Below are 57,671 nucleotides of genomic sequence, written 5' to 3'. Positions count from 1 at the left end.
GCGCTTGCTGTCGAAGACGGAGATTTGCTTTTGTTTGTCGCCGACGAAAAAGCGATCGTCGCAGCGGCGCTCGGCGCGTTGCGGCTGAAGCTTGGCAAGGAGCTCGGCTTGATCGACGAAGCGAAGCTCGCGTTTTTGTGGGTGACGGATTGGCCGCTTTTGGAGTATGACGAAGAAGAAGGGCGCTATTACGCCGCCCACCATCCGTTTACGATGCCGGTGCGCGACGACATTCCGCTGTTGGAGACAAACCCAAGCGCCGTCCGCGCGCAGGCGTACGATCTCGTCTTAAATGGCTATGAGCTTGGCGGCGGCTCGCTTCGCATTTTCGAGCGGGACGTGCAAGAAAAAATGTTCCGCGCCTTAGGGTTCAGCGAAGAAGAAGCGCGCCGCCAGTTCGGATTCTTGCTTGAGGCGTTTGAATACGGCACTCCGCCGCACGGCGGCATTGCGCTTGGCCTTGACCGGCTGGTGATGTTGCTCGCTGGGCGCACGAACTTGCGCGATACGATCGCGTTTCCGAAAACGGCGAGCGCGAGTTGCTTGCTTACCGAAGCGCCGGGGCCGGTCAGCGACAAGCAGCTCGAGGAGCTGCACTTGGCGGTTGTGCTTCCGGAAAACGAGTAACAGCGGCATCTGAAAAAGAAACGTTGGCAATAGATGTTCACAAAGGCTGAAAAATGTGTTACAATAAAACTAACAACCGTCCTAATGTGTTCGTCGGATCACTGATCGTTTTGACCGAACAGTTTATGATCCGGGAGCTCGGGGTTTCCAAGCGGCGTGCACGCCTCTTCGTCACAGGGGAAGCGCAAACCTTGGAACAGGGCACCCACCTATGGGAGAGCGGGTTCAAAACGAAGGCATCGACGGCACGATTGGGACTGGCAACATTAAGGAATCAACAACATTTCCCCTATGCGGATGGCCGCGTAGGGGTTTTGTTTTGCCAGCAAAATGCCGTTGCCTCTTTTGCTGTCTTGATGGTAGGATAAAAAGCGGCATAAACATCAATTTTGAAGCAAACGGAGAGGAGAACGATGCTGCACCAATTTTCCCGCAATGAACTCGCGATTGGCCCTGAAGGGTTGGAACGCTTAAAAAACGCCACCGTCGCCGTCCTTGGCGTCGGCGGCGTGGGGTCGTTCGCCGTCGAGGCGCTCGCCCGTTCCGGCATTGGCCGATTGGTGCTTGTTGATCGCGATAACGTCGATATCACCAACATCAACCGGCAAATCCATGCGTTGCTCTCGACCATCGGGCGTCCAAAAGTGGAGCTCATGAAAGAGCGCATCGCCGACATCAACCCGGCGTGCGAGGTGATCGCTTTGCAAATGTTTTATACGGAAGAGACGTATGAGCAATTTTTCGCCTATGATCTGGATTTTGTCATCGATGCGTCCGACACGATTGTGTACAAAGTGCATTTGATGAAACAATGCCTCAAGCGCGGCATTCCGATCATCTCCAGCATGGGTGCGGCGAACAAAATGGATCCGACCCGGTTCCGCATTGCCGATATTTCGAAAACACACACCGATCCGATCGCGAAAGTCATCCGCGCCAAGCTGCGCAAAGAAGGGATCCGCCGCGGCATTCCGGTCGTCTTTTCCGACGAGAAGCCGGTGAAAATCCGCGAAGATGTCCGCCAGGTCGTCGGCAATGACGCTTCGCCGATCCGCAAGGCGAAAATGCCGCCGTCTTCGAATGCTTTCGTTCCATCAGTTGCCGGGCTCATTATGGCTTCCTACGTGATTCATCGTCTATTAGAGGGAATTCCCATAAGGCGCGTTGGCGACGATTGAACGACTCCACCTTCATTTCGAACAAAATGGGAAGGTGGAGATTCCTGTGAACATCGGTGCATTCACCGGTTTGTTAGCGGGCGCTGTCCGTCGTTCCAGCGGTGAAAACGTGTCCCGATGCTTGTTGGGGCACCTTCTTTTTTTTATGAATGGGCGAGCGATTCGTTCGATCCGTTCGCCTCGGCGGCAAACAGCTGGGCAAGAGAGAAGCGGTCGCCTTCTTCGGAAGCGAGCTGGCGGGCGCGGGCCATGATTTTCACGAGCGCTTCATAATCTTCTTGCACGGTGGTCTGCCTCGTTTCAAGGCGTTCGAGTTTTTGAGCAAGCTGTTCGTTCCGCGTCTGCCATTCCGCCCGCTCGCGTTTCAGGCGCTCGTTGTCCTGGCGGATCGCTTCCATCTCCTCGATGCCGCGCCGCAATGTTTGCAAAAATGAAATGCACTGCTCCAGTGTCAATGGGGCCGCCGGGAGAAAAGGCGATGACCCTTCGGCGCCATCCCGTTCTCCAGAAGGACTCCAAGCAGCAACCGTACTGTCTTTTTGCCACTTTTTCATCATTTCGAGCGCCCGTTTCCGTTCTTTCCGCTGCTTTTTTGCCTGTTCGATCGCCTCAAGGTACCGTTTGCGCACCTCGGCGTTCCAACGGAATCCGCATGCTGCCGCTGTGCGGTGCAGTTGTCTCCCAACGACTTCAAAAGCGGCAAGTTGCGTTTTTCCTTCGCGTATATATTGCAGCACCGTTTCAGCCAACAGTACATCTTCTTCATGTGACCAAGCATCCTGTCTTGTTTTCATGTTGTCCACCCCATCAAATGGTAATGTTGATATGGTCATAGTTTTTCCGTTTGATTTCCACTTTAAACTTCGCCCTTTTCATTTTTCCCATTTTCATGTATCATAGAAATAGTTTTGTATGACCGGTCAGTTCAAAACAATTAGACTGATTGGTCAAAATCGTGGGATGAGAGGTGGCATGATGACGTTTTTGACCAGGTTCAGTTTGAAAAATGCGGCAGCTGTGTTTGTATGTTCGTTTTTGCTCATGTTTCTAGGACTGTATTCCTTCTCCTCCTTGAAGGTCGATTTGCTGCCGAACATTGAATTTCCCCAGTTGTCGATTGAAGTGGTCTATCCTGGGGCTTCTCCGCAAGACGTGAATGAGGAGGTCACGGCCAAGCTCGAGGAAAAACTGAAGTCCCTTGACGGGCTTAAGCAAATGCAGAGTTCTTCCTATGAAGGAATGGCCGTTATGAATCTTGAATTTCCGTTTCGGACGGATATGGAGAAAATGGAGCGGCAGGTCGAATCGCTCATTGATAAGGCAGGATTGCCCGATAATGTGCAAACGGAAGTCAATCGGTTTTCATTCGGTTCCATCCCGGTTTTCAACATTTCCTTGTTTGCCAAAAACGGAACCGATCTGCAAACGTTGCTGGAAACCGAAGTGATTCCAGAATTGAATAAAATCGACGGGGTGAATTCCGTTTCGATCGGTGGAGACAGCGAGCGCCTCATCCGGATCACAGTCGATCGGAAAAAGGCTGCTCAGGCGGGATTGAACTTGTCAGAGATTAAAAACCAAATCAATGAAAAGGTGTTGGCGTTCCCGGCTGGAACGTTGCAAACCGATACATGGCAAATTCCTGTTCGCGTCGAGGAAAAATTGAACACCATCCATGAGTTGAAAAATCTGAAACTCGTGCCGACAGCTGTTCCTATGGCGGCGAATGGATTGCAGCGCGTTGCGTCCGTGAAGCTTGGGGATATTGCGACGATTGAGGAAGTCAACGAGCAAAGCGAATTCACCCGCTATAATTTGAAGCCATCGCTGTCGATGGCGGTGACGAAAAAACAAGATGCCAATACGATTGAAGTGGCAGACCAAGTGATCAAAGTGCTGAATTCCTACAAACATCAGTTTGATTATTCCATCGGGTTTGATTCGTCAGCTGGCATCAAACAATCCGTTGAATCGCTTGTCCGTGAAGGGCTGCTCGGGGCGCTGTTCGCTTCGCTGGCCGTCTTGCTCTTTTTGCGCAACGTTCGGGCGACTGTGATTGCCATCGTCTCGATTCCGCTCTCGCTGCTTGTATCGGCCATTTTTCTCAATCGTATGGATATTACCCTCAATGTCATGACGCTTGGCGGCATGGCCGTCGCCGTCGGCCGAGTCGTGGATGACAGCATTGTCGTGATCGAAAATATTTTCCGCCGCGTCCGCCGGGAGAAAACAGGCATGAGCGATGATTTAGTCGAGCAATCAACGAAAGAAATTGTCAAAGCGATTGTGTCCTCGACCATCACAACGGTTGTCGTCTTTTTGCCTCTCGGGCTTGTTGGGGGCATTACAGGGGAATTTTTCCTGCCTTTTGCCTTGACGATTACGTTTGCCCTGTTGGCCTCTTTGTTGGTGGCCGTGACAGTTGTGCCGATTTTAGCGAAATTTTCGTTCCGCCGTGTGCCGCCAGAGGAAAAAGAAGGAGCGCTTCAGCGTCTGTATGGCCGAATCATTGAATGGGCGCTCAACCATAAAGCGATTGTCTTTGTGTTGTCGGTTGTGCTATTGGTTGGTTCATTGACGCTCGTGCCGAAACTTGGATTTACGTTTTTGCCGAACGAAGAGCAGAAAACGCTGGTGGCGAGCATTGAACTGCCGGCTTCCACATCGGTGGCCAAAACGAATGATGTGTCGTTGGAGATGGAAAAGATGTTTTTAAAACGAAGCGATGTCGAGAGCGTCACCGCCGCGGTGGGAAGCCGCGATTTCCGCACAGGATTGAAGCGGCCCAATCAAGCCAGCTATTATATTCTATTAAAGGACAGCGCTGACACCGCGAAAACCGTGGCCGTTTTCGAAAAAGAAATGCGCCGCATCGCGAATCAGCTCGCGCCCGGGGCAAAAGTGGGCGTGCAAGAGATGTCGAGCGGAGGGCCGCCAACGAATAATAACGTGAATATTGACTTATACTCCAATGATTTGGAGGCGCTCCAAACAGCAGCCAAACAGGTCGAGACGTATTTAAAACAACGCGATGATGTCAAAGATGTGACGAATAACTTGACGGAAAAGCAAAAACAAGTGATTGTCGCCATTGATCCGGAAAAGGCGGCCGCTTATGGCGTTTCGGGCATGCAATTGCTGGGGGCGGTGGCCGATGCGACCAAACCGGTCGATGTGGGGACGCTGAAACTCGGCGGCAAGGATGAGCAAGTCGAACTTTCGTATGATGAAACGTTGGGATCGATCGATGAGTTGAAAGAGCTTCCGATCGTGACGAGAAACGGAGTGATTCCACTTTCAGCTGTCGCCGAAGTGAAAGAGGCGGACGTGTATACGTCCATTCAAAAGCTGGACGGAAAAGTGTTTGCCCGCGTATCCGCCCAGATTGTCGGCGACAACATTCAGAAAGTAACGAATGATATTTCGAAACATGTAAATGATTTGAAGATCCCATCCGATGTCACAGTGAAAACGGGCGGCGGAAGCGATGAGACGGTGCAGACGTTCCGCGAGCTCGGTGTGGCCATGGCGGCGGCCATCGGGCTTGTGTATTTGACGATGCTGATTACATTTGGCAAAGTGCGGGTGCCGCTGATCATTTTATCTTCCCTTTTGTTTGTTCCCATCGGTTCGCTGTTTGCTTTGTATGTGGCCGATGAGCCGCTTTCCATCAGCGTCATGATCGGCTTGTTGATGCTCATTGGCATCGTGACGACCAATGCGATCGTGCTGGTGGATCGAATCGGACAAAACCGCGAACAAAAACGGATGACGGTGCGAAGCGCCATCATTGAAGCCGGCAAAACACGGCTGCGGCCGATTTTAATGACAGCCTTTGCGACTGTGACAGCGCTCATTCCGCTTGCGCTGACGAATGAGGCCGGCACGTTGATTTCGAAAGGGCTGGCCATCACGGTCATCGGCGGCCTGACGTCGTCGACGTTATTGACGCTTGTGTTCATTCCTGCGATGTATGAGGCGTTTTTCTTCCGGACGGCAAAACGCGAACCGATGGCAAAATGACAGGGCTGGATGGCCGGATAACGGGCCGTCCGGCATTTTTTTTCATGGCAAGATCGACTATAATGGACATGAAGAAGGAGTAAGGAAGGAGAAAACATTGGGACGGAAAGAGGACATCATTGAAACGGCGATGAAATTATTCGCCGAAAAAGGCTATCACGCTACCTCCATGCAGGAAATAGCCGAGCGGAGCGGAGTAGCCAAAGGTTCGATTTACAATTATTTCAAATCAAAAGAAGAGTTGGCTGTATCGATTTTCCGCTACCATTATGAAGTCTTGTTTCGCCAGCTTAAACAAATCGAGGCTGATCCCGCCTTAACCGCGCGCGAGCGGTTTTGCCGTCAGTTGACTGTACAAATCCAGCTGTTTGACGAACATAAAGAGCTGGTGCAAATGCAGTTGGGCGAACAAGCTGTGAAGGTGAGCCATGAGGTGCAGCATCTGGTGTTTCGCATCCGCGCCCATACGCTCCACTGGTATCGCCGGGCGATTGAAGACATATACGGCGAACAAGTGCGTCCAGTTTCGTTTGATTGCGCGACGATGCTCAACGGAATGCTGAAAGAATATCTGATTTACTTGGCGGTAGACCGAAAGCCGCTGCTTCCTGAGAAGCTTGCCCCCTTCTTGCTCGATCGGCTTGATGCCATCGTTGCCAGCCTGCTTGACGGCAAGACGGGATTGCTCGATGAAACGGTGATGGCGGATTACATTGCTGCGGCGACCCAAGAGCGGAGTCAATGGAAAGAACTGGCCATCAGCTGTTTAGAGCGCATGGCGGCGCTGCGTCCGGTTGAAGACGATATTCTTCGCTCGCTGCGCTTATTGAAGGAAGAACTCGAGAAAGGGGAGACAGCTAGGCGGTTTATGGTGGAGGCGCTTCTGCTCTATTTGGCGAAATACTCGCTTCCGCTGTACAATGAGTTGAAGGAGGCCATTGAACGCTATTTTTATTAAAACCACCGATCTTCCCACGGGGAGACGCCCCATTCGCCGAAAATGAATAGGCGGCATCGGAGGATGTCTGTGAACATAGCGTCATCAATCTCAAGGAGGGGGTCGGCATGCCCAAAACGACGGAGCCGCTTGCTTGGCGGATGCGGCCGCGGACGATCGATGAGATCGTTGGGCAACAGCACATCATTGGCCCTAGTACGCCGCTTTATAAAATGGTCAAAAAAGGTCATGTTCCATCGCTTTTGCTTTACGGAGAGCCGGGGACAGGGAAGACGTCGCTCGCTTACGCCATTGCCCGCACCGCCGGGCGCGAATGGGTCGCTATCAATGCGACGGCCGCCGGCAAAAAGGAAATCGAAGAGGCAGTCGAAGCGGCGCGCTGGTCAGGGAACGTCGTGTTGTTTATCGACGAAATCCATCGGCTGAATAAAGCGCAGCAAGACGTTTTGTTGCCGCATCTCGAATCCGGGCTCGTGACCTTGATTGGCGCCACAACGGAAAACCCGTTTCACGAGGTCAATCCCGCCATTCGCAGCCGCTGCGGGCAAATCCAACAACTGAAACCGCTCAAGCCGGATGACCTCATGATCATTCTGAAGCGGGCGCTCGCTGATCCGGAACGAGGGGTCGGCGAGCCGCCGGTTGTCATTGACGAGTCGTTGTTATGGCGCATCGCCGAGGCAGCCGGTGGGGATGCGCGCGTCGCGCTTTCGCTTCTGGAGGCGGCGGTTGCGGCTGCCGATGAGCGCCACGGCCGCTTGTATATTGATGAGGATATCGTGGCTTCATGCACCGCAAACCGCGGTTTTACCCATGACAAATATGGCGATCATTATTATTCGTTGTTGTCCGCGTTTCAAAAAAGCGTGCGCGGCAGCGATGCCGATGCCGCGCTTCATTATTTGGCCCGTCTGCTTGAAGGCGGAGACTTGGCGTCCGTTTGCCGGAGATTGCTTGTGATGGCTTATGAGGACATCGGACTTGCCAATCCGATGATGGGAGTGAAAGTACAGGCAGCGGTCGAAGCGGCGGAACGCCTCGGACTGCCGGAAGCGCGCATTCCGCTCGCGGTTGTGACGATTGAACTCTGTTTAAGCCCGAAATCCAACAGTGCTTACAAGGCGCTGGACGCTGCCATTGCCGATGTCCGTTCCGGCAAGCTTGGCGATATTCCGGATCATTTAAAAGACGCTCATTACAAAGGGGCGGCTGCACTCGGGCGTGGACAAGGCTACTTGTATCCGCACGATTATCCGAACGGCTGGGTGGCGCAAGCGTATTTGCCCTCCGCTCTGGAAGGCGTCCGCTATTATGAACCGAAAGAGCATGGCGAGGAAAAACATTACGCCAAGGTGTACCGGCGGCTTGAGCAGTTGAAACAAGAGGTCAAGGTTCAGCCGTGAAGGGAAAGGGATTTTTATGATATAATAACACAGGCGTTTCATGCTCGCTTTGACCGAGCTGACCGGATGGAACGTGGCGTACATTCGCATCGGGATCGAAGCGTTCGTGCTGTTGGCCGGCTGGTTGCTCGGCGGCCCGGTGTCGTTTGGCACGTTCCTTTTTTGTGTGACGATCGGTTCGATGCCGGCTTGGCGCTGCCGCAATGCCAAAAGGTCGCAAGCCGCCTGCTTGGACCGGCCGCCGGCACTCGGACGCAAGGGTTAAGCGGTTAGGAGGGATATGAATGAAGATTTCGACGAAAGGCCGATATGGCTTGACGATTATGATTGAATTGGCCAAAAAATATGGCGATCGTCCGATCTCGCTTCGTTCGATCGCCAAGGCGAACAATTTATCTGAACATTATTTAGAGCAGCTCGTCACGCCGTTGCGCAACGCCGGGCTCGTCAAAAGCATTCGTGGAGCGTATGGCGGCTATGTGCTCGCTGAGCATCCGGCGAAAATCACCGCCGGCGACATTTTGCGCGTGTTGGAGGGGCCGCTGACCCCGGTCGAGGAGCTCGAGGAGGAAGAGCCGGCGAAGCGCGAGCTATGGATTCGCATCCGCGATGCGGTCGAGGAAGTGCTCGACAGCACAACGCTCGAAGATTTGGCGAAGTATAGCGACGGGGATGAAGGGGCATATATGTTTTATATTTAAGCAACAGAAAGGAAAGGAGAATGACCGTTGGAACGGATTTATTTGGACCATGCGGCAACTTCCCCGGTCCATCCAGACGTAGCTGCCGGTATGGTCCAGTGGATGACGGAACAGTTCGGCAACCCGTCAAGCATCCATCATTTTGGACGGCAGAGCCGCCGCGCGGTCGATGAAGCGAGGGCTGTTGTCGCCCGCTCGATTGGGGCGAAAGAGACGGAGATTGTGTTTACAAGCGGCGGCACGGAAGCGGATAACTTTGCGGTCATCGGAACGGCCATAGCGAACCGCGGCCGCGGCAATCATATCATTACAACCGCCATCGAGCATCATGCGGTGCTGCGCGCTTGTGAATATTTAGAGACGCAAGGGTTTGAGGTCACGTATTTGCCCGTTGACGAACAAGGGACGGTATCGGTCGAGGATGTCAAGGCCGCGCTGCGCGATGAGACCGTTTTGGTGTCGGTCATGTTTGCCAACAACGAAGTCGGCACGATCCAGCCGATTCGCGAAATCGGGGCGCTGCTTCGCGATCATCCGGCTTATTTCCATACGGACGCCGTCCAGGCGTACGGGCTTCTTCCGATCGATGTGAATGAATACGGGATCGATTTGCTGTCGATTTCCGCTCATAAAATCAACGGCCCGAAAGGAAGCGGGGCTTTGTATGTCCGGGAAACGGTCCGCATCACTCCGCTCCTTTTCGGCGGCGAACAGGAGCGGAAGCGGCGCGCCGGCACGGAAAACGTCCCCGGCATCATCGGCTTGGCGCAGGCGGCGGAAATCGCTGAGCGAACAAGGGAAGAGAAACGTCGGCAATATGCGGCGTGGCGCGAGGCGATGCTTGCGATTTTCCGCTCCTCAGGGATCGACTATGCGGTCAACGGCCGCCCGGATGGCCTGCCGCATATTTTGAATGTCGCCTTCCCGGGAACGAATGTCGAATCGCTGCTCGTGAACTTGGATTTAGCCGGCATTGCCGCCTCGAGCGGGTCAGCATGCACCGCCGGGTCAATCGACCCGTCGCACGTGCTTGTCGCGATGTGCGGAAAAGAGTCGGAGCGCATCCGTTCGTCTGTGCGCTTCAGCTTCGGGCTCGGCAATACGATGGAACAAATTGAGCGGGCGGCCGAGGAAACAGTGAAGATCATAAAGCGGCTCACAAACCGCTAAAGGGGGAAACAGCATGAACAAAGCGCCGCACGAAACGCGCGTCGTCGTCGGCATGTCCGGCGGGGTCGACTCGTCGGTCGCTGCGCTGCTATTGAAAGAACAAGGATATGATGTGATCGGCATTTTTATGAAAAACTGGGATGACACCGATGAAAACGGCGTTTGCACGGCGACTGAGGACTACGAAGACGTCGTGCGCGTTTGCAATCAAATCGGCATCCCGTATTATGCGGTCAATTTTGAAAAACAGTATTGGGACAAAGTGTTTACGTACTTTTTGAATGAATACAAAGCCGGGCGCACGCCGAACCCGGACGTGATGTGCAATAAGGAAATTAAGTTCAAGGCGTTTTTAGAGCACGCCATGTCGATCGGCGCCGATTACATCGCAACCGGCCATTACGCCCGCGTCGAGTTTCGCGATGGCGAATATAAAATGCTGCGTGGAGCCGACCCGAACAAAGACCAAACGTACTTTTTAAACCAGCTCGGCCAAGCTCAGCTGTCGAAAGTGATGTTTCCGATCGGCCATTTGCAGAAAGCGGACGTGCGCCGGATCGCCAAAGAGGCTGGGCTCGCCACCGCTGGAAAAAAAGACAGCACGGGCATTTGCTTTATCGGCGAACGCGATTTCAAAGAATTTTTGAGCCATTATTTGCCGGCTCAGCCGGGAGTGATGAAAACGCTCGATGGCGAAGTGAAAGGGCGGCATGACGGCGTCATGTATTACACGATCGGCCAGCGCCACGGCCTTGGCATCGGCGGCAGCGGCGAACCGTGGTTTGTCGTCGGCAAAGATGTGCGCGAAAATGTGCTGTATGTCGCCCAAGGGTTTGAAAACGAATATTTGTATTCCACCTCGCTAAAGGCGGTCGATGTCAACTGGGTGTCTGACCGCAAGCCGGAAGCGCCGTTCCGTTGCACGGCGAAATTTCGCTATCGTCAGCCTGATGTCGGCGTGACGGTCCACCCGCTTGCGGACGGCGGGGCGGAAGTCGTGTTTGATGCGCCGGCGCGGGCGGTGACGCCGGGGCAGGCGGTTGTTTTTTACAACGGCGAGGAATGCCTCGGCGGCGGTACGATCGATGAGGTGTTCCGCAACGGCGAAAAGCTTTGGTATGTTGGTTGACGGATGTGCCGGTGCGCACGATCTTCAATCAGGCTATTAGGCTGGAGGCCGTTGCTTGAAAATCACGTTGAATCAGGGAGGGGATGGGCGGTGGCCAATTTCAACGAACAAGGCTTGGGGTATATGCGCGAGGGGAAGTATGAGGAAGCCATCCGCTGTTTTTCCGCTGCGGTCGAACAGCATCCGGACGATCCAGCCGGGTACATTAACATTGGCACGGTTCTCGTTGCTGCCGGTGAAGAAGAGAAGGCGCTTGACTGTTTCCGGCAGGCGTTGAAAATTGACAAGAAGGCGGCGGCCGCGTATTACGGCATGGGTACAGTGCATTATAAGCGTGAGCAGTTCGCGAAAGCGAAAGATATGTTTGAGCGCGCGCTAGGGCTTGGTCTTGACGATGCCGATACGCATTTTATGCTCGGCATGTCCTTATGGCGGCTCGAGATGCCGCGGCTGGCGCTGCCGTATTTGCAGCGCGCGGCTGAGCTGAACGAGACGGATGCCGAAGCGCTGTTTCAGCTTGGCCTTTGCCTCGCCACGCTCGATTATGTCGATGAGGCGAAGCGTTATTTCGAAAAAACGTTGGAACTCGATCCGCGCCACGCTGATGCGTACTACAATTTAGGCGTCATTTATGCGTACAAAGATGAGCTCGATGCCGCCCGCAATATGTTTGCCGCTGCCTTGGAAGCCAAGCCCGATCACGTGCTTGCCGGATACGGAAAGAAACTGATGGAAAAGCGGCTTGCGCCGTAAAAAGGCAGGGGGATGGCTGTTGCAAGAGCAACAAATCCTCGCCCTTGACGGACGCACGTTCATTAAAGGAGTGTGCTTGGCGGTCATTTTTCATAATGAGGAAACATTGTACACGGTCGTCCGCGTGCGCGTTGAGGAAACGAACGAAGCGCCCGTTGAGGAGGAAGTCGTCGTCACCGGCTATTTTCCGCGTTTAAACGAAGGGGACGTCTACATCTTTTACGGACAATTCCGCCAACATCCGCGTTTTGGCCGCCAATATGCGGCTAGTCAGTTCCGCAAACAGCTTCCGAACACGAAAGAAGGAGTCATTCATTATTTATCGAGCGGTTTGTTTAAAGGAATCGGCAAAAAAACGGCTGCGGCGATTGTCGAGACGCTCGGCGAAAACGCGATCGCCGCGATTTTGCGCGACCCCAGGGCGCTAGAGCGTGTGCCGAAGCTGACGAAAAAAAAGGCGAAGCAGCTGTACGATGCGCTTCGCGCCCACGAAGGGCTTGAGCAAACGATGATCGCCCTCGCCCAGCTCGGTTTTGGCCCGCAGCTGGCCATGAAAATTTACCAAGCGTATGGCGAAGAAGCGGTTGACATCATCCACGAGAACCCGTACCAGCTCGTTGAGGATATCGAAGGGATCGGCTTTGGCCGCGCTGATGAAATCGGGCGCCAGCTCGGCATTTCCGGCAGCCATCCGGCCCGGCTGCGCGCCGCCTCGTTGTTTGTTCTTGAACAGGCGTGCTTGCAGGAAGGGCACGTTTATTTGCGCGAGGAAGAGCTGATGGAGCGCATCGGGGAGCTGCTTGACGGAAGGCTGAGCGGTGCGGTGGATGGACGAGCGATCAGCCAAACGCTTCTGATGTTAAGCGAAGAAGGGAAGCTGATCGCCGAGCAAGGGCGTTATTATCTCCCTTCCCTTTACTTCGCCGAGAAAGGGATCGTCTCCAACATTAAGCGGCTGCTCGGGCAGACGCCGCCGTCGGCGTTTGCCGAGTCGGAGTTTTTGCTGGCGCTTGGGGCGCTTGAGGAACGGCTTGGCATGCAATATGCCCCCCAGCAAAGGGAAGCGATCCAACAAGCGCTTTCTTCGCCGCTGTTTATTTTGACCGGCGGTCCGGGAACGGGGAAAACGACGGTCATCAAAGGCATCGTCGAGCTGTTTGCCGCCCTAAACGGCCTGTCTCTTGACCCGGCTGACTACAAACAAGGCGAGCCGTTTCCGGTGCTGCTGGCCGCACCGACCGGCCGAGCGGCGAAGCGGATGAGCGAGGCGACCGGGCTGCCGGCGGCGACGATCCACCGCTTGCTTGGCTGGAATGGGGCGGAAGGGTTCAGCCGCGACGAGAACGAACCGATTTCCGGCAAGCTGCTTGTCATCGATGAGATGTCGATGGTCGACACGTGGCTCGCCAACCAGCTGTTAAAAGCCGTGCCAAACGGCATGCAAGTCATTTTTGTCGGCGATGAGGATCAATTGCCATCCGTCGGGCCAGGGCAAGTGCTGAAAGACTTGCTCTCTTCAGGCGTCATTCCATTCGCTCGGTTGACCGAGGTGTATCGCCAGGCGGAAGGATCATCGATCATCGAGCTTGCTCATGAGATGAAGCGCGGCGTCGTGCCGGACGATTTGACCGCTCCGAAGGCAGACCGTTCATTCATCCGCTGCCGTGCGGGCCAGGTCGTCGATGTCGTGCGGCAAATCGCGGACAACGCGCGCAAAAAAGGGTTTTCCGTCAAAGATATTCAAGTGCTCGCCCCGATGTACCGTGGTCCAGCGGGCATTGACCAATTGAACAAAGCGCTTCAAGAGCTGTTCAACCCGCCGGCTGAGGGGAAGCGGGAGCTGTCGGTCGGTGAGGTCGTCTACCGCGTCGGCGATAAGGTGCTGCAGCTCGTCAATCAACCGGAAGACAATGTGTTTAACGGCGACATCGGCGAAATCGTTGCCATTTTTTACGCCAAAGAAAATATCGAAAAGCAAGACTTGCTCGTTGTCTCGTTTGATGGCATTGAAGTGACGTACACACGGCAAGATTTAGGACAAATCACCCATGCGTACTGCTGTTCGGTTCATAAGGCGCAAGGAAGCGAGTTTCCAATCGTCATTTTGCCCGTCGTCAAAAGCTATTACCGGATGTTGAAACGGAATTTGTTGTATACTGCGGTGACAAGAAGCAAGCAGTTTCTCGTTTTATGCGGGGAAGAGGAAGCGTTTCGATTCGGCGTCGCAAAACAAAGCGACGGAGCGCGCCAGACGGCGCTCGCTGAGAAGCTGGCGGGGGCGGCGGCGCCGTTTGTCGAGGTCGAACTGCCGTTTGAAGAGGCGAACATGGGGATGGAAAACGTTACGCCGTATGACTTTATGGGCGATGAGCCAAGCTAAAGGTGGCTGGAAAGGTGGGAGAACGATGCGGACGTTTTCCGACATCAAGGGCCTTCCCATTTATGAACAAACGACGGGAAAAATGGTCGGAACGATCGCTGACATTTGGTTTACCAGCCACGGCGCGGTCAAAGGGCTTGTCGCGGAACAGGGCGGTTTGTTCGGCCGCCGCCGCTATTTGCCGCTTTCAGCCGTGCAGTCGTTCGAAAACGACCGAGTCATCATCTGTGATGCCGATAGCTTCCAGCCGTTTCCTTCTTCTGACAGCGGCCACTCTCTTTACGGCGAACGCGGCCTCGCCGGCAGCATGGTTGTCGCCGCGGACGGAACAACGATCGGACTGTTGGATGACGTATATTTTGACGGGCAATTGGGCAAAATTGACGGATACGAGATCAGCGAGGGATTTTTTTCCGATTTGACCGAAGGAAAGAAACGAATGGAGCTCGCTCCGTTCACCGCCAGAGAAGGCGTGGTCACCGTGGAAACAACGATGTAAGGAGAGTGGCTGTCCATGCTCATTTGCCCGAATTGCAAACGAAAAAATTTAGGGAAAATCGGCGTCAACCAGTACTACTGCTGGGATTGCTTTATTGAGCTGTCCGTCTCGAAAGGGATGATCCACGCCCATCAAGTGGAAGAAGACGGAACGTTGAGTTCTCTTGACGACTTGTTTGACGACCACGAACGCACGATCCAATTTTAGGGGGGACACGCATGAACCGGATGATGACGTCGCTGTTAGCAGTCGGATTAGGCGTCGCCGCTTATCAGCTCGCCCAACGAAACGATTGGATGAACGGTCGCACGATGCGGAGGATGCGCCGCCGCTTGATGCAAGCGATCCGCTGACGGCGCTCGCCCTCGCCTTTGCGCGGGGGCGTCGCCTTGTGGCTGTCAAATAGTGCTAAAAGCGGTGAAGGCATATTTCCCGCCGCATCTCCTACACTAAACGGTAGGAGGTGTGGCGATGGGCGAGCAACAATGGCTGTCGTTCTTTCGCATCGGAAAATGGCTGCTCATGACGGCAATCATCTATTTGATCGTTCGGATGAAAGACGTTTGGCGGCCGGTCATTGATTTTATCGCAACGGTGTTGACGCCGTTTTTGCTGGCGTCGTTTATTACGTATTTGCTCTACCCGCTTGTAGAATCCATCCATCGCAAAGGAATGCCGCGCGCCCTTGCCATTTTGTTGATTTATTTGTTGTTTTTCGGTTTGGTCGGCTACGGCTTGTACCGCGGCGTGCCGCTATTCATCGCCCAGTTGCGTGAACTGGATGAACAGCTGCCGTCTTTGATGAATACATACCGCCAATGGGTGCGCCACATCCACGACGAGACGTCGAATTGGCCGCTTGAGGTGCACACACGCATCGAGGCGATGTTTGCCGAGATCGAGCAGGCAGCGGCGGCCGCCGTCGCGATGGCGATCAACGCCGCCAAATCGTTCATCGGTTCGGCGGCGACGCTGTTGATCATTCCGTTTATCGTCTTCTATATGTTAAAAGACATCGATGTGTTGAAAAAAGCGATTTGGTACATGACACCGAAGCGGTGGCGTGGGCCGGGGATGACGTTTTTGAAGGATGTCGATGAATCGCTCGGCGGCTACATTCGCGGCCAGCTGTTCGTCTGTGCGGCGATCGGTCTGGCAGCGGCGCTCGGCTTGTGGCTTGCGGGCATGGATTATCCGCTGTTGCTCGGCTTTGTCATTGGCGTGACGAACATCATCCCGTATTTTGGCCCGCTGATCGGCGCCGTTCCAGCGGTCATTTTGGCTGCCACCGTCTCGCTGAAAATGGTCGTGATCGTGCTTGTCATCATTTTTACCTTGCAGTTTTTAGAAGGGAACATCTTGTCGCCGTTGATCGTCGGCAAAAGCGTGCATATGCATCCGCTTGTCATTATGCTCGCCCTCTTTGCCGGCGGCGAGCTCGCCGGCGTGCTCGGCCTCATTCTCGCCGTTCCGACGGCGGCGGTGCTGAAAGTGGCCATCGCCCATTGGAAAGAGCATTATGCTTCGCATTGACAAATGCTCTCTGCTTGTCTATAATCTTTCAATGAAAAAAGCGAATACATAACGCGATGACGGATCGAGTATGTTGCAGTCCATCTTAACGCGCGAGCTCGCGCACAGAGAGGAATTTCCGCGGCTGAAAGAAATTCCAGATGAAGGGCAACAGAAGGCTAATCCGGAGCGCAGGCAAAACCTGACGCAAGGCTGCGTTACGGCCAAAGAGGTGATGGGCGTTTTTTGCCCATAAACAGGGTGGTACCGCGAGCATAACTCTCGTCCCTGCAGGGGATGGGAGTTTTTTTATATAAAAGGCGAAAGGGGAGGATCATCATGAAAAAGCTGACATCCGCCCAAGTGCGGCGCATGTTTTTAGAGTTTTTCCAAGAAAAAGGCCATGCGGTTGAGCCGAGCGCATCGCTCATTCCGGTCGACGACCCGTCGCTGTTGTGGATCAACAGCGGCGTCGCGACGTTGAAAAAATACTTTGACGGGCGCATCGTTCCGGAAAACCCGCGCATTTGCAACGCGCAAAAATCGATCCGCACCAACGACATCGAAAACGTCGGGAAAACGGCGCGCCACCATACGTTTTTTGAAATGCTCGGCAACTTTTCGATCGGCGATTACTTCAAGCGGGAAGCGATCCATTGGGCATGGGAGTTTTTGACGAGCGACAAATGGATCGGTTTTGATCCGGAACGGTTGTCCGTCACCGTCCATCCGGAAGACGAGGAAGCGTACAACATTTGGCGCAACGAAATCGGCTTGCCGGAAGAGCGGATCATTCGCCTTGAAGGCAACTTCTGGGACATCGGCGAAGGCCCGAGCGGTCCGAACACGGAAATCTTTTACGACCGCGGCGAAGCGTTCGGCAACGACCCGAACGATCCGGAGCTGTACCCAGGCGGGGAAAATGACCGCTATTTAGAAGTATGGAACCTTGTCTTTTCGCAGTTTAACCATAACCCGGACGGCACGTACACGCCGCTGCCGAAGAAAAACATCGACACCGGCATGGGCTTGGAGCGGATGTGCTCGATTTTGCAAGACGTGCCGACGAACTTTGAAACCGACTTGTTCCTGCCGATCATCCGCGCGACCGAGCAGATCGCCGGCGAGCGGTATGGCGAAGATCCGGACAAAGACGTCGCCTTTAAGGTGATCGCCGACCATATTCGAGCCGTGACGTTCGCGATCGGCGACGGGGCGCTGCCGTCAAATGAGGGCCGCGGTTATGTGCTGCGCCGCCTGCTCCGCCGCGCGGTGCGCTATGCGAAACATATCGGCATTGACCGTCCGTTTATGTACGAACTCGTCCCGGTCGTCGGCGAGATTATGCACGACTACTATCCGGAGGTGAAAGAAAAAGCCGATTTCATCGCCCGCGTCATCCGGACGGAAGAAGAACGGTTCCATGAAACGCTCCATGAAGGGCTCGCCATATTGGCGGAGGTGATCGAAAAGGCGAAAGAGCAAGGAAGCGACGTCATTCCGGGCGAGGAAGCGTTCCGCCTGTATGATACGTACGGCTTTCCGATCGAGCTGACGGAAGAGTACGCCGCTGAAGCGGGCATGACGGTCGACCATGCCGGATTTGAGCGCGAGATGGAGCGGCAACGCGAACGGGCGCGCGCGGCCCGGCAAGATGTCGATTCGATGCAAGTCCAAGGCGGAGTGCTCGGTGACATTAAAGATGAAAGCCGGTTTGTCGGCTACGATGAGCTTGTTGCCGCATCGACGGTCATCGCCATCGTCAAAGACGGGCGGCTTGTCGAGGAAGTGAAAGCCGGCGAAGAGGCGCAAATCATCGTCGATGTGACGCCATTTTACGCCGAAAGCGGCGGACAAATCGCTGACCAAGGCGTGTTTGAAAGCGAAACAGGAACAGCGGTCGTCAAAGATGTGCAAAAAGCGCCGAACGGCCAACATCTTCATGCGATCATCGTCGAACGCGGAACGGTGAAAAAAGGATCCCGCTATACGGCGCGCGTCGATGAAGCAAAGCGGATGCGCATCGTAAAAAACCATACGGCGACCCATTTGCTCCATCAAGCGCTAAAAGACGTGCTCGGCCGCCATGTCAACCAAGCGGGGTCGCTTGTCGCCCCGGACCGGCTTCGTTTTGACTTCACCCATTTTGGGCAAGTGAAGCCAGAGGAGCTCGAGCGCATCGAAGCCATCGTCAACGAACAAATTTGGAAAAGCCTCCCGGTTGACATTTTTTATAAACCGCTCGAGGAAGCGAAAGCGATGGGCGCGATGGCGCTGTTTGGCGAAAAATACGGCGACATCGTCCGCGTCGTCAAAGTCGGCGACTACAGCCTCGAGCTGTGCGGCGGCTGCCATGTGCCCAACACATCAGCCATCGGGTTGTTTAAAATCGTCTCCGAGTCCGGCATCGGCGCCGGCACGCGCCGGATTGAAGCGGTGACCGGAGAAGCGGCATACCGCTTTATGAGCGAACAGCTTGCTATTTTGCAAGAGGCGGCGCAAAAACTGAAAACAAGCCCGAAAGAATTAAATGCGCGTCTTGACGGACTGTTTGCCGAGCTGAAAGAGCTCGAGCGCGAAAATGAATCGCTTGCTGCCCGCCTCGCCCATATGGAAGCTGAGCACCTCACCCGTCAAGTGAAAGATGTAAACGGCGTGCCGGTGTTGGCGGCAAAAGTGCAGGCCAATGACATGAATCAACTGCGGGCCATGGCTGATGATTTGAAACAAAAGCTCGGCACGGCGGTCATCGTGTTGGCGTCCGTCCAGGGCGGAAAAGTGCAACTGATTGCCGCAGTAACGGACGATTTGGTGAAAAAAGGATTCCATGCCGGCAAGCTGGTGAAAGAAGTAGCGTCGCGTTGCGGTGGGGGCGGCGGCGGGCGCCCGGATTTGGCGCAAGCTGGCGGCAAGGACCCAAGCAAGGTCGGCGAAGCGCTCGGTTATGTCGAAACATGGGTGAAATCCGTTTCCTAATTGGCGCGGATCGTGTACAATGGATGTAAAAGGACGGGGTGCCTGAATAAGGAGCGAGGTGGAAACGGTGAGCTCGTTTGACCAAACGATGCAGTTTCATTTTTCCGAGGAGCCGGCCGAGACGAACGTTCGCGAAGTGTTGTTGACGGTGTATGGCGCCTTGCAGGAAAAAGGCTACAATCCGATCAATCAAATTGTCGGCTACTTGTTGTCCGGCGACCCAGCTTACATTCCGCGCCATAAAGATGCGCGTGCGCTCATCCGCAAAATTGAACGCGACGAATTAATCGAGGAATTGGTGAAATTCTATTTACAGGGGCAACGAAAGGATTAACCTGATGCGGACGCTAGGATTAGATTTGGGAACGAAAACGCTCGGCGTTGCCGTTAGCGACGAACTCGGCCTTACAGCGCAAGGATTGGAGACGATCGCCATTGATACGGAGCGCGGCGACTACGGCTTAAAGCGGCTGCGCGCCATCATCGATGAGTACGGCGTCGATGCGATTGTCGTCGGGTGGCCGAAAAACATGAACGGCACGCTCGGGCCGCGCGCTGAGGCAAGCGAGCGGTTCGCCGCCAAATTGCGAGAGGAGTTTTCTTTGCCCGTTGTGCTTTGGGATGAACGGCTGTCGACGATGGCCGCCGAACGGATGTTGATCGCTGCCGACGTCAGCCGGAAAAAGCGGCGGAAAGTGATCGACAAAATGGCGGCGGCCGTCATTTTGCAGTCATATTTGGACAGTAAACGATAAATTGGAGGAGAAAACATGGAACACGGAGACCGTCATATTACCGTTGTCGACGAACATGGCAACGAGCAGCTGTGCGAAATTTTGTTTACGTTTGAATCAGATGATTTCGGCAAATCGTATGTGTTTTACTATCCGGTCGGCGTCGAGGCGGAAGATGAGAACGGCGAGACGGAAGTGCACGTTTCCGCCTTCATCCCTGGGGATGAGAACAAAGAAGGCGAACTGCTCCCAATCGAGACGGAAGAAGAGTGGGACATGATCGAAGAAGTATGGAATACGTTTTGCGCTGAACAGGAAGAGGAAGACGACGAATAACGGACAGCAGAGGGGGGCCAAAAGGATCGGGGCCCCTTTTCTTATTGCCGTATTATGCGCTGAGAAACGATAAGTTGTGTTCCATGCAATGGTTCAGACATCTTCTTGTTTGTCCGACAAATGTTGCGAAGGGCTTCGATTGACCGGCGCGTTTCCCCTCCCCTGGCTTTGCATTTTTTGACCGTCAAGGGCGAAAAATGCGGAACTTTGTAGTATAATATGGCCGGGTGAAAGGAGGACAAAGATGAAACAGAACGATTTTAGGGCGCCAGAGGCGCGGCTTGTGCGGAAAATCGTCTTGATTGTCTGTGCTGTTCTGCTGGCGGCGTTTGTCATTGCCGGCGCCAGCAGTTTCTTATACATCCGTTCAGCGCTTAAGCCCGTCGACCCGAATGACCGCACCCCGGTCCATGTCTCGATTCCGATCGGTTCATCGGCGGCGGCGATTGCCGAGCAGCTCGAACAAAAGCGGCTCATTAAAAGCGCGGCCGTGTTTCGCTTATATGTCCGCTGGAAAAATGAATCCGGCTTCCAGGCTGGGGAGTATGAGTTGACGCGGGCGATGCCAATGGCGCGCATCATTGAGCTGTTAAAAACGGGGAAATCGCTAAAAATCGGATTGAAGCTGACCGTTCCGGAAGGGTCGCAATTGGTGCAAATCGCTGACCTCATTGCTGCGAAAACAGGGTACAAACAAGAACAAATTATGAAATTGCTTAACGATCGCGCGTATATCGAACGGCTGATGAAAATGCACCCGGATTTGTTGACTGATGATATTTTTCGGAAAGGCATCCGCTATCCGCTGGAAGGCTACTTGTTCCCGGCGACGTATGTGTTTGCTGACGAAAAGCCGCCGCTCTCAGAGATCATTGAGGCGATGGTGGCGAAAACGGCAGCTGTGCTTGACACATATAAGGCAGCGATGAAAGAAAAGAACATGTCGCCGCATCAGCTGTTGACGATGTCGTCGCTCATTGAGGAAGAGGCGACGGAAAAAGCTGACCGCCAAAAAATCGCCAGCGTGTTTTACAATCGGCTGCACCGCGGCATGCCGCTTCAAACCGACCCGACCGTTTTGTACGCCCTTGGCGAACATAAAGAGCGTGTGTTGTATAAAGATTTGCAGGTCAATTCGCCGTACAACACGTACATTCATAAAGGGCTGCCGCCGGGGCCGATCGCCAACGCCGGCGTAATGTCGATCGAAGCGGCGCTTGAACCGGCGGCGACCGACTATTTATACTTTTTGGCGACACCGGGCGGCGAGGTCATTTTTACGAAAACGTTGGCCGAGCATAACCGGGAAAAGGCGAAGCATATTGGAAAACAATAGGTCAAAACGGAAGGTAATGGCCGGTGGGGTGAAACGGCTTCGCTTTTCCGCTGTTTTATGGTAGTATAGTTGAACAGACCAACGATAAGAGTCCTTTGCGGCTCTTATTTTTCATGACGACAAAGCGCAAATGCCGGGTTGTATATAGATGCAATTTGAAGCTTTACCATTTGTAGTTTTTCCCGAGTATTTGATCGACTGTCGGGCGACCGAACAACGCCGCTTCCAGACCCATATATGGGTCTGTGAAGCAGGCCGGTTGTTCGGTCTTCCGTCACGCCAAGGCGTGACGGAGGCAAGCCACAGGCTTGCCTCCGTCAGTCGAAAATGGGCAAACCGCTTTTCCGTCAAGGATATATTAAACTTCTTCGTTGCATCTATATAGTTCAACTTTGGCGAGCGCTTTTCAGTTTGCTGACGGCAGGGAGGAATTCCTCTTGCTTTCCAATGACATTGTTTCGTACTTGCAAAAGCTGCGTCCGGCGCCGGATGAGGACATTGAGGAGATGGAGCAGTACGCCTATCGGCACCGCATACCGATCATGGATCCGGTGAGCGTCGAAGTGCTGTTATTCATCTTGAAGCTGATCAGGCCGCGCCGCATTTTGGAAATCGGCACGGCGATCGGCTATTCGGCGATCCGGATGGCAAAGGCGCTGCCGGACGCGCGCATTGTGACGATCGAAAAAGACCGGGAGCGGTATGAGCGCGCCCGTTTTTACATCGAAAAGACGAACACCAAGCGGCAAATCGAGGCGGTGTTGGGCGATGCGCTCGCGGTCGAGGCCGGTGTGGCGGCCGCCGCGCCGTTTGATGTGCTGTTTATTGATGCCGCCAAAGGGCAATATGAGCGCTTTTTTACGCTCTATGAGCCGTTTGTGGCTGCAGGCGGCCTCATCATCAGCGACAACGTCTTGTTTAAGGGGCTCGTCGCCGCCGAAGCGCCGGCGGACAATCGACGGCTTTGGAACATCGCCCGAAAAATTCGCCGCTACAATGAGTGGCTCATGAGTCGAAGCGGTTATGATACGGTCATCATTCCGGTCGGCGATGGGCTCGCCATATCGAAAAAACGAGGTGAAGAACAGTGAAAAAACCCGAATTGCTCGTGACGCCGACGAGCGTTGCCCATATCGACGAGCTGGCTGAAGCCGGAGCGGACGCGGTCATCATTGGCGAGCAGCGCTACGGTTTGCGGCTTGCCGGCGAATTTTCCCGCCATGATGTCGCTGCCGCCGTCAAAGCCGCCCACCGGCGCGGCATGAACGTGTATGTGGCGATGAACGCCATTTTCCATAACGATAAAGTGGACGAGCTTGGCGACTACGTCGCGTTTTTGGCTGATGTCGGCGCCGATGCCATCGTCTTCGGCGATCCCGCGGTGCTCTTGACTGTCCGAGAAACGGCGCCGCACATGAAGCTCCACTGGAGCACGGAGACGACAGCGACGAACTGGTATGCGTGCAACTATTGGGGCCGGAAAGGGGCGAAGCGCGCCGTCTTGGCCCGCGAGTTGAACATGGACGCCATTTTGGAAATCAAAGCCCATGCCGAAGTGGAAATCGAGGTGCAAGTGCACGGCGCGATGTGCATGTACCAATCGAAGCGCTCGCTGATCGGCAGCTATTTTGAATATCAAGGGAAAGTGATGGAAGTTGAACGGAAGAAGTACGAAAAAGGGATGTTTCTTTACGACAAAGAGCGCGACAACAAATATCCGATTTTTGAAGACGAAAACGGCACGCATATTATGAGCCCGAACGATGTTTGCATGATCGATGAGCTCGGCGACATGGTCGAGGCCGGCATCGACAGCTTTAAAATTGACGGGATTTTGCACGAGCCGCGCTACATTACCGAAGTGACGAAGCTGTACCGCCGCGCCATCGATTTATGCGCGGATGACCGCGAGCGGTACGAACGGGAAAAAGAGGAGCTGCTTGCGGCCGTTGAAGCGCTTCAGCCGCCGCATCGCCGCATCGACACCGGATTTTTCTTCAAAGAGACCATTTATTGAGAAAAGGAGGGAAGCAGCATGCTTTTAAAAAATGATCGCATCTCCGAAATCATTGACGGCAAGCGCGTCATTGTGAAAAAGCCAGAGCTGCTCGCCCCGGCCGGCAACTTGGAAAAACTGAAAATCGCCGTCCATTACGGCGCAGACGCCGTCTTTATCGGAGGCCAAGAGTACAGCTTGCGCGCCAACGCCGACAACTTTACGATCGAGGAAATTCGCGAAGGGGTCGAATTTGCCAATCGATACGGAGCCAAAGTATACGTAACGGCCAATATTTACGCCCATAACGAAAACATCCCTGGCCTTGATGACTATTTGCGGGCGCTTGAAGATGCCGGTGTTTGCGGCATCATCGTCGCCGACCCGCTCATCATCGAAACGGCGCGCCGGGTGGCGCCGAAGCTTGAAGTGCATTTAAGCACGCAGCAATCGCTTACCAACTGGAAAGCGGTCCAATTTTGGAAAGAGGAAGGGCTCGAGCGGGTTGTGCTCGCTCGTGAAGTGGGCGCAGAAGAAATCCGGCAGATCAAAGAGAAAGTCGATATTGAAATCGAGGCGTTCATCCATGGGGCGATGTGTTCCGCCTACTCCGGCCGCTGTGTATTGAGCAACCATATGACGGCGCGCGACTCAAACCGCGGCGGATGCTGCCAGTCGTGCCGCTGGGATTACGATTTGTATCAGCTCTCGGACGGCCGGGAAATTCCGTTGTTTGAAAAAGGGGACGCCCCGTTTGCGATGAGCGCGAAAGATTTGAACCTAATCCGCGCCATTCCGGTGATGATCGAATTGGGTGTGGATAGCTTGAAAATTGAAGGGCGGATGAAATCGATCCATTACGTGGCGACGGTTGTCAGTGTCTACCGGAAAGTCATTGATGCCTACTGCGCTGACCCAGACCATTTCACGATCCGCGAAGAGTGGGTGCGGGAGCTGGAGAAATGCGCCAACCGCGAGACGGCGCCGTCGTTCTTTGACGGCTTCCCGGATTATACGAACCATATGTACGGGACGCACAGCCGGAAAACGACGCATGAATTCGCCGGTTTGGTGCTTGGCTATGACCCGGAGACGGGCATCGCCACCGTCCAGCAGCGCAACCATTTCCGCCCGGGCGATGAAGTCGAATTTTTCGGTCCGGAAATTGAAAACTTCACCCAAGTGATTGAGAAAATTTGGGACGAAGACGGCAACGAGCTTGATGCGGCGCGCCATCCGCTGCAAATCGTGAAGTTTAAGGTCAAGCGCCCTCTCTTCCCGTACAACATGATGAGAAAGGAGAATTAAGATGGGGAAGAAGCCCGTTGTCATCGGCGTCGCCGGCGGCTCCGGCTCGGGGAAGACGAGCGTCGCCCGCGCGATTTACGACCATTTCGGCGACCGCTCGATCCTTGTTTTGGAGCAAGACTTTTACTATAAAGATCAAAGCCATCTTCCGTTTGAAGAGCGGCTGAAGACGAACTATGACCATCCGCTGGCGTTTGACAACGATTTGTTGATTGAGCATATTCATAAGCTGCTTCGCTATGAGCCGATTGACAAGCCGGTGTACGATTATACGCTGCACACTCGCTCAAGCGACGTCATTCGCGTGGAGCCAAAGGATGTCATCATCGTGGAGGGCATTCTTGTCTTGGAGGATGAGCGACTCCGCAATTTAATGGACATTAAAGTATATGTCGACACCGACCCGGACATCCGCATCATCCGCCGTCTCATCCGCGATATTAAAGAGCGCGGCCGCACGTTCGATTCGGTCATCGAGCAATATTTGTCCGTCGTCCGGCCGATGCACAACCAGTTTGTCGAACCGACGAAGCGCTACGCGGATGTGATCATTCCGGAAGGCGGACAGAACGTCGTCGCCATCGATTTAATGGTGGCAAAAATTCGCACAGTTCTTGAACAAAAAGCGGTTTTGTAATAACATAACAGAGACAAAACAATATATTATATAACAAGTAAGCGTACGAACAGCCGTTTTTGCTGTTCGTACGTTTTACATAATGCAGAATATATAGAGGAGTGAGATGAATGGCGAACGAAAAGCAGTATCCGATGACGAAAGAGGGAAAAGAGAAACTGGAACAAGAGCTTGAGTACTTAAAAACGGTCAAGCGGAAAGAAGTGGTGGAGCGCATTAAGATTGCGCGCGGGTTCGGGGATTTGTCGGAAAACTCGGAGTACGATGCTGCCAAAGATGAGCAGGCGTTTGTCGAATCGCGCATCCAAATGCTTGAAAACATGATCCGCAACGCCGTCATCATTGAAGAAGACAAAGAAAACCCGGACGTCGTCTCGCTCGGCAAGTCGGTCACGTTCATTGAACTTCCAGACGGCGAGGAAGAGACGTATACGATCGTCGGCAGCGCTGAAGCCGATCCGTTTGAAGGGAAAATTTCCAACGACTCGCCGATTGCGAAATCGCTTCTCGGCCGCCGCGTCGGCGATGAGGTGACGGTGCAAACGCCGGGCGGGGAAATGCTTGTGAAAATCGTGGCTGTGAAATAAGAAGCAGGAGGCGGCCGACCTGAACAAGCGGCGGTGTGCGAAGCGAAGCGAAGAAAATTGCCGCCGCTTGACGTTTCAAACGGAAACACCTCGTCAACACTGATGATGAGGTGTTTTCTTTATGTGGAAAAAACGAACGCTTGCCATGCTCGCCCTCATTCAACTGGGCTTGTTGTTGCTTGTCGGGCGATTGGCGCAGATCCAGCTGATTGACGCCGAGTCGTTCGCCAATCATAATTTAATTGCCGAAAGCGTCGCCCAGCGGACACAAGAACTGATCATTGACGACGGGCGCGGCTCGTTCGTCGACCGAAATGGCGCGCCGCTCACGAAGCGATACGTGCCGTCGCTTGTCTTATTCCCGTTTTTAACGACGATGAAATGGCCGATGGAACAAGTCGCCCGCATCACCGGCGTCTCTAAAGAAGAGATCCGCCGCCAGCTTGAGCAGGCGGACGGTCCGTTCGTCTTAGAGAAGGATGGAGAGCCGCTCGCCTTGAGCGCCCAGCAAATGAAGCAAATTAACGATTTGCGCATTCCGGGCGTCTTAGCTGTCAATAAACAATACTCTCTTGAGGTGGTGTACGCTCCGCATTTGCTTGGCTTCACCCGCCCAGATCAGGAGCTCATCAAGAAGCGTTATCCAAAACGGCCGCTGCCGCCAAAGACCGAAGTGGGCATTCAAGGACTTGAGAAGGCGTTTGATGAGTTTTTGCTCGCCGACGGCGAAACGAAGCTGCTTTATCACGTTGACGCCGAAGGGCGGCCGCTGTTTGGGCTCGATGTCAAATACAGCGATACGGGCAACCCGTTTTATCCCGTCACCGTGCAAACGACGCTTGACCGTGACTTGCAGCAAGAGATGGAGCAGATCGTTGACCGATACGGGTTGAAAAAAGGCGGTCTCGTTTTGCTGGATATTGACACAAACAGTGTGCTCGCCATGGTCAGCCGCCCAAACATGGACCCGCGTGATCCGTACAAAAACCGCGGGGCGGAAAACCAAATAGTGTTGCCGCAAATCCCTGGCTCGATTTTTAAAACAGTCATTGCGGCCGCGGCGCTTGATGAGGGGCTCGCCTCGCTTGAGACAACGTTTGACTGCAGCCGAAAAATTGACGGCAAAACCCGCGATGAGGAGCATGATTACGGCATGCTTGATTTAGCGGACAGCTTTGCCGTCAGTTGCAACAATGCTTTCGCCACGCTCGGCAAGCAGTTGATCGAGCACGATCCCGATGCGTTTGAAACGTATGCGAGAAAGCTTGGGCTGTATCCGACGGCCGGCTGGGAAGGGGCGGTGTACCATGAAGAGCATTTCCGTCAGTTCCCGGAGGAGCAGAAAGGAACGATTTGGCATGATCCGCGCGACAAGAGGGTGCCGCTTGCGGTGGCGCAAACGGCGATCGGGCAAAAAAATGTACGCGTCTCGCCGCTTGGCGTCGCCAACATGATGGCGACCATCGCCCGCGGCGGCGAAGCGCTTCAGGTGCGGGCCGTTGACAAAGTGCTGTATAAAAACGGTGCGATCCTCTTTTCGTTTCCGCCTCAACCGGCTTCAGACATGGCGCCGATCGCGCCGCAGACGGCCGAAGAGCTGCAGCGGCTTTTGCGCAGCGTTGTCACCAAAGAGGATGGCACCGGCCGCCGCTTCCGTTCGCTGCCGTATCCGGTCGCCGGCAAATCCGGGACGGCGGAGACAGGAAAAATGGACGGCGGTGCTGAATTCATTAATAAATGGTTTGCTGGCTATTTTCCAGCCGACCGCCCGAAATACGCCCTCGCTGTCGTTGAGCTCGACTGCCCGAGCGGGCGGGCCTCGACGAATGATGTGTTCGCCGCCGCAGTCGAGGCGCTTTATGCTTATGACCACGCCAAAAATGAAGTGAAGTGACGAACCAAATGTAAGGGGAATCCATGTTTCCAGCACGAACATCATCCAAAGAAGGGAGAGGAGACGGTGGCGCAAATGGGGACACGCTTTGCCGCCCGCGCCAAGCGGCGGAGAATCAACCGTTGGCTCAATGGAGCCATTGCCGTTGTCGTGCTGCTCATTTTGATTGTCGGCGGGAACTTGCTGTTTGGCGATCAACCGAGCGAGAAGGCGGTTGATCGCGAAGCCAAAACAGAAGCGGCCAATGCGAAGCGGGTGGAAGTGGAAACAGGCGAAGCGGCGGCGCCGGCGGAAGCCGAAACGCCCGCCGAGGAAGAAGATGCTGCTTCCACCGATGAAACGAGCGAAGCGGGCATGACAGAAACGCCGGGCCCGCCGGGGTCCAACGTTGAAAAAGAAATCGTCAACCCGGCATGGCAGCCGATCGGTACGACGCAAACGGAGCCGCATGAAACGGTGTTTAAGAAAGATTCGGTCGACTGGAAGGAAATGCTCGATGCCGTCAGCTATGCGACCGGCATCGCCCCGGAGGAGATGATCGTTTGGTTCATCGGCAACAACGGGCCGAACAAAGCAGTCGCGACGATTTCGACGAAAGATCAAATCGCCCATTACAAAGTGTACATTGAATGGGTGACGAACGAAGGCTGGAAGCCGACGAAAGTGCAAAAGTTGAAGCAAAAGCCATAAGCGGCATGATGAGGGGAAGCGGAGATATTCGAAACTTTGGCGGCATCAGTGAAACGATGGCGGTTCATTAGCGGCGGAAAAATATACAGGCGCCCAAAAACGAAGGGCGCCTGTTATTTTTTCGCTTTGAAATGAACGACTGCGCTGTACCACCGCTTTCCGTTTTCCATGACGTGCATTTGATGGGATACATGATGGACGGAAAGCAAGAGCGCCTTGTTATGTTCAATTTGTTCGTTGATTTTTTTCTCGAGCGTCCGCAAGTCGTCCGCTTCAAAAAATTCGATTTTGTCCTCGATCAAATCAAGAGAAATGTTCGGCATCGTTCTTCCTCCTTTCCATTGTCAGTGTAGCAAATTTTCCCGCCCTCATCCACCGGAGTACAAGGGGGAACAATACGAACGAACATGATCGTTGAACAAGGGAAAAACATATGCTACAGTAAGAGCAGGCAATACGAAAAAACATACTATATTTATAGGAATTATAAACTTTTTTGGGGTGTGACCATATGGGCAGAGAGTTTCTTGACTTGTTTGAGCAATGGGCGGAATCGTATGACCGATCGGTCGAAGGATACGATGAGCAATATCGAGACGTGTTTGCCGGTTATGACCGCATTTTAAGCACGGTCGCCGACAAAGCCGGCCAAGTCGTGCTCGAGTTTGGCGTCGGCACAGGCAACTTGACGAAAAAGCTGCTTGAGCGCGGCAAGCAGGTGTACGGGATCGAGCCATCGGCGCCGATGAGGAAAAAAGCGGCGGAAAAGCTCAGCGGGCGAGCGGTCATTCTGGACGGCGATTTTTTGCAATTTCCGACACCGCCGGAGCCGATCGACACGATCGCCAGCACGTATGCGTTTCATCATTTGACGGATGCGGAAAAAGACGAAGCGCTGGCCAAATATAGTCAATTGCTCCATCCGGGTGGTAAAATAGTGTTTGCCGATACGGCGTTTCGCGACAAAGAGGCGTTCCGCCAGGCGATTGAGGAAGCCCGAGCGCGCGGCTTCCACGATTTGGCCGACGATTTGGAACGCGAATATTATACGACGCTTGACGTATTGGCATCACTGTTTTCCAAGCATGGCTTTTCCGCCTCCTTTGCGCAGCAAAACGCGTTCGTCTGGGTGATGGAGGCGGTGAAACAAACGACATAGAAAGAGGGAGAACGATGAAAGCAGCCATTATTGGAGCCATGGAAGAGGAAGTGGCGATTTTACGTTCGCGCATGGAAGGGCGCGAGGAAACGGTCATCGCCGGGTGCGAATTTTCCAAAGGGCGCCTTGACGGCGTGGAGGCGGTGTTGTTGAAATCCGGGATCGGCAAAGTGAACGCCGCCATGGGAACGACGCTTCTGCTTGATCACTTTCGCCCTGATTTCGTGATCAATACCGGTTCGGCCGGCGGATTTTTGCCTTCGCTTCGTGTCGGAGATCTTGTCATTTCCGAGGAAGTCGTCCATCATGACGTCGATGTGACCGCGTTCGGCTACGCTTACGGGCAAGTGCCTGGCCTGCCGGCGCGCTACCGGGCGGATGAGGCGCTTGTTGAGGCGGCCAAGCAGGCGGCGGCGCGGCTTGATGGCCTGCAGGCAGTGACCGGCTTGATCGCCACCGGCGATTCGTTTATGAACGATCCAAAGCGAGTCGAATTTGTGCGCGGTCAGTTTCCGGAATTGTGCGCCGTCGAAATGGAAGCGGCGGCGATCGCCCAAGTGTGCGTGCAATTTGGAACGCCGTTTGTCATCATCCGGGCGTTGTCTGATATTGCTGGTGAGGAGTCGGACGTGTCGTTTGAACAGTTTTTGGAGACGGCGGCGAAACATTCGGCTGAACTTGTCTTGTCGATGCTTTCCGTTATGAAACAGAAGCGCTATTAAGATGCAACGAAAAAGCAGCTTGTCTATTTTCTCGACTGTCGAAGGCAAGCCTATGGCTTGCCTCCGTCACGCTAAGGCGTGACGAAAGACCGAACAACGACTCGCTTAAAGACCCATGAATGGGTCTTTAAGCGGTGTTGTTCGGTCACTCGACAGTCGGATGAAATGATCGGCAAAAACGAAAAATGTTAAAGCTTTAAATTGCATCTATATATATAGACAACAGAACACCGCCGTTTTGCTGCTAAACTGAGCGTGAAGAAACGGAGTGACTTGTATGCGCGTAGCAAAAAGCATCCATGAGTTGATCGGCCATACGCCGGTTGTCGAAATTACGCGCTTCCCCCTCCCGGAAGGCGTTCGGCTGTTCGCCAAGCTTGAATACTTCAATCCTGGCGGAAGCATTAAAGACCGGCTCGGACAAGAGCTGTTGCGCGAGGCGTTTGCATCAGGAAAACTGAAAGAGGGGGGCACGATCATCGAGCCGACGGCCGGCAACACCGGCATCGGTCTGGCGCTGGCGGCGATCGGCAAAAACGTGAACATCATTTTTTGTGTGCCGGAAAAATTCAGCATCGAAAAACAACAGCTGATGAAGGCGCTCGGGGCGCAAATCGTTCATACACCGACTGAAGAGGGAATGGAAGGAGCAATCCGCAAAGCGGAGGAGCTCGCCCGCACGATTCCAGGCGCCTATTGCCCCCAGCAGTTCCAAAACCCGGCCAATCCAAGGACGTATTACAAGACGCTCGGTCCGGAGCTGTGGGACGATTTGGACGGACAGATCGACATTTTTGTCGCCGGCGCCGGCTCCGGCGGCACGTTTATGGGGACAGCGACGTTTTTAAAAGAAAAAAACCCGGCCATTAAAACGGTCATCGTGGAACCGGAAGGCTCGATTTTAGGCGGCGGCAAGCCGGGTCCGCATCGGACGGAAGGGATCGGCATGGAGTTTTTGCCGCCGTTTATGGATCCGGATTATTTTGATGCCATCTACACGATCGCGGACGATGACGCGTTCCGGCGCGTCAGCGAACTCGCGAGACAGGAGGGGCTTTTGGTCGGCAGTTCGTCCGGCGCCGCGTTTCATGCCGCCTTGATGGAAGCAGAGAAGGCAAAGCCAGGGACGAATATCGTCGTCATTTTTCCGGACGGGAGCGAACGCTATTTAAGCAAACACATTTATGAAGGTGGGAGGTAACGATGAGGCGGAAAACAATGCTCATTCATGGCGGCATTCCGGGGGATCCGCATACTGGAGCGGTGTCGGTCCCGATTTATCAAGTGAGTACGTATAAGCAAGAAGAAGTTGGAAAGCATAAAGGGTTTGAATACTCGCGCACCGGCAACCCGACGCGCGCGGCGCTTGAGAAGCTGATCGCTGATCTCGAGGGCGGCGAAGCCGGCTTTGCGTTCGCTTCCGGTATGGCGGCAATTACGGCCGTCATGATGTTGTTTCAAAGCGGCGACCATCTAGTGCTCACTGACGATGTGTACGGCGGCACGTATCGCGTCATGACGAACGTGCTGAATCGGTTCGGGCTTGAGGCGACGTTCGTCGATACGAGCGATGTCGCCAACATCGAGGCGCACATCCGGCCGGATACGAAAGCCATCTATATTGAAACGCCGACGAACCCGCTGTTGAAAATCACTGACTTGCAAGCCGCCGCCGCCATTGCCCGTGCGCATGGGCTGCTATTGATCGTCGATAACACGTTTTCCACTCCGTACTTTCAGACGCCGCTTGAGCTTGGCGCCGATATCGTCATCCATAGCGCGACGAAATATTTAGGCGGCCATAGCGACGTCGTCGCTGGGTTGGCGGTTGTCCGCACGCCGGAGCTTGCCGAGCGGCTCCATTACGTGCAAAATTCAACCGGCGGCGTGCTCGGGCCGCAAGATTCATGGCTATTGATGCGCGGGATGAAAACGCTCGCCGTGCGGATGGAGGAACATGAAGAAAATGCGCGCCAAATCGCTGTTTTTTTGGCTGAACACAAGGCGGTCAAGCGCGTCCATTATCCAGGTCTTCCGGATCATCCGAACCACGAGTTGGCGAAAAAGCAAATGCGCGGATTTGGCGGCATGATTTCGTTTGATGTCGGCAGCTTGGAGCGCGCCGAGAAAGTGCTGTCGCGCGTGCGCTACTTTACGCTTGCCGAAAGCTTAGGGGCGGTCGAAAGTTTAATTTCGTTGCCAGGGAAAATGACGCACGCCTCGATCCCGAAGGAACGGCGCGAACAGCTCGGCATTACCGATGGCCTGATCCGTTTGTCGGTCGGGCTTGAAGATGTCAACGATCTGCTTGACGATTTGGCGAAGGCGCTTGGCTGAAATTGCCGCTCCCCCCTTCTGTCCATGTATGATACAGTGAAAGGGGAGAGGAGGGATCGGGCTTGAACGAGCAGCAACGAAACGAGCTGCGGGCCAAGGCGGGCGACTTTAAAACATACAGCCTCGTCTTGTTCGCGTTTGGAGCGTTTCTCTATTTCGGAACGATCATCCCAGAAGCGGTTGAGACAGCGAAAAAGCCGTTCGCCCTATTGGCAGTCGCCGTCTGTTTTACCGCGTCGCTTTCCTGTTTGCGCCAAGCCGCCCGCTATGCCCGCCGTCTTGAGGAAGAAGAAAAGCGGTTCGAACCGTAAACCTGCCTTTTGGCCGAAAGGCGGGTTTTTGTTTAGCCACCATGCTGGCGTTCAAGGGAAAGCAAGCTTTTTGCCTATTTTGCAAAAAAACGGTTTACAATGGAAATAATTTTGGATATAATTGCCTACGTAGCATCATTTCCAAAGGGAGGTCGAAGACAATGACAATGATGATGTGGACAACAGTAACGCATCCATTCTATCAAACGGCTATTCGACCTTCCGCCGACCGGGAATGAACGTGCACCGATGACGAAAAACAGCGATCAGGCCGCAGAAGGGGAGTAGTCTCGCTTTCTGCGGCCTTTTTGTACGCTTAGCCGCAGAAACGCCTTCCTTCTGCGGTTTTTTTGCATGGAAAGGAGGTGAGGGGGTATGACGATCCATTTGTTTTTTATCACGATCACGATTGAGCGGAGAAAGCCGCGGCAACGGAACATCGAAGAGGAGCGGTTCGCGCGTGCAGCTGAGGAGGAGTTGCTTGACCGCAAATGTTCCGCTCATCAACGGTTGTTTTAAAACAATGGAGATGAAAGGGGAGAAGATTCATGTCAATTGTACCAGTATGGCTTGTGATGTGGATGAAACAGACGGGAGACTCGACTTGACTCAGGCTAAAGGGGGGATATCGGTGCTCCGCGTGCTGTTGTTGACGGTCGAATTTCACGAATTGTTCAAAATGTGGCGGAAGCGCTCCTTGTCTTCTTTGGTAAAATAAAATCTAGAAGAGAAGGTCAAGGAGGGAACGGGGATGTTCGCCATTGTCATGTCGATCATCATTACCGCGTCGATTGCGCTTGTTGTCGCCGCGGAAGTCAGCGTTGAGGCAAGAGCGTAAGCACGGCGGTTCTTCTGCATCGGGAGGGGGATAAGCAGGCGGACCGCATCAGCAGAACGTTGGCATCAATCGTTTTTGATTGGTCAGGTCATTGCCGGCTCATTTCGGGCCGGTCTATTTTTGTCGTAAAGACACGGACAACATCGCCCCTGCATATACATAACGATAGGCGGTTTCCGCCGATGACAGCAGGCGGGGGTGAGAGCATGTCCGGCATTTTCACGGCGTTTACGTTTCTGTTGAAAGAGCTGACGTTTCTTGTCTCGTATATTAAAAACAATGCGTTTCCCCAGCCGTTAAGCGCTCAAGAAGAGGAAAAGTATTTGGCGCTGATGGCAAAAGGCGACGAGCAAGCCCGCAACCGGCTCATCGAACACAACTTGCGCCTTGTTGCCCACATTGTGAAAAAGTTTGAAAATACGGGAGAAGAGGTCGAGGATTTAATCTCCATTGGCACGATCGGCTTGATCAAGGCGATTGAAAGCTATTCGCCGGGCAAAGGAACGAAGCTGGCAACGTATGCGGCTCGATGTATCGAGAACGAAATCCTGATGCACCTGCGTTCATTAAAAAAAACGCGCAAAGACGTCTCGTTGCATGAGCCAATCGGCCAGGACAAAGAAGGAAACGAAATCAGCCTGCTTGATATTTTAAAAGCCGAAGGCGAAGACATCGTCGATGAAATCCACTTGAACATGGAGCTCGAACAAGTCAAACAATATATCAGCGTGCTTGATGAGCGGGAAAAAGAGGTGATCATCAATCGCTTTGGCCTCGGTCGGCAGCGGGAAAAAACGCAGCGTGAAATCGCCAAAGAGCTCGGCATCTCGAGAAGCTATGTCTCGCGCATTGAAAAACGGGCATTAATGAAAATGTTTCACGAGTTTTATCGGCAGGAAAAAGAAAAACGGCGGTCATAACAAAAGCGGGTTGCTGGTGCAGCGACCCGCTTTTTCAGTAGTGGAAGAATAGAAATTATTTTAAAAAACTGAATTCTTTCATTTATATCCTTTGATGAAGCGATTTCAATCAAAAATATTGACAGATTTTATTTTTAAAAGTAAAATAATTTTGTCGTCTTTTGTCTAAATTTGTCTAAAGGAGGCGAAAAAGCATCATGCGCAAGATCGGCTTGGCATGGCAAATTTTCATCGGCCTTATTCTCGGGATTATGGTTGGGGCCATTTTTTACGGAAGCCCTAAAGTAGCGACGTATTTGCAGCCGATCGGAGATGTTTTTCTCCGTTTAATTAAGATGATCGTCATCCCGATCGTCGTCTCGAGCTTGATTGTCGGCGTCGCCAACGTCGGTGATGTGAAAAAGCTCGGAAAGTTGGGCGGCAAAACGATCCTTTATTTTGAGATCATTACGACGATTGCCATTATCGTCGGCCTCTTGGCAGCGAACATTTTCCAACCAGGCGTCGGCGTCAATATGAAGTCGCTTGAGAAAACGGATATCCAGTCGTATGTCGATACGACGAACGAAGTGCAGCACCATTCGATGGTTGAAACATTTGTCAACATCGTGCCGAAAAACGTGTTTGAAGCGCTGTCGACCGGGAATATGCTGCCGATCATCTTCTTCTCGGTGATGTTCGGGTTGGGCGTAGCCGCGATCGGTGAAAAAGGGAAACCGGTGCTTCGCTTTTTCCAAGGCACAGCGGAAGCGATGTTTTATGTGACGAACCAAGTGATGAAGTTTGCGCCGTTTGGCGTTTTCGCCTTGATCGGCGTGACGGTGTCGAAATTCGGCGTCGCTTCGCTCCTTCCGCTCAGCAAGCTTGTTGTGCTCGTTTATGCGGTCATGGCGTTCTTCGTGTTGGTGGTGCTTGGCGCTGTGGCCAAATTGGTAGGTACAAATATTTTCCATATTATAAAAATCTTAAAGGATGAATTAGTGCTTGCCTATAGCACGTCGAGCTCGGAAACCGTGTTGCCTAAGGTTATGGAAAAAATGGAGAAATTCGGTTGTTCAAAGGCTGTAACATCCTTTGTCGTTCCGACCGGCTATTCGTTCAACTTGGATGGGTCGACGCTCTATCAGGCGCTGGCGGCTGTCTTTATCGCTCAACTGTACGGCATCGACATGCCGATTTCGCAGCAAATCTCGCTTGTGCTCGTTTTAATGGTGACGTCCAAAGGGATTGCCGGTGTCCCAGGCGTATCGTTTGTCGTCTTATTGGCGACGCTTGGCACGGTTGGCATTCCAGTTGAAGGATTGGCGTTTATCGCCGGCATCGACCGCCTTTTGGACATGGCGCGCACAGTGGTCAACGTCATCGGCAACTCGCTGGCGGCGGTTGTGATGTCGAAATGGGAAGGGCAATATAACGAAGAACAAGGAAAACAATACATCGCTGAGCTGCAGCAGCAAAGCGCCTAAGAGAAAAGTGGCTCAGATGTGTTGATTAACCAATAATAACTATGTATATAGATGCAACAAAGAAGTTTAACATATCCTTGACAGAAAAGTGGTTTGCCCATTTTCGACTGTCGAAGGCAAGCGTGTGGCTTGCCTCCGTCACGCCTTAGCGTGACGGAAGACCGAACAACGACTCGCTTCACAGACCCATTCATGGGTCTGGAAGCGGCGTTGTTCGGTCACTCGACAGTCGGATGCAATGACCGGCAAAGACGAAAAATGTTAAAGCTTTAAATTGCATCTATATAGATGATCATCGACACTCGTGAAAGCGGCTGAATGATCAGCCGCTTTTCCCGTTTTGTTGGCAAGGAACGTATAGTATAATGAAAAAATGGACAAGGAAGCGAAAGACAAGGAGGAAAAACGGTGCACGAAGTCATTCAATCGATGTTTTCCTTTTTGACCAGTTTAGGCTATGTCGGCATCGCTCTCGCCTTGATGGTGGAAGTGATCCCCAGCGAGATCGTGTTGGCCTATGCCGGTTACTTGGTAGCGCGGGGGGATGTCTCATTTGCTGGGGCCGTGGCAGCTGGGACAATAGGCGGCACGGTGGCGCAGTTGTTTTTGTATTGGATGGGCTACTATGGCGGACGGCCGTTTCTAGATCAGTATGGGAAATATGTATTGATCCAGAAAAAACATTTGGATGTGGCGGAACGCTGGTTTGCGAAATTTGGCCCCGGCGTCATTTTCAGCGCCCGGTTTATCCCCGTTGTCCGCCATGCGATTTCGATCCCCGCCGGCATTGCGCGGATGAAGTGGTTGCCGTTTACGATTTACACGGTGTTGGCCATCATCCCATGGTCCATCTTGTTTATTTGGTTGGGAGAGCAGCTTGGCCAACGATGGCGGCAAATTGACGAGATGGCGGCGCCATACGTCCGACCGGCTATTGCAGCGGCGGTGGCGGTGGCGGCGATTTACATCGTTTGGCAACGACGACGCCGCGCTGCAGATGAAAACGAGCGCATGAAATAGTTGCCCGTCCGCATGCTGTCGGCTATATTTATACATGAACCATCTTTTGGCTAAATTTTTATGAAAAATGAGGGACGAACGTGAAACGTTGGATTATCATTGCGTTGCTATTCGCTGTGGGGCTATGGCTTGTGCCATACAGCGTGCCTCTTCTTTTCGCACTTGCGACCGCGCTTTTGCTCGAGCCGTCCATCCGCCGATTGCAAGAAAACTATAAGCTGAAGCGCGCGCACGCCGTCACGGTGATTTTTTCATTGTTCATCATCATTCTTGGGCTTTCCCTTTACTTTCTAGTCGTGATTTTTGTGCAACAAGTGATGGCGCTCTCGCAAAAACTGCCTTATGTGCTAAACGAAGCGACGAAAGTGCTCGACCGCCTCATTCAAACGTGGCAGTCGTATTCCAGCTCCATTCCGCAGGAAATCATCGATTCGCTTGAACGCGGCGTCAATACCGTCGAGCAAATGCTTTTGTCGTTTGCGACCAACTTGACGCAGTCGCTCGTCCATTATATTGCCGCCATTCCGGCGTTTTTGATTCATTTTTTAGTGTATTTGATCGCACTGTTTCTCATTTGCCTCGATTTGCCGCAGCTGAAGCAAGGCATGCGCCGCTATTTGTCCGAACGGACCGAACAGCGGCTTGGGATGGTCGTCGCCCAGCTGAGCAAAGCGGGGATCGGCTTTTTAAAAGCGCAGTTTTTGCTTAGTTTAATTACGTTTTTCCTCGCGCTGGCTGGCCTTTTCGTGTTGGGGGTCGACTATGCGGCGTTGATGGCGCTGGTCATCGTCGTCGTTGATATTTTGCCGATTTTAGGAACGGGTTCCGTGCTTGTTCCGTGGGGGCTCATCAGCATGGCGAACGGCAACAATACGCTTGGCATCGGGCTCATCGTGCTGTTTGTCGTCATCACCGTCGTGCGCCGGATCATTGAGCCGAAAGTGTTTTCCACCAATTTGGGCATTTCCCCGCTCGCCGCGCTCGTCAGCGTCTATCTGGGGTTTCAGCTGCTTGGCTTTATCGGGTTGTTCGTCGGGCCGGTCGTTGTCATTTTGGTTGAGGCGCTTGCCAAAGCCGGAGTCATTAAATGGACGATCAAGCTTTGATTTTTTCGAATAAAGGTCTTTGCGGACGAAGGAGGAAAAACCGGCGAACCGCCGGTTTTTCTGTTTGGACATGGAAAAGAGAGTTTTGGCAAAGCGACGGCTAAAGAAAACCGCCCGCTGAAGGCGCGGCGGTCACTGAGTGGATGTGGACGAATCATTGACGTCGGTGCGCGGCAAAATTAAAATTTCGACACGCCGGTTTTTCATCCGCCCGGCAGCGGTGGCGTTGGAGGCGATGGGCTTGTATTCGCCATACCCTTTGGCGCTGAAATAGCGCGGATCGAGTTGCTTGTTTTCAAGCAGCACTTTCATGAAATTGACGGCGCGCATGACGCTCAGCTCCCAGTTGGAAGCAAATTTCTCATTATGGATCGGCACGTTGTCCGTATGGCCGCTGATGATGATATTGCGCGGCGGGTTCATGACGAGCAAAGCGGAGATTTCCGCCGCAAGACGCCGGTCTTTCATGCGCACTTCGGCGCTGCCGGAGTCGAATAAAATATCATCCAAAATGGTAATCGCGAGCCCTTCGTCCGTCAAGGAAGTCTGCAGTTTTCCCGTCAGCTTGTTGTCGTGGATGTAGCTGTCGATTTTCGCTTTGATTTGCCCTAATTCTTCTTTTTCCTTTCCGTTTACGGCTGGGGAAGGCTGCTTTGCTTGATGCCGTCCTTCTTCGTCTTGGGCCGGTGGAGTGATCGGCTCGATCGGGCTTTGAAAGTCAAGAACACCCGTTCCGCCGGCAAAGGCGGTGCTAAAGGCGCGCGCAATTTCTTGAAACTTCTTTTGGTCGATTTGGCTGCTCGCAAACAAGACGATGAATAGGGCGAGCAATAGCGTCAATAAATCCGCGTACGGAATCAGCCATGCCTCGCTCATATGGTCGTCATGCTTGTTCTTTTTTTTCTTAGCCATTGGCCGTTTCCCCTTGCACCAGCGCTTGGCGCCGCTCGTTTTCCGGCAAGTATGAGGCGAGTTTTTGTTCGATCATGCGCGGGGCTTGTCCTTCCAAAATGGACAGCACCCCTTCAATCATGATGTAGCGCACGCGCGCCTCTTCCTTCGATTTCCGCCGCAGTTTGTTGGCAAACGGATGCCAAAGCACATAGCCGGTGAAAATGCCGAGCATCGTGGCGACAAAAGCGGCGCTGATCGCCTTGCCGAGCTCGGCGATGTTTTCCATATTGCCAAGGGCGGCAATCAGGCCGATGACGGCCCCAAGCACCCCGAGCGTCGGCGCGTACGTGCCTGCTTGGGAAAAAATCGCGGCATTCGCTTCGTGGCGCTCTTCCATGGCGACGATTTCCTCTGTCATGACATCCCGGATGAACTCTTGCGTTTGCCCATCGATTGCCATGCTGAGTCCGTTGCGCAAAAACGGGTCGTCAATGTCGTCCAATTTCGCCTCGAGCGCCAGCAGCCCTTCGCGGCGGGCGATATTCGCCCAATCGACGAACAGCGGAATCAGTTGTTCGACCGTCGGCGTCGTTGATTCCGTGAAAATGACTTTGAAAAGCTTTGGCACTTTTTTAATTTCGTGCGTCGGAAAGGCGATGACGACCGCTGCCGCCGTCCCGACGAGAATGATGAGGATGGCGGCCGGATTGATCAATACAGCAGGCGAAACGCCCTTAAAGTACATGCCCAGCCCGACGGCAATGACACCAAGGATGATGCCGATGACCGATGTTTTGTCCAAATGAATCCCCCCGCTTTTTCCATACGAACGATCTACGCCATTGGGCGTTTTTATGAAGAAACCATATTTATCATATACTGAATATAGGAGGTTGAAAAGGGAAAAAGGTGTGACATGAGACGCAAAAAGCCGCCCGCTCCATTAGGATGACGGAAAGGGCAGCTCCGATGATCATCATATTTTTTTCAGTTTAAACGTGCCGACCATTAAAAACGATAAAATGAGCGCCAAAAACATAAACGATTGCGGCGGGAAGTACGGGATGGCTAAATAGCCGAGCGTCATCAGCACCCCGGCGGCGGTGATCGGCAGCCCCGCAAAGTAGCCGTTGTTTTCTGTGATGTTGAAGCGAGCGAGGCGGAAGGCGCCGCAAGCGATGTACAAAACGGTGAATACCGCGCCGGGCGCGCCGAACTCATGGAACAAGCCTTGGTACATCAGCAAGGCGGGAGCGACGCCGAAGGAGACGATGTCGCTCATCGAATCGAGCTGCTTGCCAAGTTCGGATTCAATGTTCATCTTGCGCGCCACAGCGCCGTCAAAGCGATCGACAAACGCTGCTAAAAAAACGAGCAGCACGCTCATATGAAGCTGCCCTTTCAGCGTAGCCAGGACGGAAAAGCCGCCAAGCGACAGGTTTGTCATCGTCAAAATGTTTGCCACGTTTGCTTTCAGCTTTTTTAACGTATAATCTAAATAGTCCGATAAGAACAAGTTTCCCCACTCCTTTTCCAACAGAAAACGCCAAAAGAAAATTCTACTACCATTATACTCATTTTGGCGGTAATATGGAAGGTAGTAACGAATGGCGATGTTGCGCTATTGGAGGGAACGTGCTTGCGAAAATGGCTTTATCGTTTGTTCATCGAGCTGACCAATCACTCGCTTTCTTCAAAGCTGCTCGCTTCGTTTGCCAAATCGCGACTCAGCGGGCTATTGATATCATCGTATGCAAAAATTTATCATATTAACCAAGACGAAATGGAAAAAAGCTTAAAAAATTATAAGACGTTGCAGCAACTGTTCGTCCGCCGGCTGAAGGCTGGGGTGAGGCCGGTCGACGCTGATGAGCATACGGTCGTCAGCCCGGTCGACGCCGTCATTGAAGACATGGGCACGATTCGAGAAAACTGCGAAATGATCGTCAAGGGAAAGCCGTATTCCATTGCAGAAATGCTCGGCAGCGTTGAAGCGGCACAACCGTATGTGAACGGGTTCTTTTTTATTCTGTATTTAAGCCCGAGTCATTATCACCGCATCCACAGCCCAATATCTGGAGTGATCGAAAAGCAGTGGGCGCTCGGCCGCAAGTCGTATCCGGTCAACCGTCTTGGCTTAAAATATGGGCGTCGGCCGCTCGAGAAAAATTACCGCCTCATCACCGAGGTCACAGCCGGCGGCAAGCGCTTGGCGATCGTGAAAATCGGCGCCATGTTCGTCAACAGCATTGAATTGACCCATGAGGGTGAGCAGCTTGTAAAAGGAGAGGAAATGGCGTATTTTTCGTTCGGTTCAACGGTCGTCTTGCTGTTTGAACGCGGAAGTTTCGCCCCTGACCCGCGCATTGTTGCGCCCATGCCGATCAAAGTCGGCGAGCGGCTCGGCTATTGGTGCGAGGCGCATGAGCGCTAAGGCTTTCGGAAACAAAAAAAGCCCGAAGGCCTTCGCTTATGAGGACAGCTTAATTTTGTGGGTCAATGAACGGCGCTGGATTTCTTTTTCAATCAACTCGATGAATTCCGGGCTGAGGTTGAGTTCTTTCGCCTTGAAGTACGACTCGATCAACAGCTCGTCGGACAAATGTTTCATCGGGGGCGTCCTCCTTTTTTGGATGGAATATGCCAAACATGTCATACATATAATGGTAGGTTACTTACAATGTACCATGACTTGTGAAAGAGAACAACCGTTCTGTTATCCACAGGAAGCGGTGGATAACATGTGGAAAACATGTTTATAAAGAGTAGGAAGTGTGATGGCCAGCTTGTGTATAATGTGGGCAACAGTTATCCACAAGATGGAGAGATGCAAAATTTGTCGAAAATTTTTTCTGTTTATCATTGGCAAACTTTGTTTTGAAACAAACGATCAAATTCGCTATGATGGGAAAAGCAAATGGAAAGGCGGGTGTCCGGCATGCTTCACTACTTTTTGCCAAGCCAGTTTGCCAAGCGTGTGATCGACATTACTCCGGATGAGCTGAAACAAAAAGGGGTCAAAGGGATCATCACCGATCTGGACAATACGCTCGTTGAATGGGATCGGCCGAGCGCCACCCCGGAGCTGGCCGCATGGTTTGATGCGATGAAGCAGGCGGGCATTAAGGTCGTCATCGTATCGAATAATAATAAACAACGCGTGCAGTCGTTTGCTGAGCCGCTTGGCATCCCGTTCATCTTTGAAGCGCGCAAACCGCTGACACGCGCGTTTTTGCAGGCATTAAAGATGATGGAGCTTAAGAAAGAGGAAGTCGTCGTCATCGGCGATCAGTTGCTGACTGATGTGCTTGGGGGCAACCGGCTCGGACTGAACACGATTTTAGTCGTCCCGGTCGCCCAGACGGACGGATTATGGACGCGTTTCAATCGAAAAATGGAGCGGAGAATTTTAAAGGTGATGCGCAAAAAAGGGATGATTTACTGGGAGGAATGATCGTGGAGCCACAACTGCGTTGCATCGGCTGCGGAGCGGCCATTCAGTTTGACGATCCGAAAAAGGCGGGCTATGCGCCGAAAAGCGTGCTCGAAAAAGACGAGGAAGAAATCATTTGCCAGCGCTGCTTCCGCTTGAAACATTACAACGAAGTGCAAGACGTGCCGCTTGATGACAGCGATTTTTTAAACATGCTGCACCGCATCGGGGAATCGAAGGCGCTTGTCGTCAACATCGTCGACATTTTCGATTTCAACGGCAGCTGGATTCCTGGCTTGCCGCGGTTTGCGGCCGAGAATCCGATTTTGCTTGTCGGCAACAAGGCGGATTTATTGCCGAGGTCGGTCAAATACCCGAAGCTGCTGCGCTGGATGCGCCGCATGGCGGAAGAGCTCGGGCTGCGTCCGGTTGACGTCTGCCTTGTCAGCGCAGCGAAAGGAATTGGCATGGCGAAGGTGATGGAAGCGATCAATCGCTACCGTGAGGGCGGCGATGTCTACGTCGTCGGCTGCACGAATGTCGGCAAGTCGACGTTCATCAATCGGATCATTGAAGAGGCGACCGGCAAAGGGAATGTGATTACCACGTCATATTTCCCGGGGACGACACTCGATATGATCGAAATTCCGCTTGAGGGTGGAGCGACGCTGTATGATACGCCGGGGATCATCAACCATCACCAAATGGCGCACTTTGTTGATGCGCGCGATTTGAAGATCATTACGCCGAAGCGGGAAATCCATCCGCGCGTTTATCAGCTCAACGAAGGGCAGACGCTCTTTTTCGGAGGCTTGGCCCGCCTCGATTACATCAAAGGCGGGCGCCGCTCGTTCGTCTGCTACATGGCCAATGAGTTGACGGTTCATCGGACGAAGTTGGAAAAAGCTGACTCCCTTTATGCCAATCAGCTTGGCGATTTGCTGTCGCCGCCAAACAAACGCTATGCCGCTGAATTTCCGCCGCTTGTGCCGCGCTCGCTGTCTGTCAAAGAGCGGAAGACGGACATCGTTTTTTCCGGACTCGGCTGGGTGACGTGCAACGACCCGGGTGCCCAGCTCGTCGTCCATGCTCCAAAAGGGGTCGACGTATTTATCCGTCAATCGTTGATTTAATGGAAAGCGGGAGGGGAGAAACGTGGAAAAGGTATACGGGTTGATTGGGTTTCCCGTCGAGCACTCGCTGTCGCCGCTCATGCATAATGATGCATTCGCCCGTTTGGGCATTCCGGCGCGCTATCATTTGTTTTCCGTCGAACCGGGGCAAGTCGGTGCGGCGATCGCTGGCGTGCGGGCGCTCGGCATCGCCGGGGTGAACGTGACGATTCCGCACAAACTGGCGGTCATTCCGTTTTTGGACGAAGTGGACGAACATGCGCGCCGCATCGGGGCGGTCAATACGATCATCAACAACGACGGCCGGCTCGTCGGCTATAATACAGACGGGCTCGGTTATGTCCAAGCGTTGGAAGAGGAAATGAACATCACCTTGGACGGCAAGCGGATTTTGGTGATCGGCGCTGGCGGCGGGGCGCGCGGCATTTACTTTTCGTTGCTGTCGACGGCAGCCGAGCGCATCGATATGGCCAACCGGACGGTGGAAAAAGCGGAGCGGCTCGTCCGCGAAGGGGACGAGCGCCGCTCGACGTATTTTTCACTCGCCGAGGCCGAAACGCGGCTGGCCGAATACGATATTATCATCAATACCACTTCTGTCGGCATGCATCCGCGTGTCGAGGTGCAGCCGCTTTCTCTTGAACGGCTGCGCCCAGGGGTGATCGTTTCCGATATTATTTACAATCCACTGGAAACAAAATGGCTGAAAGAAGCGAAAGCCCGCGGCGCCCGTGTGCAAAACGGCGTCGGCATGCTCGTATACCAAGGGGCGCTAGCGTTCGAAAAGTGGACCGGCCAATGGCCGGATGTCAACCGGATGAAACAGCTTGTCATCGAAGCGTTAAGGAGGTAACATATGCTAACGGGAAAGCAAAAACGGTTTTTGCGCGCTCAAGCCCATCATTTGAAACCGATTTTCCAAGTCGGCAAAGGCGGCGTGACGGAAGCGATGACCGAACAAATTGCGGCGGCGCTCGAAGCGCGCGAGCTGTTGAAAGTGAGCGTTTTGCAAAACTGTGAAGAAGACCGCTGCACCGTCGCCGAGCAGCTCGCGGCTGGAACGGGGGCGGAAGTCGTGCAAGTGATCGGCAATACGATCGTCTTATACAAAGAATCGAAGGAGCATAAACAAATCGTTCTGCCTGATTGACAATGGGAGCAGCCACGGCAGGCGGCGGGAGGAAAGAAGATGGGAAAAATCGGGATTTTCGGCGGCACGTTTGATCCGCCTCATTACGGTCATTTGCTCATGGCGAATGAAGTGCTTGACGCCCTTCAGTTGTCAGAAATTTGGTTTCTGCCCAACCGCCTTCCTCCCCATAAGCAGCACGAACAAGTGACCAAAAGCGAAGACCGGCTGCGCATGCTCGAGTTGGCAGTGGCTGGCCATCCGCGCTTTCATATTGAGACGATCGAACTCGAGCGGGAAGGGCCTTCGTATACGTACGATACGATCCGGCAGCTTGTCGCGATGCATCCCAATGACGAGTTTTATTTCATCATCGGCGCCGATATGGTCGAATATTTGCCCCATTGGCACCGCATCGATGAGCTCATCGAGTTGGTGACGTTTGTTGGCGTCAAGCGGCCGGGGTTTTCCATGGAAACGCCGTATCCGGTCATCGAAGTTGAGGCGCCGCAGTTTGCCGTTTCTTCCTCGCTCATCCGCGAGCGGGTGCGGAACGGGCAGACGATTCGCTATCTTGTGCCGGAAGGCGTTAGACTTTATATTGAGGAGAAGGGGCTATATGGAGCGAGAACAGGCGTTACTGATCGTGAAACAACAGCTGACAGAGCAGCGCTACGAGCATACGCTTGGCGTTGTCGAGACCGCTGTTAAGCTCGCCAGGCAATACGGCGCCGACGCGAAAAAGGCGGAACTGGCGGCGATTTTCCACGACTATGCCAAATTCCGTCCGGTCGAGGAAATGAAACAAATCATTTTGGCGCAAAATATGCCCAACGATTTGCTTGCTTACAACAGTGAGCTATGGCATGCGCCCGTTGGCGCCTATTTGGTGCAGACAGAAGTCGGCATCGACGATCCGGAGGTGCTGGATGCCATTCGCTACCATACGTCCGGGAGGGCGGGAATGACGGTGCTTGAAAAAATTATTTATTTGGCCGACTATATTGAACCAGGGCGCCGCTTCCCCGGCGTCGACGACGTACGGCGCTTGGCGGAAGAAGACCTCAACCGGGCGCTTTTGCAGGCGGTGAAAAATACGATCGCGTTTTTGCTTGAGAAGCGCCAGCTCATTTATCCAGATACGATTCATGCGTACAATTCACTCATGCGTGAAGTGAAGGGGGAAGCAAAACGGTGACGGAACAAGAGGCGTTGCAGCTTGTCGTCCGCGCGGCGGATGATAAAAAGGCGGAACAAATTGTCGTCTTGAACATGAAAGGCATTTCGCTTGTCGCCGATTATTTTGTCATTTGCCATGGCAATTCGGACAAACAAGTGCAGGCCATCGCCCGCGAAATTCAAGACCAAGCGGAAGAACACGGCCTAGTGGTGAAGCGGGTTGAAGGATTCCATGAGGCGAAATGGGTGCTTGTCGACTTGGGCGACATCGTTGTGCATGTTTTTGCCAAAGAGGAGCGCGAGTATTACAACCTCGAACGGCTCTGGGGGGACGCCCCGACGGAAGACGTCGCGGCTGTGTTGCAGCCATGACGTACGGCCGCTTCGCCGACTGGTATGATGCGCTCATGGCTGAGGCGCCGTATGACGCATGGCAATCGTTTGTTGAACGGGCATTCGCCCAATACACCAAACGGCCGGGGAGACGGGTCATTGACATCGGCTGCGGGACGGGAGAGCTTGCCATCCGCCTTGCCAAGGCCGGATGGCAAGTATCCGGCGTTGATCTCTCTGAACATATGCTCGCCGTCGCCCAGGCGAAAGCTGAAGCGGCGGGAGTGGAGGTGCCGTTTTTCGAGCAAAACATGGCGGAGCTCGACGGGTTTTCTGATCTGGATGGCGCCTTCCTGTTTTGCGATGCTCTCAACTATTTAACGGATGAAGAGGATGTGAAGCGGACGTTCGCCGCCGTCTCCCGCGCCCTTGGCGGCGGCGGGCTGCTTTTGTTTGATGTCCATTCGGTCTACAAAATGGACGTCCTGTTCCGCGACGCCGTGTTTGCGGACCAGGATGACGACCTCAGCTACATATGGATGTGCCATCCGCTTGATTGGCCGCACAGCGTCGGGCATGAATTAACCTTTTTCGTCCGCCGCGGCGATCTATACGAACGTTTCGACGAATGGCACGAACAGCGTACGTTCGAGCGCGCCGTCTATGAGCGATGGCTCGAATCCGCTGGCTTCGAGGTGCTTGAAGTGACCGCCGATTTCACCGATGCGCCCCCGACCGAGACGGCGGAGCGGTTGTTTTTCGTCGCGCGGAAGCGGTGAGGGGCGGGGAGAGTGAGAGACAGGATAGACGAAAAAGAAGGCGCTGTTGCAAAAAGTTGATGGAACATTGCTAAAAAAAGCCGGAGAGGCTTTTTTTTTTACGTGGATGTGGAAATTAAGGAGTGTGTGGATCATCATAAAGTGCTGTCAAGATTGACACGTTTCGACCTATGTGCAAATGAAAGATGGGAAAAATTTAAAAAAAGATGTGTGATTTAGAAGGATTATGAAGATATTGGTCGAAATATACAAAACATAGGACAAATGGTCTGAGAGAAAACGTCTGGTGGGGTTGAACTGAAAATGAACGATGTTTATGCCCATACGCCACGGGAAAATGAACAGGAATGGCATCGGTTAGATGATCATTTGTTAAGTGTAGCGGAAATGGCACAATCGTTTGCTGCTCCCTTCCACGGGGGGAGAGTAGCTTACTTATGTGGTCTTTTGCACGACTTAGGTAAATTTCATCCCTTTTTTCAAGAATATTTACAAAAACAAGCGAATGGGGAAATGTGCCGCAGTATTCCTCATGCGATTTGGGGAGCGGCGTTCATGTACCAGTTGTATTGGGGAAAAATACGTGATCCACATGCTTGGAAATGGTTTTCGCTGCCGATCGCCGGCCATCATGCAGGTTTGCATTCGCCTGACTATTTATCCATCACCCTCAAAGAGAAGTTGGAAAAACAGAGTTCACATTTTTTAGAGATTTTAAAGCAAGCCGAATGGTTCCTAAAGAAATTCGTATTTCCACGCATTCAAAGTGCGGAAAAAATTCCTTCGTTTTCTGATACAGAGAGGGAGATGTGGATTCGCTTGGTTTTTTCCGCGCTTGTTGACGCTGATTATTTAGATACAGAGCGCCACTTCCAGCCGGAGCTTTCTCCGCTCCGAAGGCCGACGGTTTCGATAACGGATTTATGGAATATGTTTGCTGCCGACCAGGAACAAGTAACAAGCCACGCGGATGATACAGCGGTTAATCGAATGAGAAGGGAAGTGTATGAGGAATGCGTCCGCGCCGCAGCCAAACAGCAGGGGGTATATCGGTTGACGGTGCCGACCGGAGGGGGGAAGACGAGAAGCAGTTTAGCTTTTGCGTTGAAACATGCGGTGGAACATGGACTTGATCGCGTCATTGTCGCTATTCCGTATACAAGCATTATCGAGCAGACGGCGGACGTATATCGCGGCATTTTCGGGAACGATGCGGTTCTGGAGCACCACAGTCAGATTGAGGTGGATGATGAGAAGGAAAAAGAGGATGAACGGCTCATCCAACACCGTCTCTCTGCGGAAAATTGGGACGCTCCGCTCATTGTCACAACAACCGTGCAGCTGTTTGACAGCCTGTTCAGCAACCGGCCAAGCAAGGTGCGCAAACTGCATAACTTGTCGCGCAGTGTCATTATTCTCGATGAGGTTCAAGCGCTTCCGGCAGAGTTGCTAAAGCCGACATTAGATGCATTGGCCATGCTGGTGCGTCATTGTCAAACAACGGTTGTCTTATCGAGCGCCACCCAGCCATTTTTTGAGGAAAGCCGATTTTTGGATGTATTTTCCCAAATAGAGGTCAAAGAAATTTTGCCGCTGCCGATCGTGAATCGTCATTTTCAACAAATGCAGCGGGTGGACTATGAAATATGGAAATCACCCGTTTCATTGCCACAACTTGTCCGTTTCATTCGAGAACAAAAGCAATTATTGGTTGTCTTTAACACGAGAAAAGAGGCGAAAGAGTGCGTCGAGCTCCTTCAAGAAGATGATGGGGTATTCCATCTTTCCACCCTTCTTTGCAGCGCGCATCGTCGCCGAATTTTAGAGGAAGTTCGTGAACGTCTAAAGAAAAATCAACCTGTCCGCCTCATCAGTACACAAGTGGTGGAAGCAGGTGTTGATTTAGATTTTCCGATTGTCATGCGGCAAATGGGGCCGCTCGACCGGATTGTCCAAGCGGCAGGGCGTTGCAATCGCGAAGGGAAAATGGACAAGGGAAAAGTGATTATTTTTGAAACGGAAGACATGCCAAGCCCAAGAGGATCGTATCGAACAGCGATGGAAACAGCACGGTTCTTATTGGCTCAACGCCATCCCAATGATTTACATAATCCGAATATATTTCGGGAATATTTCCGTCGTTTATTCGCCTCGGTGGATGTGGATTCGAAAAACATCCAAAAAGATCGGGAAATGCTTGATTATCCATTAGTTGCCGAAAAGTATCGCCTTATTGATCAGGATACGGTTTCCGTCATCGTTCCATATGAGGAGGCGTCGGAATACTTGCGAATGTGGGAATCTTCTCCGTCCCGCTATTCGTTTCGCCGTTTGCAACCATATATGGTTCAGTTGTATCGTTTTGAGGCGGAAAAGAAAGAAAAGGACGGATGGCTGCGGGAAGTGGCGGACAATGTCTATGAATGGCTTGGTGACTATGATGAACGGATAGGCATTAAAGAGGAAGTTTACGATCCATTCAGTCTGATTGGATAAACGAAGATGGAAAGGAGAAATGGAATGCAACGTCAAGCGAAAGTGCAGGTGAAAGTGTGGGGAGAATATGCCTGTTTTACAAGACCGGAATTTAAAGTCGAGCGTATTAGTTACCCGGTGATGACGCCGAGCGCAGCGCGGGGGATATTGGAAGCGATTTTTTGGAAACCGGAATTTCGTTATGAAATTCGCCAAATCGGGATTTTGAGTTTAGGGGGTCAGCAAGCGATCTTGCGCAATGAACTGACAAGCAAGCAAAATAAAAACCCGATCATGATTGAAAGCGCTCGCGTCCAGCGCACAAGCCTGATTTTAAAAAACGTCGCCTATTGGATTGTGGCCGAGATCATGTTGACAAATCGCGCGGTTGATCCAGCGGCCAAATACCGTGATCAGTTTAATCGCCGAGTTGAACGAGGGCAGTGCCATCATACTCCCTATTTAGGCACAAGGGAGTTTGCCGCTTACTTTTCATCTATAGAAGCAGATGATGTTGTGCAGCCGGTCAATATGGACATTGGCACGATGTTGTTGGATTTTGCTTTTATCGAAGATGATTCTAGACAAGAAATGGAGTTTCTCCGCCATGATGAGACAGGGACGCGAACGGCGACTGGATTCGCGAAGCCCCTCTTTTTTGAGGCAAAAGTAGAAAACGGTTGGCTGCGTGTTCCTAAAGAATCCTATCAGCAGCTGTATGCACTGGAGGGACAAAATGCTTTACAAGTTGATTGAATTGGCTGCGAAGTTGCAGAGGGAAAAAAGACTGCCACCGATCTCTTACAGACCGAAATTCATCAATTGGATTATTGATTTAAGTGGAGATCAACCGCATTTGAAAGGGCCGTTTCGCAGGGGAGAATACCGTTCGGTGGCAGCGCCGTTTCGATTGCGGCAAGGGAAAGTTACGGAAGATAACCTAAAGCCTTATTTGTTGGCGGATGATGCTCGCTATGTACTTGGCATTCCCGAAAGTCCAGAAAAGACGGATGAAGCGGAGTTGATGCATAAAGGGTATGTTCGATTAATTGAAGAGGCTTATGAGAGAACAAAGATGAAAGAGTTAAAAAAAGTTCTTGATTTTTTGCACAGTCCGATGAAGAAGGCGTTCCAGAAACAAATTGATGCCAAGGATATTGTAACGTTTCAAGACGATGAGGAGCTCTTGATTTTTGAAAAGAGGGAAATCCAGACATTTTGGGCTGAATATTTGGCCAATGATTTGCTGTCTGACGATGAATGCGACTGTTCTGTTTGTGGGAAGCGGTCGGCTTATGTAAGATATTTACCCAACCCAGTTCAGCTATTTGGACAATCATGCCAACTGACGTCCTTTAATAACCCGTCGTTTGAATCGATGGGCAAAACGCAAACGAATAATGTACCTGTCTGCTTCAGGTGTGCCACTTTGGTTGTCGATACATTAAATTATCTAATCAGGGAAGATCAACATCATACCCCCTTGTATATAAGCGACCGAAACATTTTGCAGTCTCAAATGGCCATATATTGGATCGATGGCCAAATTGAAGGGAAGGAAGGGATCCAAATTAGTGAAAAACTCTTTGCCTCTCCGATTGAACAATGGCTTTTTGACGAAGAGACAAATCAACGGACTCCTCCTCCTGAACTAAAGCAGTTAGAGGAGTTGCTTGCTCTTCCGAAAACGGGGCGCGAGCAGGCGCTTCATTTAGACAAAACATTCTTTCACATGGCTGTCCTTTCTGCGAATAAAGCGAGATTAGTCGTTCGCGAATGGATTCATACATCGATTTCTCAATTACTGATGAATCTGGAGAAGTATGCGGCTGCTGTACGCATCGTTCAACCGACTGGGGAAAAAGGCCATTTATTGCCGCTCGCCGTTTTGATTCGCGCTGTCGATATGTCTCCAGGATTGGTGCGGCAATGTTTGCGCATGATTTATCAAGGAGCTTTGCCGCCTGCTGAATTGTTGCCGTTAGCACTTCAACGTTTCCGCTCTTCGAAAGTATTGAGTGATCCGAAGGAAACGTGGAGATACCATTCGTCAGCCAGCTTGTTAAAACTCGCTCTTACCTATGGAAAGGAGGAAGCAAATACGATGCAGTCATTAAACAACCATTCCTTACAGCCGTCCTATATTTGTGGACGATTATTCGCCGTGTTGGAAGAAATTCAACGGCGCGCTTCAGGATACCGGATTGGAAGCACGATCGTTGATCGATTTTATGGTGCTGCTTCTACGGCTCCGGCATCGACGTTTGGTTCATTGCTCAGGCTTTCGACAACCGCTCATCTGCCGAAAGTGTCTGTTGAGCTTGGCCGTTTGCTCGAAGAAGTGATGAAACAGTTGGATGAAGCTGGCGGTTTTCCAACGATTTTCAATTTGAGAGAACAAGCAGAGTTCGCGCTCGGTTTTTATCATCAACGTGCTGAATTCCGCAGTCGCCATCAAGCCAATCAAACAAAAGAAACGGGGGAAAGCCAGTGATGGAGCGCTATATTGATCCGACAAAACGTCACGAATTTGTGTTGCTTTTTGATGTCAAAGATGGAAATCCAAATGGGGATCCAGATGCGGGCAACATGCCGCGTGTCGATCCAGAAACGATGCACGGCATTGTGACCGACGTTGCCATCAAACGGAAAATTCGCGATTATGCCGCGATGGTATTAGGCAAACCGGTTTTTATTCAAAGTCAAACCGCCTTAAACACCATCATTTTTCAAGCATATCAAGAAATCGGAGTGAAATTGGCCACCATCGAGCTGAGTGAAGAAGAAAAGGAAAACGAAGAATTGATGAATTGGCTTTCACAGCTTGAGGAAAAAGGATTGGTGCTAGAAGGCAATCAGGTGATTTACACTGGTGAGGACGTCAAAGAGAAGGATATTCGCGAAAAATTAACGGAAGGACTGGAAGAAGCCGGTCTTAAAAAACAGCTAGGAACGCTATTGCGAAATATGGCTAAACGTTTGGCACAGGCCGCAAATAATATGAAAATTGATGAACAAACACGCCAAAAAGCGCAATATGCTTTGTGCCAAAAGTATTACGATATTCGCATGTTCGGGGCTGTGATGTCAACAGGGCTGAATGCTGGCCAAGTGCGCGGTCCGATGCAGCTGACCTTTTCGCGCTCAATTGACCCGGTATTTCCATGGGATTTGACTATCACACGCTCAGCGATCACTAAAGAATCGGATCGTCGCAGAAAGCAAACGGAGATGGGAAGAAAGCCGTTGATTCCATACGGCTTGTATCGATTGCATGGATTCTACAATCCATTTTTAGGAGAAAAAACAGGGGTTACGGCGGAAGATTTAGCTGATTTTTGGGATGCGCTCGTCCATTTATTTGCATTTGACCATTCTGCGGCTAGAGGAGAAATGAATGTCAGAGCACTGTATATTTTTAGCCATGAAAATGCGAAAGGATCAGCTCCAGCCCACAAACTGTTTGAATTAGTGAAAGTGGAGCGACGCCAACAGGAAGCGCCAAGGTCATTCAATGACTATGTTTTGCTTGGACCGACAGATGAGGGGCAAAAAGACGTTTCTCTTGAAGGTTTTCCTGGGGTCACCGTGACGCGCCTCGTATAAAACGTTGGCGAAAGGGTTGATTTTATGCAGTGGAATGAAGATGAGTGGATCATGCTATCGGCTTTGCAACATTATGTGTACTGCCCGCGCCAATGCGCATTGATTCATCTCGAGCAGACATTCGAGGAGAATGTTTTCACGCTTAGAGGAAATCGGGTGCATGAAAGGGTAGACACACCGCAAGGAGAACAATTGGGAGACAGAAGGGTGGAGCGTGCTCTGCCGATTTGGTCTGAGCGTTTGGGAATCATAGGGAAAGCGGATTGTGTAGAGTTTCTTCCTGATGGAACGCCATATCCAGTTGAATACAAAGTCGGAAAACGAAAAACGAAAGAGGCGGATATGGTGCAACTGGCGGCCCAAGCTCTCTGCTTAGAAGAAATGTTCGATCGACCGGTGACCAAAGGGGTTTTATACTATTATCAGTCAAGAAGACGGTTGGAAGTAGACATGACAAACCAATTGCGGCAACTTGTTGAAGAAACGATACAAAAGGTAAGAGACATGTTGGAAAACGACCGGTTGCCGCCACCTGTCAATGATGCGCGCTGTCGTGACTGCTCGTTGCAGGACGTTTGCATGCCACAGGCTCCTGCCAACGTAGCCGCTTGGATAAGCGAGGAGAACGATCATGATTAAAGTATTGTTGAATACACTATACGTTCAAACGCAACAGTCATATTTACGTCTCGATCATGAAACGATTGTCGTCGAAGTGGAGGGGACAAAGACGTTGCAAGTCCCTATCCATCACATTGGCTCCATTGTTATGTTTGGACATGTTTCGATCAGTCCGTATTTGCTTGGCAAATGTGTCAACCAGGGCATTTCTGTCATTTGGTATGATGTATATGGCCGCTTTTTGGCCCGAGCCACTGGCAGGACAAGTGGAAATGTATTGCTTCGAAGAGCCCAGCATCAGCTATTGGAAGATGAGCAAAGAATGCTCCATATCGCTTCACGTTTTGTGTCCGGCAAGATTCGCAACAGCAAAAGCGTGCTTCAACGGGCGATGCGTGATTATCCGGAGCAACGCTCACGGCTGGAACAATCTGTGAAACAATTGGATCAAAGTTTGCGCAACATCAGCAAACAAACAACATTGGATGAATTGCGGGGAGTTGAGGGATATGCCTCATCTGTATATTTTGAAGCATTTGCATCGCTCATACGCTCGGATGAAGACGGTTTTTTTTCCTTTACAGTGCGGTCGCGGAGACCGCCGCGTGATCCGGTCAATGCCTGTCTGTCTTTCGCTTACAGCATCCTTACGCAAGACTGCATTTCAGCGTTAGAAGGGGTGGGGCTTGATCCTCAAATTGGTTACCTGCATGCGTTACGGCCGGGGAAACCGTCGTTAGGTTTGGATCTTGTGGAAGAGTTTCGTCCTTATTTGGCGGATCGATTTGTTTTGACGTTAATCAACCGGAAACAATTGGATAAAAGCGATTTTGACATACGTCCGGGCGGGGCTGTGTTTTTAAACGAAAAAGGGAGGAAAAAAGTTTTTGAATGCCTATCAGAAACGGAAACAAGAAGAAATCCAGCATCCGGTTATCAATCAAAGAGTTCCGTTAGGTTTATTGCCCCACGTACACTCCCGATTATTAGCCCGGCATTTGCGAGGAGATATTGATGAATACGTGCCATTTATCATGAGGTGATCGATATTGGATATTTTAGTGACGTATGATGTGGAGACATTGGAACCGAGCGGACAAAAACGATTGCGGAAAGTGGCGACCATTTGCCAAAATTTTGGACAGCGTGTACAAAAGTCGGTTTTTGAGTGCAACGTCAATCAGGCACAACTGGAAGAGATGGAGCATCAATTATTGCGTGTCATTGACTTGGAAAAAGATAGTTTGCGGATATATACGCTGTACGGCAACCGGTCAAAGGCAGTTCGTGTCTATGGAAAAGATCATTACATTGATTATAATGATCCCATCATTTTATGATGACAAAATGCCGATGATATGTGCGGCAAGATAGAGAATGATGCGCGAACATAAAGCGATGCTGAAAAACTAGGGGAGATCGCGATGAGAGGAAAAGCTTGTTATAAAGCGGAAGATGGAAAATGGATCAGTGACCGTTGTAACTTTGATACAAACAAAATGTGTAAGTTCGCGTTTTTATGTCTTGGAGCCCGCTCAACACAAGTCATCTAAACGCGGGGGTTGCACCCAGCCAAAAGGCTGGGTGAGGATTGAAACGTTGACCAAACGCTCTCAGACGAATCGAGAACCGAGTTGCACCCAGCCAAAAGGCTGGGTGAGGATTGAAACAAGTCGGCGCAGTAAATATGGAGCCGGTTTTCGTGTTGCACCCAGCCAAAAGGCTGGGTGAGGATTGAAACGTTTCTCGGCGCGTGTATTCGGTGTTTGCAATGCGAAAGTTGCACCCAGCCAAAAGGCTGGGTGAGGATTGAAACAAAGATACCGAAAAGAAAACATTAAAAGTCGGCGGTTGCACCCAGCCAAAAGGCTGGGTGAGGATTGAAACAATGATATGACCATTGTCAATGACCTTCAAATACGGTTGCACCCAGCCAAAAGGCTGGGTGAGGATTGAAACTCAACCGACAAACTCATGAGATACTCGACTGTGAGTTGCACCCAGCCAAAAGGCTGGGTGAGGATTGAAACGTTGAAAATCGGATTGCCGTCGTCGTCAAATCCGAGTTGCACCCAGCCAAAAGGCTGGGTGAGGATTGAAACAGGTCTTATGGTAGGTACTACTGGTTGGCATATATAGTTGCACCCAGCCAAAAGGCTGGGTGAGGATTGAAACTCCGCTTCTCCTGTTCTTCCAACTCTCCTCGCCAGTTGCACCCAGCCAAAAGGCTGGGTGAGGATTGAAACACACCAGATAGCACGAATCTGCTTTGGAAAGGGAAGTTGCACCCAGCCAAAAGGCTGGGTGAGGATTGAAACTGGCGGTGCTGGCCGTGTAGACATAGACCCATCCGGGTTGCACCCAGCCAAAAGGCTGGGTGAGGATTGAAACTTTGCCAGGGCAAAAGGAGACAGCATGATCGGCGCCCGTTGCACCCAGCCAAAAGGCTGGGTGAGGATTGAAACCATTTTTAGGATGTAAAATAGCCCCCGACTCCCTGTTGCACCCAGCCAAAAGGCTGGGTGAGGATTGAAACACACTCACCCACACGTACTCATCGCCGCGCCGGGTTGCACCCAGCCAAAAGGCTGGGTGAGGATTGAAACAAGAGATAGAAGATTTATATATTAAGTTTGGTAGTTGCACCCAGCCAAAAGGCTGGGTGAGGATTGAAACTCTATAATGTGAAGCATGTTCGGTATGCGCTTGGTTGCACCCAGCCAAAAGGCTGGGTGAGGATTGAAACCGAGTACGGCCAACAATTGAACCGCGCTGGATTGTTGCACCCAGCCAAAAGGCTGGGTGAGGATTGAAACGGAATAACAATCGCTTCGTGTCCTCGCCCGACAGTTGCACCCAGCCAAAAGGCTGGGTGAGGATTGAAACGGGAGTTTGCCAACGACATTCCCTTGTGCGTCCACTGTTGCACCCAGCCAAAAGGCTGGGTGAGGATTGAAACAATATAGTCAACCCGCCCTGGTTGACTTAACACTTGTTGCACCCAGCCAAAAGGCTGGGTGAGGATTGAAACGAGGTTAGCGCTCGATACCGTCGGCGTTTCCGAAAGTTGCACCCAGCCAAAAGGCTGGGTGAGGATTGAAACGGCACGATTAACGGCGCATAAACCGCACGAAATCGTTGCACCCAGCCAAAAGGCTGGGTGAGGATTGAAACATTCTAACGATTGTGTCCCCGATTGGTTGGTTTGAGTTGCTGTAAATTATCATTTTATTTCAGCACAAAACACCCATTTTTTTGCACATTCTTTCAGAAAGCCCTCTCCCCTTTTCTGAAGGAATGTGCTAATTTTTCTGTGAAAATCCATAAAACCCGGTCAACTCTGTATATCCTGTGATCAGTTTGGATACACTACAAATGGCCAA

General features: G+C 52.3%; 59 protein-coding genes, 1 other RNA gene, 1 CRISPR repeat array and 1 other annotated feature (1 of these 62 running past the window's edge). Of the genes, 54 read left to right on the top strand and 6 right to left on the bottom strand.

What is annotated here, in order from left to right; genetic code table 11:
* From aspS to ABS784_RS02570, 3 genes are all read left to right on the top strand, one after another.
* Positions 1-627 carry the final stretch of an aspartate--tRNA ligase gene (gene aspS / locus ABS784_RS02580; protein WP_318548977.1) on the top strand. The gene continues 1,146 nt to the left of window position 1, outside the view, so only the last 627 of its 1,773 coding nucleotides appear in the window; the start codon falls outside the window, past its left edge; it ends in the stop codon at positions 625-627.
* A 75-nt stretch (positions 628-702) separates the two neighbouring features.
* A non-coding RNA gene (ssrS, locus tag ABS784_RS02575) (6S RNA) lies at positions 703-889 on the top strand.
* A gap of 151 nt (positions 890-1,040) precedes the next feature.
* Positions 1,041-1,805, top strand: coding sequence for a tRNA threonylcarbamoyladenosine dehydratase (locus ABS784_RS02570; protein ID WP_014196406.1), 765 nt, complete (start codon positions 1,041-1,043; stop codon positions 1,803-1,805).
* Between the two features lie 143 nt (positions 1,806-1,948).
* Here the strand turns inward: ABS784_RS02570 and ABS784_RS02565 are convergent, their stop codons facing one another.
* Positions 1,949-2,599 carry an RsfA family transcriptional regulator gene (locus ABS784_RS02565; RefSeq protein ID WP_014196405.1) on the bottom strand — a complete coding sequence of 217 codons (651 nt, stop codon included), beginning with the start codon at positions 2,597-2,599 and terminating at the stop codon, positions 1,949-1,951.
* Positions 2,600-2,780: 181 nt separating this feature from the next.
* Between ABS784_RS02565 and ABS784_RS02560 the strand changes: the two genes are divergently transcribed.
* The 25 genes from ABS784_RS02560 (at position 2,781) to ABS784_RS02440 (ending at position 28,827) form a co-directional block, all read left to right on the top strand.
* Positions 2,781-5,828 carry an efflux RND transporter permease subunit gene (locus ABS784_RS02560; protein WP_011232046.1) on the top strand — a complete coding sequence of 1,016 codons (3,048 nt, stop codon included), beginning with the start codon at positions 2,781-2,783 and terminating at the stop codon, positions 5,826-5,828.
* Positions 5,829-5,925: 97 nt separating this feature from the next.
* Positions 5,926-6,786, top strand: a complete 861-nt coding sequence (locus ABS784_RS02555; RefSeq protein ID WP_014196404.1) for a TetR/AcrR family transcriptional regulator — start codon at positions 5,926-5,928, stop codon at positions 6,784-6,786.
* Between the two features lie 107 nt (positions 6,787-6,893).
* Positions 6,894-8,189, top strand: coding sequence for a replication-associated recombination protein A (locus ABS784_RS02550; protein ID WP_011232044.1), 1,296 nt, complete (start codon positions 6,894-6,896; stop codon positions 8,187-8,189).
* A gap of 40 nt (positions 8,190-8,229) precedes the next feature.
* On the top strand, positions 8,230-8,454 hold the full coding sequence (locus ABS784_RS02545; protein ID WP_011232043.1) for a hypothetical protein: 225 nt from the start codon (positions 8,230-8,232) through the stop codon (positions 8,452-8,454).
* A gap of 19 nt (positions 8,455-8,473) precedes the next feature.
* Complete coding sequence (gene cymR, locus ABS784_RS02540) at positions 8,474-8,890, top strand: cysteine metabolism transcriptional regulator CymR (protein ID WP_011232042.1); 417 nt, start codon at positions 8,474-8,476, stop codon at positions 8,888-8,890.
* Positions 8,891-8,917: 27 nt separating this feature from the next.
* Positions 8,918-10,060 carry a cysteine desulfurase family protein gene (locus tag ABS784_RS02535; RefSeq protein WP_011232041.1) on the top strand — a complete coding sequence of 381 codons (1,143 nt, stop codon included), beginning with the start codon at positions 8,918-8,920 and terminating at the stop codon, positions 10,058-10,060.
* A gap of 13 nt (positions 10,061-10,073) precedes the next feature.
* Positions 10,074-11,189 (top strand): tRNA 2-thiouridine(34) synthase MnmA, encoded by a 1,116-nt coding sequence (mnmA, locus tag ABS784_RS02530; RefSeq protein ID WP_011232040.1) that lies wholly within the window; start codon positions 10,074-10,076, stop codon positions 11,187-11,189.
* Between the two features lie 90 nt (positions 11,190-11,279).
* Positions 11,280-11,942, top strand: a complete 663-nt coding sequence (locus ABS784_RS02525; protein WP_033025900.1) for a tetratricopeptide repeat protein — start codon at positions 11,280-11,282, stop codon at positions 11,940-11,942.
* A gap of 19 nt (positions 11,943-11,961) precedes the next feature.
* Positions 11,962-14,322: an SF1B family DNA helicase RecD2 gene (gene recD2, locus ABS784_RS02520; RefSeq protein WP_011232038.1), complete on the top strand. Its 2,361-nt coding sequence runs from the start codon at positions 11,962-11,964 to the stop codon at positions 14,320-14,322.
* A 25-nt stretch (positions 14,323-14,347) separates the two neighbouring features.
* On the top strand, positions 14,348-14,821 hold the full coding sequence (locus tag ABS784_RS02515; protein ID WP_014196401.1) for a PRC-barrel domain-containing protein: 474 nt from the start codon (positions 14,348-14,350) through the stop codon (positions 14,819-14,821).
* A gap of 15 nt (positions 14,822-14,836) precedes the next feature.
* Positions 14,837-15,028: a hypothetical protein gene (locus tag ABS784_RS02510; RefSeq protein WP_008881018.1), complete on the top strand. Its 192-nt coding sequence runs from the start codon at positions 14,837-14,839 to the stop codon at positions 15,026-15,028.
* Between the two features lie 11 nt (positions 15,029-15,039).
* Complete coding sequence (locus ABS784_RS02505) at positions 15,040-15,174, top strand: YrzQ family protein (RefSeq protein WP_013144658.1); 135 nt, start codon at positions 15,040-15,042, stop codon at positions 15,172-15,174.
* A 118-nt stretch (positions 15,175-15,292) separates the two neighbouring features.
* Positions 15,293-16,354 carry an AI-2E family transporter gene (locus ABS784_RS02500; protein ID WP_021321998.1) on the top strand — a complete coding sequence of 354 codons (1,062 nt, stop codon included), beginning with the start codon at positions 15,293-15,295 and terminating at the stop codon, positions 16,352-16,354.
* Between the two features lie 47 nt (positions 16,355-16,401).
* Positions 16,402-16,626, top strand: a binding site (T-box leader).
* 46 nt (positions 16,627-16,672) lie between these two features.
* On the top strand, positions 16,673-19,309 hold the full coding sequence (alaS, locus tag ABS784_RS02495) for an alanine--tRNA ligase (protein ID WP_023634609.1): 2,637 nt from the start codon (positions 16,673-16,675) through the stop codon (positions 19,307-19,309).
* A gap of 67 nt (positions 19,310-19,376) precedes the next feature.
* Positions 19,377-19,643, top strand: coding sequence for an IreB family regulatory phosphoprotein (locus ABS784_RS02490; protein WP_011232033.1), 267 nt, complete (start codon positions 19,377-19,379; stop codon positions 19,641-19,643).
* Between the two features lie 4 nt (positions 19,644-19,647).
* The gene (gene ruvX / locus ABS784_RS02485; protein ID WP_318538323.1) at positions 19,648-20,064 is read left to right on the top strand and encodes a Holliday junction resolvase RuvX; all 417 of its coding nucleotides are present in this window, start codon (positions 19,648-19,650) and stop codon (positions 20,062-20,064) included.
* A 15-nt stretch (positions 20,065-20,079) separates the two neighbouring features.
* A complete protein-coding gene (locus ABS784_RS02480) occupies positions 20,080-20,379 on the top strand; it encodes a DUF1292 domain-containing protein (protein ID WP_011232031.1) in 300 nt (99 codons plus the stop codon).
* Between the two features lie 244 nt (positions 20,380-20,623).
* On the top strand, positions 20,624-21,715 hold the full coding sequence (gene mltG / locus ABS784_RS02475; RefSeq protein WP_011232030.1) for an endolytic transglycosylase MltG: 1,092 nt from the start codon (positions 20,624-20,626) through the stop codon (positions 21,713-21,715).
* 437 nt (positions 21,716-22,152) lie between these two features.
* On the top strand, positions 22,153-22,806 hold the full coding sequence (locus ABS784_RS02470; protein WP_014196397.1) for an O-methyltransferase: 654 nt from the start codon (positions 22,153-22,155) through the stop codon (positions 22,804-22,806).
* Positions 22,803-23,732 carry a peptidase U32 family protein gene (locus ABS784_RS02465; RefSeq protein WP_011232028.1) on the top strand — a complete coding sequence of 310 codons (930 nt, stop codon included), beginning with the start codon at positions 22,803-22,805 and terminating at the stop codon, positions 23,730-23,732. Before ABS784_RS02470 ends, ABS784_RS02465 begins: the two co-directional genes overlap by 4 nt.
* Positions 23,733-23,750: 18 nt before the next feature.
* Positions 23,751-25,019, top strand: a complete 1,269-nt coding sequence (locus ABS784_RS02460) for a peptidase U32 family protein (protein ID WP_011232027.1) — start codon at positions 23,751-23,753, stop codon at positions 25,017-25,019.
* Between the two features lies 1 nt (position 25,020).
* A complete protein-coding gene (gene udk, locus ABS784_RS02455; protein WP_011232026.1) occupies positions 25,021-25,656 on the top strand; it encodes a uridine kinase in 636 nt (211 codons plus the stop codon).
* Between the two features lie 110 nt (positions 25,657-25,766).
* Positions 25,767-26,243, top strand: a complete 477-nt coding sequence (gene greA, locus ABS784_RS02450) for a transcription elongation factor GreA (RefSeq protein ID WP_011232025.1) — start codon at positions 25,767-25,769, stop codon at positions 26,241-26,243.
* 121 nt (positions 26,244-26,364) lie between these two features.
* The gene (locus ABS784_RS02445; protein ID WP_352511352.1) at positions 26,365-28,137 is read left to right on the top strand and encodes a peptidoglycan D,D-transpeptidase FtsI family protein; all 1,773 of its coding nucleotides are present in this window, start codon (positions 26,365-26,367) and stop codon (positions 28,135-28,137) included.
* Positions 28,138-28,203: 66 nt separating this feature from the next.
* The gene (locus tag ABS784_RS02440) at positions 28,204-28,827 is read left to right on the top strand and encodes a YrrS family protein (protein WP_020278376.1); all 624 of its coding nucleotides are present in this window, start codon (positions 28,204-28,206) and stop codon (positions 28,825-28,827) included.
* 113 nt (positions 28,828-28,940) lie between these two features.
* Here ABS784_RS02440 and ABS784_RS02435 read toward each other — a convergent pair whose 3' ends face one another.
* Positions 28,941-29,150 carry a YrzA family protein gene (locus ABS784_RS02435; protein WP_011232022.1) on the bottom strand — a complete coding sequence of 70 codons (210 nt, stop codon included), beginning with the start codon at positions 29,148-29,150 and terminating at the stop codon, positions 28,941-28,943.
* Positions 29,151-29,338: 188 nt separating this feature from the next.
* Here ABS784_RS02435 and ABS784_RS02430 point away from each other — a divergent pair, with 188 nt between their 5' ends.
* The 10 genes from ABS784_RS02430 to ytvI all read left to right on the top strand — a co-directional run bounded on the left by ABS784_RS02430 (position 29,339) and on the right by ytvI (position 38,706).
* Complete coding sequence (locus ABS784_RS02430) at positions 29,339-29,986, top strand: class I SAM-dependent methyltransferase (RefSeq protein ID WP_011232021.1); 648 nt, start codon at positions 29,339-29,341, stop codon at positions 29,984-29,986.
* A 14-nt stretch (positions 29,987-30,000) separates the two neighbouring features.
* Positions 30,001-30,708 (top strand): 5'-methylthioadenosine/S-adenosylhomocysteine nucleosidase, encoded by a 708-nt coding sequence (gene mtnN / locus ABS784_RS02425; protein WP_021322000.1) that lies wholly within the window; start codon positions 30,001-30,003, stop codon positions 30,706-30,708.
* Between the two features lie 277 nt (positions 30,709-30,985).
* The gene (locus ABS784_RS02420; protein ID WP_011232019.1) at positions 30,986-31,909 is read left to right on the top strand and encodes a PLP-dependent cysteine synthase family protein; all 924 of its coding nucleotides are present in this window, start codon (positions 30,986-30,988) and stop codon (positions 31,907-31,909) included.
* 2 nt (positions 31,910-31,911) lie between these two features.
* Positions 31,912-33,045: a bifunctional cystathionine gamma-lyase/homocysteine desulfhydrase gene (locus ABS784_RS02415; RefSeq protein WP_352511348.1), complete on the top strand. Its 1,134-nt coding sequence runs from the start codon at positions 31,912-31,914 to the stop codon at positions 33,043-33,045.
* Between the two features lie 62 nt (positions 33,046-33,107).
* Complete coding sequence (locus ABS784_RS02410; RefSeq protein WP_020278374.1) at positions 33,108-33,356, top strand: YrhC family protein; 249 nt, start codon at positions 33,108-33,110, stop codon at positions 33,354-33,356.
* Positions 33,357-33,731: 375 nt separating this feature from the next.
* Positions 33,732-33,875, top strand: coding sequence for a YrzI family small protein (locus ABS784_RS02405; RefSeq protein ID WP_011232016.1), 144 nt, complete (start codon positions 33,732-33,734; stop codon positions 33,873-33,875).
* A 525-nt stretch (positions 33,876-34,400) separates the two neighbouring features.
* Positions 34,401-35,114, top strand: coding sequence for an RNA polymerase sporulation sigma factor SigK (gene sigK / locus ABS784_RS02400; protein ID WP_020278372.1), 714 nt, complete (start codon positions 34,401-34,403; stop codon positions 35,112-35,114).
* 197 nt (positions 35,115-35,311) lie between these two features.
* Complete coding sequence (locus ABS784_RS02395; protein WP_011232012.1) at positions 35,312-36,580, top strand: cation:dicarboxylate symporter family transporter; 1,269 nt, start codon at positions 35,312-35,314, stop codon at positions 36,578-36,580.
* A 408-nt stretch (positions 36,581-36,988) separates the two neighbouring features.
* Positions 36,989-37,600 carry an undecaprenyl phosphate transporter UptA gene (uptA, locus tag ABS784_RS02390; protein ID WP_011232011.1) on the top strand — a complete coding sequence of 204 codons (612 nt, stop codon included), beginning with the start codon at positions 36,989-36,991 and terminating at the stop codon, positions 37,598-37,600.
* Positions 37,601-37,680: 80 nt separating this feature from the next.
* Entirely contained in the window at positions 37,681-38,706 is a 1,026-nt protein-coding gene (ytvI, locus tag ABS784_RS02385; protein ID WP_011232010.1) for a sporulation integral membrane protein YtvI, read from the top strand.
* A 132-nt stretch (positions 38,707-38,838) separates the two neighbouring features.
* Here ytvI and motB read toward each other — a convergent pair whose 3' ends face one another.
* The 3 genes from motB to pssA form a co-directional block, all read right to left on the bottom strand.
* Positions 38,839-39,618 (bottom strand): flagellar motor protein MotB, encoded by a 780-nt coding sequence (gene motB, locus ABS784_RS02380; protein ID WP_013524187.1) that lies wholly within the window; start codon positions 39,616-39,618, stop codon positions 38,839-38,841.
* Positions 39,611-40,402, bottom strand: a complete 792-nt coding sequence (gene motA / locus ABS784_RS02375) for a flagellar motor stator protein MotA (protein ID WP_011232008.1) — start codon at positions 40,400-40,402, stop codon at positions 39,611-39,613. The genes motB and motA overlap by 8 nt, the downstream gene beginning before the upstream one ends.
* Before the next feature lie 174 nt (positions 40,403-40,576).
* Complete coding sequence (gene pssA, locus ABS784_RS02370; protein WP_014196390.1) at positions 40,577-41,116, bottom strand: CDP-diacylglycerol--serine O-phosphatidyltransferase; 540 nt, start codon at positions 41,114-41,116, stop codon at positions 40,577-40,579.
* Positions 41,117-41,239: 123 nt separating this feature from the next.
* On the opposite strand from pssA, the gene ABS784_RS02365 reads away from it, so the two are divergent.
* Entirely contained in the window at positions 41,240-42,034 is a 795-nt protein-coding gene (locus tag ABS784_RS02365; protein WP_011232006.1) for a phosphatidylserine decarboxylase, read from the top strand.
* Positions 42,035-42,070: 36 nt separating this feature from the next.
* On the opposite strand, the gene sda is transcribed toward ABS784_RS02365, so the two are convergent.
* Positions 42,071-42,211: a sporulation histidine kinase inhibitor Sda gene (gene sda, locus ABS784_RS02360; protein WP_008879941.1), complete on the bottom strand. Its 141-nt coding sequence runs from the start codon at positions 42,209-42,211 to the stop codon at positions 42,071-42,073.
* Between the two features lie 327 nt (positions 42,212-42,538).
* Here sda and ABS784_RS02355 point away from each other — a divergent pair, with 327 nt between their 5' ends.
* The 15 genes from ABS784_RS02355 (at position 42,539) to cas2 (ending at position 55,628) form a co-directional block, all read left to right on the top strand.
* Positions 42,539-43,054 (top strand): YqeG family HAD IIIA-type phosphatase, encoded by a 516-nt coding sequence (locus ABS784_RS02355; RefSeq protein ID WP_011232005.1) that lies wholly within the window; start codon positions 42,539-42,541, stop codon positions 43,052-43,054.
* 2 nt (positions 43,055-43,056) lie between these two features.
* The gene (gene yqeH / locus ABS784_RS02350; protein WP_011232004.1) at positions 43,057-44,166 is read left to right on the top strand and encodes a ribosome biogenesis GTPase YqeH; all 1,110 of its coding nucleotides are present in this window, start codon (positions 43,057-43,059) and stop codon (positions 44,164-44,166) included.
* Positions 44,167-44,188: 22 nt separating this feature from the next.
* Positions 44,189-45,019, top strand: a complete 831-nt coding sequence (gene aroE / locus ABS784_RS02345; RefSeq protein WP_352511343.1) for a shikimate dehydrogenase — start codon at positions 44,189-44,191, stop codon at positions 45,017-45,019.
* Positions 45,020-45,022: 3 nt separating this feature from the next.
* Complete coding sequence (yhbY, locus tag ABS784_RS02340) at positions 45,023-45,316, top strand: ribosome assembly RNA-binding protein YhbY (protein WP_014196388.1); 294 nt, start codon at positions 45,023-45,025, stop codon at positions 45,314-45,316.
* A 39-nt stretch (positions 45,317-45,355) separates the two neighbouring features.
* The gene (locus tag ABS784_RS02335) at positions 45,356-46,006 is read left to right on the top strand and encodes a nicotinate-nucleotide adenylyltransferase (RefSeq protein WP_011232001.1); all 651 of its coding nucleotides are present in this window, start codon (positions 45,356-45,358) and stop codon (positions 46,004-46,006) included.
* Entirely contained in the window at positions 45,915-46,493 is a 579-nt protein-coding gene (gene yqeK / locus ABS784_RS02330; RefSeq protein WP_011232000.1) for a bis(5'-nucleosyl)-tetraphosphatase (symmetrical) YqeK, read from the top strand. Before ABS784_RS02335 ends, yqeK begins: the two co-directional genes overlap by 92 nt.
* Positions 46,490-46,846: a ribosome silencing factor gene (gene rsfS / locus ABS784_RS02325; protein ID WP_011231999.1), complete on the top strand. Its 357-nt coding sequence runs from the start codon at positions 46,490-46,492 to the stop codon at positions 46,844-46,846. The genes yqeK and rsfS overlap by 4 nt, the downstream gene beginning before the upstream one ends.
* Positions 46,843-47,586: a class I SAM-dependent DNA methyltransferase gene (locus ABS784_RS02320; RefSeq protein ID WP_042381101.1), complete on the top strand. Its 744-nt coding sequence runs from the start codon at positions 46,843-46,845 to the stop codon at positions 47,584-47,586. Before rsfS ends, ABS784_RS02320 begins: the two co-directional genes overlap by 4 nt.
* Positions 47,587-47,889: 303 nt before the next feature.
* Positions 47,890-50,082, top strand: a complete 2,193-nt coding sequence (gene cas3, locus ABS784_RS02315; protein WP_318538320.1) for a CRISPR-associated helicase Cas3' — start codon at positions 47,890-47,892, stop codon at positions 50,080-50,082.
* Positions 50,083-50,106: 24 nt separating this feature from the next.
* A complete protein-coding gene (gene cas5c, locus ABS784_RS02310) occupies positions 50,107-50,817 on the top strand; it encodes a type I-C CRISPR-associated protein Cas5c (protein WP_318538319.1) in 711 nt (236 codons plus the stop codon).
* On the top strand, positions 50,798-52,555 hold the full coding sequence (gene cas8c, locus ABS784_RS02305; RefSeq protein ID WP_318538318.1) for a type I-C CRISPR-associated protein Cas8c/Csd1: 1,758 nt from the start codon (positions 50,798-50,800) through the stop codon (positions 52,553-52,555). The genes cas5c and cas8c overlap by 20 nt, the downstream gene beginning before the upstream one ends.
* Positions 52,555-53,667: a type I-C CRISPR-associated protein Cas7/Csd2 gene (gene cas7c / locus ABS784_RS02300; protein ID WP_318538317.1), complete on the top strand. Its 1,113-nt coding sequence runs from the start codon at positions 52,555-52,557 to the stop codon at positions 53,665-53,667. The genes cas8c and cas7c overlap by 1 nt, the downstream gene beginning before the upstream one ends.
* 24 nt (positions 53,668-53,691) lie before the next feature.
* Positions 53,692-54,306, top strand: coding sequence for a CRISPR-associated protein Cas4 (gene cas4, locus ABS784_RS02295; RefSeq protein WP_352511338.1), 615 nt, complete (start codon positions 53,692-53,694; stop codon positions 54,304-54,306).
* Complete coding sequence (cas1c, locus tag ABS784_RS02290; protein ID WP_352511336.1) at positions 54,299-55,303, top strand: type I-C CRISPR-associated endonuclease Cas1c; 1,005 nt, start codon at positions 54,299-54,301, stop codon at positions 55,301-55,303. The genes cas4 and cas1c overlap by 8 nt, the downstream gene beginning before the upstream one ends.
* Positions 55,304-55,337: 34 nt before the next feature.
* Entirely contained in the window at positions 55,338-55,628 is a 291-nt protein-coding gene (gene cas2 / locus ABS784_RS02285) for a CRISPR-associated endonuclease Cas2 (protein ID WP_307898816.1), read from the top strand.
* Between the two features lie 221 nt (positions 55,629-55,849).
* A CRISPR array of direct repeats spans positions 55,850-57,462; the repeat unit is 37 nt; unit sequence GTTGCACCCAGCCAAAAGGCTGGGTGAGGATTGAAAC.
* Positions 57,463-57,671: the final 209 nt, after the last annotated feature.

This window comes from Geobacillus sp. G4, from assembly GCF_040327975.1.
Classification (GTDB): domain Bacteria; phylum Bacillota; class Bacilli; order Bacillales; family Anoxybacillaceae; genus Geobacillus; species Geobacillus thermoleovorans.
The sequence above is the reverse complement of the archived record's forward strand: the minus strand, read 5'-3'. Positions and strand labels throughout refer to the sequence as shown.

What these genes read in the sequence shown, in the direction of transcription:
- ABS784_RS02570 (WP_014196406.1), top strand. Translation starts at nt 1,041, where the DNA reads ATGCTGCACCAATTTTCCCGCAATGAACTCGCGATTGGCCCTGAAGGG.
- ABS784_RS02565 (WP_014196405.1), bottom strand. Translation starts at nt 2,599, where the DNA reads ATGAAAACAAGACAGGATGCTTGGTCACATGAAGAAGATGTACTGTTG.
- ABS784_RS02560 (WP_011232046.1), top strand. Translation starts at nt 2,781, where the DNA reads ATGACGTTTTTGACCAGGTTCAGTTTGAAAAATGCGGCAGCTGTGTTT.
- ABS784_RS02550 (WP_011232044.1), top strand. Translation starts at nt 6,894, where the DNA reads ATGCCCAAAACGACGGAGCCGCTTGCTTGGCGGATGCGGCCGCGGACG.
- ABS784_RS02545 (WP_011232043.1), top strand. Translation starts at nt 8,230, where the DNA reads ATGCTCGCTTTGACCGAGCTGACCGGATGGAACGTGGCGTACATTCGC.
- cymR (WP_011232042.1), top strand. Translation starts at nt 8,474, where the DNA reads ATGAAGATTTCGACGAAAGGCCGATATGGCTTGACGATTATGATTGAA.
- mnmA (WP_011232040.1), top strand. Translation starts at nt 10,074, where the DNA reads ATGAACAAAGCGCCGCACGAAACGCGCGTCGTCGTCGGCATGTCCGGC.
- ABS784_RS02515 (WP_014196401.1), top strand. Translation starts at nt 14,348, where the DNA reads ATGCGGACGTTTTCCGACATCAAGGGCCTTCCCATTTATGAACAAACG.
- ABS784_RS02510 (WP_008881018.1), top strand. Translation starts at nt 14,837, where the DNA reads ATGCTCATTTGCCCGAATTGCAAACGAAAAAATTTAGGGAAAATCGGC.
- ABS784_RS02505 (WP_013144658.1), top strand. Translation starts at nt 15,040, where the DNA reads ATGAACCGGATGATGACGTCGCTGTTAGCAGTCGGATTAGGCGTCGCC.
- ABS784_RS02500 (WP_021321998.1), top strand. Translation starts at nt 15,293, where the DNA reads ATGGGCGAGCAACAATGGCTGTCGTTCTTTCGCATCGGAAAATGGCTG.
- alaS (WP_023634609.1), top strand. Translation starts at nt 16,673, where the DNA reads ATGAAAAAGCTGACATCCGCCCAAGTGCGGCGCATGTTTTTAGAGTTT.
- ruvX (WP_318538323.1), top strand. Translation starts at nt 19,648, where the DNA reads ATGCGGACGCTAGGATTAGATTTGGGAACGAAAACGCTCGGCGTTGCC.
- ABS784_RS02480 (WP_011232031.1), top strand. Translation starts at nt 20,080, where the DNA reads ATGGAACACGGAGACCGTCATATTACCGTTGTCGACGAACATGGCAAC.
- mltG (WP_011232030.1), top strand. Translation starts at nt 20,624, where the DNA reads ATGAAACAGAACGATTTTAGGGCGCCAGAGGCGCGGCTTGTGCGGAAA.
- ABS784_RS02460 (WP_011232027.1), top strand. Translation starts at nt 23,751, where the DNA reads ATGCTTTTAAAAAATGATCGCATCTCCGAAATCATTGACGGCAAGCGC.
- udk (WP_011232026.1), top strand. Translation starts at nt 25,021, where the DNA reads ATGGGGAAGAAGCCCGTTGTCATCGGCGTCGCCGGCGGCTCCGGCTCG.
- greA (WP_011232025.1), top strand. Translation starts at nt 25,767, where the DNA reads ATGGCGAACGAAAAGCAGTATCCGATGACGAAAGAGGGAAAAGAGAAA.
- ABS784_RS02445 (WP_352511352.1), top strand. Translation starts at nt 26,365, where the DNA reads ATGTGGAAAAAACGAACGCTTGCCATGCTCGCCCTCATTCAACTGGGC.
- ABS784_RS02435 (WP_011232022.1), bottom strand. Translation starts at nt 29,150, where the DNA reads ATGCCGAACATTTCTCTTGATTTGATCGAGGACAAAATCGAATTTTTT.
- ABS784_RS02430 (WP_011232021.1), top strand. Translation starts at nt 29,339, where the DNA reads ATGGGCAGAGAGTTTCTTGACTTGTTTGAGCAATGGGCGGAATCGTAT.
- mtnN (WP_021322000.1), top strand. Translation starts at nt 30,001, where the DNA reads ATGAAAGCAGCCATTATTGGAGCCATGGAAGAGGAAGTGGCGATTTTA.
- ABS784_RS02420 (WP_011232019.1), top strand. Translation starts at nt 30,986, where the DNA reads ATGCGCGTAGCAAAAAGCATCCATGAGTTGATCGGCCATACGCCGGTT.
- ABS784_RS02415 (WP_352511348.1), top strand. Translation starts at nt 31,912, where the DNA reads ATGAGGCGGAAAACAATGCTCATTCATGGCGGCATTCCGGGGGATCCG.
- ABS784_RS02405 (WP_011232016.1), top strand. Translation starts at nt 33,732, where the DNA reads ATGACGATCCATTTGTTTTTTATCACGATCACGATTGAGCGGAGAAAG.
- sigK (WP_020278372.1), top strand. Translation starts at nt 34,401, where the DNA reads ATGTCCGGCATTTTCACGGCGTTTACGTTTCTGTTGAAAGAGCTGACG.
- ABS784_RS02395 (WP_011232012.1), top strand. Translation starts at nt 35,312, where the DNA reads ATGCGCAAGATCGGCTTGGCATGGCAAATTTTCATCGGCCTTATTCTC.
- motB (WP_013524187.1), bottom strand. Translation starts at nt 39,618, where the DNA reads ATGGCTAAGAAAAAAAAGAACAAGCATGACGACCATATGAGCGAGGCA.
- sda (WP_008879941.1), bottom strand. Translation starts at nt 42,211, where the DNA reads ATGAAACATTTGTCCGACGAGCTGTTGATCGAGTCGTACTTCAAGGCG.
- ABS784_RS02355 (WP_011232005.1), top strand. Translation starts at nt 42,539, where the DNA reads ATGCTTCACTACTTTTTGCCAAGCCAGTTTGCCAAGCGTGTGATCGAC.
- yhbY (WP_014196388.1), top strand. Translation starts at nt 45,023, where the DNA reads ATGCTAACGGGAAAGCAAAAACGGTTTTTGCGCGCTCAAGCCCATCAT.
- ABS784_RS02335 (WP_011232001.1), top strand. Translation starts at nt 45,356, where the DNA reads ATGGGAAAAATCGGGATTTTCGGCGGCACGTTTGATCCGCCTCATTAC.
- yqeK (WP_011232000.1), top strand. Translation starts at nt 45,915, where the DNA reads ATGGAGCGAGAACAGGCGTTACTGATCGTGAAACAACAGCTGACAGAG.
- ABS784_RS02320 (WP_042381101.1), top strand. Translation starts at nt 46,843, where the DNA reads ATGACGTACGGCCGCTTCGCCGACTGGTATGATGCGCTCATGGCTGAG.
- cas3 (WP_318538320.1), top strand. Translation starts at nt 47,890, where the DNA reads ATGAACGATGTTTATGCCCATACGCCACGGGAAAATGAACAGGAATGG.
- cas5c (WP_318538319.1), top strand. Translation starts at nt 50,107, where the DNA reads ATGCAACGTCAAGCGAAAGTGCAGGTGAAAGTGTGGGGAGAATATGCC.
- cas8c (WP_318538318.1), top strand. Translation starts at nt 50,798, where the DNA reads ATGCTTTACAAGTTGATTGAATTGGCTGCGAAGTTGCAGAGGGAAAAA.
- cas7c (WP_318538317.1), top strand. Translation starts at nt 52,555, where the DNA reads ATGGAGCGCTATATTGATCCGACAAAACGTCACGAATTTGTGTTGCTT.
- cas4 (WP_352511338.1), top strand. Translation starts at nt 53,692, where the DNA reads ATGCAGTGGAATGAAGATGAGTGGATCATGCTATCGGCTTTGCAACAT.
- cas1c (WP_352511336.1), top strand. Translation starts at nt 54,299, where the DNA reads ATGATTAAAGTATTGTTGAATACACTATACGTTCAAACGCAACAGTCA.